The sequence below is a fragment of the Bacillus sp. D386 genome, from assembly GCF_006346415.1.
This window is the reverse complement of record NZ_VEMV01000003.1, coordinates 1-57,671: the sequence shown is the minus strand read 5'-3', so window position 1 is coordinate 57,671 and position 57,671 is coordinate 1. Positions and strand designations below refer to the sequence as shown.

At 38.8% G+C, this 57,671-nt stretch carries 57 protein-coding genes and 1 pseudogene; 18 read left to right on the top strand and 40 right to left on the bottom strand.

Going from position 1 to position 57,671, the window contains the following annotated elements; all coding sequences use genetic code 11:
- Window positions 1–488: 488 nt before the first annotated feature.
- Window positions 489–2,138, top strand: coding sequence for a DUF2339 domain-containing protein (locus FHY45_RS09055; protein WP_139891687.1), 1,650 nt, complete (start codon window positions 489–491; stop codon window positions 2,136–2,138).
- 83 nt (window positions 2,139–2,221) lie between these two features.
- Here FHY45_RS09055 and FHY45_RS09050 read toward each other — a convergent pair whose 3' ends face one another.
- The 4 genes from FHY45_RS09050 to FHY45_RS09035 all read right to left on the bottom strand — a co-directional run bounded on the left by FHY45_RS09050 (window position 2,222) and on the right by FHY45_RS09035 (window position 4,766).
- On the bottom strand, window positions 2,222–2,542 hold the full coding sequence (locus FHY45_RS09050; protein ID WP_066107713.1) for an iron-sulfur cluster biosynthesis family protein: 321 nt from the start codon (window positions 2,540–2,542) through the stop codon (window positions 2,222–2,224).
- Window positions 2,543–2,685: 143 nt separating this feature from the next.
- Window positions 2,686–2,898, bottom strand: coding sequence for a hypothetical protein (locus tag FHY45_RS09045; RefSeq protein WP_066107718.1), 213 nt, complete (start codon window positions 2,896–2,898; stop codon window positions 2,686–2,688).
- Between the two features lie 241 nt (window positions 2,899–3,139).
- Window positions 3,140–3,478, bottom strand: a complete 339-nt coding sequence (locus FHY45_RS09040) for a YolD-like family protein (RefSeq protein WP_066107721.1) — start codon at window positions 3,476–3,478, stop codon at window positions 3,140–3,142.
- A 28-nt stretch (window positions 3,479–3,506) separates the two neighbouring features.
- Entirely contained in the window at window positions 3,507–4,766 is a 1,260-nt protein-coding gene (locus tag FHY45_RS09035) for a Y-family DNA polymerase (protein WP_139891685.1), read from the bottom strand.
- A 724-nt stretch (window positions 4,767–5,490) separates the two neighbouring features.
- On the opposite strand from FHY45_RS09035, the gene FHY45_RS09030 reads away from it, so the two are divergent.
- Window positions 5,491–5,829 (top strand): heme oxygenase, encoded by a 339-nt coding sequence (locus FHY45_RS09030; RefSeq protein ID WP_139891683.1) that lies wholly within the window; start codon window positions 5,491–5,493, stop codon window positions 5,827–5,829.
- 79 nt (window positions 5,830–5,908) lie between these two features.
- On the opposite strand, the gene FHY45_RS09025 is transcribed toward FHY45_RS09030, so the two are convergent.
- The 20 genes from FHY45_RS09025 to FHY45_RS08930 all read right to left on the bottom strand — a co-directional run bounded on the left by FHY45_RS09025 (window position 5,909) and on the right by FHY45_RS08930 (window position 25,760).
- Window positions 5,909–6,754: an aspartate/glutamate racemase family protein gene (locus tag FHY45_RS09025; protein ID WP_139891681.1), complete on the bottom strand. Its 846-nt coding sequence runs from the start codon at window positions 6,752–6,754 to the stop codon at window positions 5,909–5,911.
- Complete coding sequence (locus FHY45_RS09020; protein WP_139891679.1) at window positions 6,751–8,127, bottom strand: FAD-dependent oxidoreductase; 1,377 nt, start codon at window positions 8,125–8,127, stop codon at window positions 6,751–6,753. The genes FHY45_RS09025 and FHY45_RS09020 overlap by 4 nt, the downstream gene beginning before the upstream one ends.
- Window positions 8,128–8,131: 4 nt before the next feature.
- Window positions 8,132–8,575: a GlcG/HbpS family heme-binding protein gene (locus FHY45_RS09015; protein WP_139891677.1), complete on the bottom strand. Its 444-nt coding sequence runs from the start codon at window positions 8,573–8,575 to the stop codon at window positions 8,132–8,134.
- A 20-nt stretch (window positions 8,576–8,595) separates the two neighbouring features.
- Window positions 8,596–9,330 carry an SDR family NAD(P)-dependent oxidoreductase gene (locus FHY45_RS09010; protein WP_139891675.1) on the bottom strand — a complete coding sequence of 245 codons (735 nt, stop codon included), beginning with the start codon at window positions 9,328–9,330 and terminating at the stop codon, window positions 8,596–8,598.
- 15 nt (window positions 9,331–9,345) lie between these two features.
- Complete coding sequence (locus tag FHY45_RS09005; protein ID WP_139891673.1) at window positions 9,346–10,761, bottom strand: FAD-binding protein; 1,416 nt, start codon at window positions 10,759–10,761, stop codon at window positions 9,346–9,348.
- A complete protein-coding gene (locus tag FHY45_RS09000; protein WP_225983586.1) occupies window positions 10,758–11,651 on the bottom strand; it encodes an isocitrate lyase/PEP mutase family protein in 894 nt (297 codons plus the stop codon). Before FHY45_RS09000 ends, FHY45_RS09005 begins: the two co-directional genes overlap by 4 nt.
- 14 nt (window positions 11,652–11,665) lie before the next feature.
- Window positions 11,666–12,451, bottom strand: coding sequence for an FAD synthetase family protein (locus FHY45_RS08995; protein WP_139891671.1), 786 nt, complete (start codon window positions 12,449–12,451; stop codon window positions 11,666–11,668).
- Between the two features lie 24 nt (window positions 12,452–12,475).
- Entirely contained in the window at window positions 12,476–13,426 is a 951-nt protein-coding gene (locus tag FHY45_RS08990) for a VOC family protein (protein WP_139891669.1), read from the bottom strand.
- A 141-nt stretch (window positions 13,427–13,567) separates the two neighbouring features.
- On the bottom strand, window positions 13,568–14,521 hold the full coding sequence (locus FHY45_RS08985; protein WP_139891667.1) for an SMP-30/gluconolactonase/LRE family protein: 954 nt from the start codon (window positions 14,519–14,521) through the stop codon (window positions 13,568–13,570).
- A gap of 316 nt (window positions 14,522–14,837) precedes the next feature.
- Complete coding sequence (gene dmpG / locus FHY45_RS08980) at window positions 14,838–15,839, bottom strand: 4-hydroxy-2-oxovalerate aldolase (protein WP_139891665.1); 1,002 nt, start codon at window positions 15,837–15,839, stop codon at window positions 14,838–14,840.
- Window positions 15,836–16,723, bottom strand: coding sequence for an acetaldehyde dehydrogenase (acetylating) (locus FHY45_RS08975; RefSeq protein WP_139891663.1), 888 nt, complete (start codon window positions 16,721–16,723; stop codon window positions 15,836–15,838). The genes dmpG and FHY45_RS08975 overlap by 4 nt, the downstream gene beginning before the upstream one ends.
- A gap of 9 nt (window positions 16,724–16,732) precedes the next feature.
- Window positions 16,733–17,503: a 2-keto-4-pentenoate hydratase gene (locus FHY45_RS08970; RefSeq protein WP_139891661.1), complete on the bottom strand. Its 771-nt coding sequence runs from the start codon at window positions 17,501–17,503 to the stop codon at window positions 16,733–16,735.
- 14 nt (window positions 17,504–17,517) lie between these two features.
- Window positions 17,518–17,988 carry a flavin reductase family protein gene (locus FHY45_RS08965; protein ID WP_139891659.1) on the bottom strand — a complete coding sequence of 157 codons (471 nt, stop codon included), beginning with the start codon at window positions 17,986–17,988 and terminating at the stop codon, window positions 17,518–17,520.
- Between the two features lie 16 nt (window positions 17,989–18,004).
- Entirely contained in the window at window positions 18,005–18,958 is a 954-nt protein-coding gene (locus FHY45_RS08960) for a VOC family protein (protein ID WP_139891657.1), read from the bottom strand.
- Between the two features lie 23 nt (window positions 18,959–18,981).
- Window positions 18,982–20,190 carry an acyl-CoA dehydrogenase family protein gene (locus tag FHY45_RS08955; protein ID WP_139891655.1) on the bottom strand — a complete coding sequence of 403 codons (1,209 nt, stop codon included), beginning with the start codon at window positions 20,188–20,190 and terminating at the stop codon, window positions 18,982–18,984.
- A gap of 27 nt (window positions 20,191–20,217) precedes the next feature.
- Entirely contained in the window at window positions 20,218–21,075 is an 858-nt protein-coding gene (locus FHY45_RS08950; protein WP_139891653.1) for an alpha/beta fold hydrolase, read from the bottom strand.
- Between the two features lie 22 nt (window positions 21,076–21,097).
- Window positions 21,098–22,600: an FAD-dependent tricarballylate dehydrogenase TcuA gene (gene tcuA, locus FHY45_RS08945; RefSeq protein ID WP_139891650.1), complete on the bottom strand. Its 1,503-nt coding sequence runs from the start codon at window positions 22,598–22,600 to the stop codon at window positions 21,098–21,100.
- 42 nt (window positions 22,601–22,642) lie between these two features.
- A complete protein-coding gene (locus FHY45_RS08940) occupies window positions 22,643–23,497 on the bottom strand; it encodes an alpha/beta fold hydrolase (protein ID WP_139891648.1) in 855 nt (284 codons plus the stop codon).
- A 14-nt stretch (window positions 23,498–23,511) separates the two neighbouring features.
- The gene (locus FHY45_RS08935) at window positions 23,512–24,462 is read right to left on the bottom strand and encodes a VOC family protein (protein ID WP_139891646.1); all 951 of its coding nucleotides are present in this window, start codon (window positions 24,460–24,462) and stop codon (window positions 23,512–23,514) included.
- 98 nt (window positions 24,463–24,560) lie between these two features.
- Window positions 24,561–25,760, bottom strand: coding sequence for an acyl-CoA dehydrogenase family protein (locus tag FHY45_RS08930; RefSeq protein WP_139891644.1), 1,200 nt, complete (start codon window positions 25,758–25,760; stop codon window positions 24,561–24,563).
- 365 nt (window positions 25,761–26,125) lie between these two features.
- On the opposite strand from FHY45_RS08930, the gene FHY45_RS08925 reads away from it, so the two are divergent.
- From FHY45_RS08925 to FHY45_RS08910, 5 genes and pseudogenes are all read left to right on the top strand, one after another.
- Complete coding sequence (locus FHY45_RS08925; RefSeq protein ID WP_139891642.1) at window positions 26,126–27,958, top strand: XylR N-terminal domain-containing protein; 1,833 nt, start codon at window positions 26,126–26,128, stop codon at window positions 27,956–27,958.
- Window positions 27,959–28,284: 326 nt separating this feature from the next.
- The gene (locus FHY45_RS08920; protein WP_139891640.1) at window positions 28,285–29,499 is read left to right on the top strand and encodes an MFS transporter; all 1,215 of its coding nucleotides are present in this window, start codon (window positions 28,285–28,287) and stop codon (window positions 29,497–29,499) included.
- 328 nt (window positions 29,500–29,827) lie between these two features.
- A complete protein-coding gene (locus tag FHY45_RS08915) occupies window positions 29,828–30,790 on the top strand; it encodes a fumarylacetoacetate hydrolase family protein (protein WP_139891638.1) in 963 nt (320 codons plus the stop codon).
- Between the two features lie 50 nt (window positions 30,791–30,840).
- Window positions 30,841–31,128: pseudogene (locus tag FHY45_RS21225) on the top strand (VOC family protein); the annotation flags it as partial.
- The gene (locus tag FHY45_RS08910) at window positions 31,108–31,722 is read left to right on the top strand and encodes a VOC family protein (RefSeq protein ID WP_373925474.1); all 615 of its coding nucleotides are present in this window, start codon (window positions 31,108–31,110) and stop codon (window positions 31,720–31,722) included. The pseudogene FHY45_RS21225 and the gene FHY45_RS08910, both read left to right, overlap by 21 nt.
- Before the next feature lie 180 nt (window positions 31,723–31,902).
- On the opposite strand, the gene FHY45_RS08905 is transcribed toward FHY45_RS08910, so the two are convergent.
- From FHY45_RS08905 to FHY45_RS21130, 7 genes are all read right to left on the bottom strand, one after another.
- Entirely contained in the window at window positions 31,903–32,106 is a 204-nt protein-coding gene (locus FHY45_RS08905) for a transcription initiation factor TFIIIB (RefSeq protein WP_139891634.1), read from the bottom strand.
- A 97-nt stretch (window positions 32,107–32,203) separates the two neighbouring features.
- Window positions 32,204–34,006: a S9 family peptidase gene (locus FHY45_RS08900; RefSeq protein ID WP_139891632.1), complete on the bottom strand. Its 1,803-nt coding sequence runs from the start codon at window positions 34,004–34,006 to the stop codon at window positions 32,204–32,206.
- An 81-nt stretch (window positions 34,007–34,087) separates the two neighbouring features.
- Window positions 34,088–34,501, bottom strand: coding sequence for a VOC family protein (locus FHY45_RS08895; RefSeq protein ID WP_139891630.1), 414 nt, complete (start codon window positions 34,499–34,501; stop codon window positions 34,088–34,090).
- Between the two features lie 28 nt (window positions 34,502–34,529).
- Window positions 34,530–34,652 (bottom strand): GNAT family N-acetyltransferase, encoded by a 123-nt coding sequence (locus tag FHY45_RS20905; RefSeq protein ID WP_257469014.1) that lies wholly within the window; start codon window positions 34,650–34,652, stop codon window positions 34,530–34,532.
- Window positions 34,653–34,694: 42 nt separating this feature from the next.
- Window positions 34,695–35,003: a GNAT family N-acetyltransferase gene (locus tag FHY45_RS08890; RefSeq protein ID WP_225983588.1), complete on the bottom strand. Its 309-nt coding sequence runs from the start codon at window positions 35,001–35,003 to the stop codon at window positions 34,695–34,697.
- A gap of 79 nt (window positions 35,004–35,082) precedes the next feature.
- A complete protein-coding gene (locus FHY45_RS21135; RefSeq protein WP_139891628.1) occupies window positions 35,083–35,277 on the bottom strand; it encodes a hypothetical protein in 195 nt (64 codons plus the stop codon).
- Window positions 35,250–35,393, bottom strand: a complete 144-nt coding sequence (locus tag FHY45_RS21130; protein WP_180349941.1) for a hypothetical protein — start codon at window positions 35,391–35,393, stop codon at window positions 35,250–35,252. The genes FHY45_RS21135 and FHY45_RS21130 overlap by 28 nt, the downstream gene beginning before the upstream one ends.
- Before the next feature lie 174 nt (window positions 35,394–35,567).
- Here FHY45_RS21130 and FHY45_RS20515 point away from each other — a divergent pair, with 174 nt between their 5' ends.
- Window positions 35,568–35,732 carry a hypothetical protein gene (locus tag FHY45_RS20515; RefSeq protein WP_180349940.1) on the top strand — a complete coding sequence of 55 codons (165 nt, stop codon included), beginning with the start codon at window positions 35,568–35,570 and terminating at the stop codon, window positions 35,730–35,732.
- Window positions 35,733–35,813: 81 nt separating this feature from the next.
- Here FHY45_RS20515 and FHY45_RS08880 read toward each other — a convergent pair whose 3' ends face one another.
- Together FHY45_RS08880 and FHY45_RS21125 are read right to left on the bottom strand one after the other, a co-directional pair.
- Window positions 35,814–36,389, bottom strand: coding sequence for a hypothetical protein (locus tag FHY45_RS08880; protein ID WP_139891626.1), 576 nt, complete (start codon window positions 36,387–36,389; stop codon window positions 35,814–35,816).
- 292 nt (window positions 36,390–36,681) lie between these two features.
- Window positions 36,682–36,948, bottom strand: coding sequence for a hypothetical protein (locus FHY45_RS21125; RefSeq protein WP_306821546.1), 267 nt, complete (start codon window positions 36,946–36,948; stop codon window positions 36,682–36,684).
- 601 nt (window positions 36,949–37,549) lie between these two features.
- Between FHY45_RS21125 and FHY45_RS08870 the strand changes: the two genes are divergently transcribed.
- A complete protein-coding gene (locus tag FHY45_RS08870) occupies window positions 37,550–38,080 on the top strand; it encodes a DUF421 domain-containing protein (RefSeq protein ID WP_257469012.1) in 531 nt (176 codons plus the stop codon).
- Window positions 38,043–38,231, top strand: coding sequence for a YetF domain-containing protein (locus tag FHY45_RS21220; RefSeq protein WP_373925473.1), 189 nt, complete (start codon window positions 38,043–38,045; stop codon window positions 38,229–38,231). The genes FHY45_RS08870 and FHY45_RS21220 overlap by 38 nt, the downstream gene beginning before the upstream one ends.
- 182 nt (window positions 38,232–38,413) lie before the next feature.
- Here FHY45_RS21220 and FHY45_RS08865 read toward each other — a convergent pair whose 3' ends face one another.
- On the bottom strand, window positions 38,414–38,614 hold the full coding sequence (locus tag FHY45_RS08865; protein ID WP_066107773.1) for a cold-shock protein: 201 nt from the start codon (window positions 38,612–38,614) through the stop codon (window positions 38,414–38,416).
- A 328-nt stretch (window positions 38,615–38,942) separates the two neighbouring features.
- Here FHY45_RS08865 and FHY45_RS08860 point away from each other — a divergent pair, with 328 nt between their 5' ends.
- Window positions 38,943–39,941 carry an acrylyl-CoA reductase family protein gene (locus FHY45_RS08860; protein WP_139891625.1) on the top strand — a complete coding sequence of 333 codons (999 nt, stop codon included), beginning with the start codon at window positions 38,943–38,945 and terminating at the stop codon, window positions 39,939–39,941.
- Between the two features lie 213 nt (window positions 39,942–40,154).
- A complete protein-coding gene (gene trhO / locus FHY45_RS08855; protein ID WP_066107775.1) occupies window positions 40,155–41,120 on the top strand; it encodes an oxygen-dependent tRNA uridine(34) hydroxylase TrhO in 966 nt (321 codons plus the stop codon).
- A gap of 119 nt (window positions 41,121–41,239) precedes the next feature.
- On the opposite strand, the gene FHY45_RS08850 is transcribed toward trhO, so the two are convergent.
- Entirely contained in the window at window positions 41,240–41,959 is a 720-nt protein-coding gene (locus FHY45_RS08850) for an SGNH/GDSL hydrolase family protein (protein ID WP_066107778.1), read from the bottom strand.
- Window positions 41,960–42,262: 303 nt separating this feature from the next.
- Between FHY45_RS08850 and FHY45_RS08845 the strand changes: the two genes are divergently transcribed.
- Complete coding sequence (locus tag FHY45_RS08845) at window positions 42,263–42,529, top strand: ribosomal maturation YjgA family protein (RefSeq protein WP_306821545.1); 267 nt, start codon at window positions 42,263–42,265, stop codon at window positions 42,527–42,529.
- Window positions 42,530–42,571: 42 nt separating this feature from the next.
- Here FHY45_RS08845 and FHY45_RS08840 read toward each other — a convergent pair whose 3' ends face one another.
- Window positions 42,572–43,189 carry a histidine phosphatase family protein gene (locus tag FHY45_RS08840; protein ID WP_139891624.1) on the bottom strand — a complete coding sequence of 206 codons (618 nt, stop codon included), beginning with the start codon at window positions 43,187–43,189 and terminating at the stop codon, window positions 42,572–42,574.
- Between the two features lie 213 nt (window positions 43,190–43,402).
- Between FHY45_RS08840 and FHY45_RS08835 the strand changes: the two genes are divergently transcribed.
- The 3 genes from FHY45_RS08835 to rarD all read left to right on the top strand — a co-directional run bounded on the left by FHY45_RS08835 (window position 43,403) and on the right by rarD (window position 48,408).
- A complete protein-coding gene (locus FHY45_RS08835) occupies window positions 43,403–44,755 on the top strand; it encodes a 3' terminal RNA ribose 2'-O-methyltransferase Hen1 (protein ID WP_139891623.1) in 1,353 nt (450 codons plus the stop codon).
- Window positions 44,745–47,336 (top strand): polynucleotide kinase-phosphatase, encoded by a 2,592-nt coding sequence (locus FHY45_RS08830; protein WP_139891622.1) that lies wholly within the window; start codon window positions 44,745–44,747, stop codon window positions 47,334–47,336. The genes FHY45_RS08835 and FHY45_RS08830 overlap by 11 nt, the downstream gene beginning before the upstream one ends.
- Before the next feature lie 160 nt (window positions 47,337–47,496).
- The gene (gene rarD / locus FHY45_RS08825) at window positions 47,497–48,408 is read left to right on the top strand and encodes an EamA family transporter RarD (protein ID WP_066107787.1); all 912 of its coding nucleotides are present in this window, start codon (window positions 47,497–47,499) and stop codon (window positions 48,406–48,408) included.
- Between the two features lie 531 nt (window positions 48,409–48,939).
- Here rarD and FHY45_RS08820 read toward each other — a convergent pair.
- The gene (locus tag FHY45_RS08820; protein ID WP_139891621.1) at window positions 48,940–50,580 is read right to left on the bottom strand and encodes a hypothetical protein; all 1,641 of its coding nucleotides are present in this window, start codon (window positions 50,578–50,580) and stop codon (window positions 48,940–48,942) included.
- A 274-nt stretch (window positions 50,581–50,854) separates the two neighbouring features.
- Here FHY45_RS08820 and FHY45_RS08815 point away from each other — a divergent pair, with 274 nt between their 5' ends.
- Window positions 50,855–52,030: an ROK family transcriptional regulator gene (locus tag FHY45_RS08815; RefSeq protein ID WP_139891620.1), complete on the top strand. Its 1,176-nt coding sequence runs from the start codon at window positions 50,855–50,857 to the stop codon at window positions 52,028–52,030.
- 253 nt (window positions 52,031–52,283) lie between these two features.
- Here the strand turns inward: FHY45_RS08815 and FHY45_RS08810 are convergent, their stop codons facing one another.
- Window positions 52,284–52,721, bottom strand: a complete 438-nt coding sequence (locus FHY45_RS08810; protein WP_139891619.1) for a VOC family protein — start codon at window positions 52,719–52,721, stop codon at window positions 52,284–52,286.
- Window positions 52,722–52,834: 113 nt separating this feature from the next.
- Window positions 52,835–53,662, bottom strand: a complete 828-nt coding sequence (gene ypfJ / locus FHY45_RS08805; protein ID WP_139891618.1) for a KPN_02809 family neutral zinc metallopeptidase — start codon at window positions 53,660–53,662, stop codon at window positions 52,835–52,837.
- A gap of 255 nt (window positions 53,663–53,917) precedes the next feature.
- Here ypfJ and FHY45_RS08800 point away from each other — a divergent pair, with 255 nt between their 5' ends.
- Entirely contained in the window at window positions 53,918–54,208 is a 291-nt protein-coding gene (locus FHY45_RS08800; protein ID WP_066107799.1) for a hypothetical protein, read from the top strand.
- A gap of 285 nt (window positions 54,209–54,493) precedes the next feature.
- Here FHY45_RS08800 and FHY45_RS08795 read toward each other — a convergent pair.
- Window positions 54,494–57,671, bottom strand: a 3,178-nt coding sequence (locus FHY45_RS08795) for a Cna B-type domain-containing protein (protein WP_139891617.1), incomplete at its 5' end; no start/stop codon positions are given.

Genomic DNA, 57,671 nt, shown 5'->3' with positions numbered 1-57,671 from the left:
CTGTTTGTTTGATACTTCGTTGATCTTTACCAATCCAATTATAAGCCCAATATAAAAAGGCATTGACCTTCTTGGATCAATGCCTTCGTCAGCTGAAATATTTTGTATAAGCGCTTTGATATTTCTTAAGAAAATAAGTTATAACAATAAAGATAATGCCAATAATTACACCTAAACCAACCGGGACAAAGACTAACATAACAAACCTCCTATAAAATTCCATTTTAAAGATGATTAATACTAACACAATAATCTGAATATTTAAAGTTGTTTTTTCCATACTCTTAGACCTATTTAGTGAAAAAGGGAAAATTTAAATAAACACATTAGGATTCGAAACGTAAATAACATAAAGATTGAATTATTAATACCCACCTCCTTTTAGCATATGTTTACAGAAAAAATACTGGTATAATAAGGGAAACGAGATACTGAAAATTCTGAGTTTAGAGGTGTGTAAATGATTAAACAGAGAAGAGGCGGAATGGTTGGACGATAAAATTTATGATTTATCCAAACGAATAAGATATATGGAAGAAGAGTTAGTGGAGTTAAAAAAAGAGTTAAGAACCATACATAATGAAGTTAATCTTAATGTGGAAAACAAAAGTGAAAAAGTTGAGATAAAAAGAAATATCAAAAAACCTGAAATAAAACCAGAAAAAGAATTAATCAGCTTTGAATCTATGATCTCAACTTGGTTACCTAGAATATTTATATTCGTTTTTATTTTAGGAGTTATTTGGGCTTTTATGGCAGCATCTGAAAACGGATGGATAAATCCCGTGGTTCGTGTAATAGTTGGTTTCTTATTAGCTGGATTCTTATATATCATTGGAGAAAAGCAATATAAAAAGGCAAAGAATACGTTAGGAATAGTATTGTTAGGCGGAAGTATAATTGTTTATCTTATATCTGTCTTCTCCGGTAATGTTTTGTACCACATTATCCCATTCTATGTGACTGTATGTTTATTAGCGCTCGGAATATATATAGGAGTTTATCTATCGAGAAAATACAAATCTCAATCCTTGCTTACCATTATAGGAGTAGGTGCTTATTTTTACCCTTTCCTATTTGCAGGAGACAAAGGGAATGAATATGTATTTTATATATACGAAACTGCTGTATTTATAGGATTAATACTAGAATCTCTTAGAGGGCAATATAAAATCACTTGGAATGTGGCAAACTATGCATTTATGTTCACTGTATTATTTTTTGGATTAGTAGGCAGTGGGGAAATTTCAACCTTAACGTTCCTCACAATCGCTATTCAGCATTTCTTTATCATTTATTTAACATTTAAAACAAACAACATATTTGTTAAAAATATGTATATTCCAGCTATCACGATCGGTTCATTATTCATGCTCTTAATCGGAGTTGATGTGTTTGATCAAACACCAAGCTACCAATACACGTTCTATTCTATAATGGCTATTGTATATTCTTTGCTTAGTTACGTGAAAAATAAAAGTCACACTGAACTAAAAAACATTTTCTTTGTTATTTCGATGTTCTACATATTTATACTGCTAAACGATATAGTGATTGATCCATCATCAAAATTAATCCTCTTTACCATGCAAGCCGTACTAGTTTACTATTTTGCTCAAATAAGGAAGAGTATATTAGGGACAATAGCTAGCATAATACTGCTCTTATCCGTATTGGTACAATTATTCGACAAGCCGGGATACATGCTATCACTAGAAACTGTTGTTGTATGGATGATCATAATCAGCTTCTTCTTTGTTCTCTATATAAAAGAAACAATAACAAAAATCATCGACAGAAATATAATGAAATCTACTTTACCCTATATAATAGAAGTATTACTGATCATATTTATAAGCAAAATGGCATACTATTTCACAGATGATTCTTCTTTAATGATTAAGAATATCGGTTTGTCATTATCTTGGATCATTATCGTTGGAGTAACATACGGGTTATTTAGTTACTTTAAAGAAAAAGTTTGGAAAAACATCGGCTTAATATTCCTGTTTATTACGCTATTAAAAGTTACTTTCTACGACCTATCAGGTATAGATGTAGTTTGGAAAGCAATATTATTCATCATACTTGGCGTAATTGGGCTGCTTATTTCTAAGGTGTTTTATACAAAAAAATGAGTGGGATTTCCCTTTGCTTTCGTTTAAAAAAAGGTTCAGTCAAAATTTCTGACTGAACCTTTTGAATTTTCTCCTTATAGAGCCTATTGAAAGATGACATTCATCATTGGATTTAAATACTGATTAGGGCTTTTCAGCTGATAGCTATTTGTACTGCTGGAATAATCAATAATAAGCTTTTCATCTAAAAAGATTTCATGATATTTATTTAACCATACAGGATAGGCATTGGTTTCCCATTTTACTTCTTGAGAAGTAGTTTCTTTAACAAAATATAAATTGGTTACACCGCTTACTACGCAGCCACAGCCTTCTGTTTCATACTTCAAACAAAATACGCCTTCTTGATCTGTCAGCTTGTCTTTTACCTTTTCTAATGCTGCGTCTGTCCATGTAATTTCCACTGTTGTCCACCATGCTTTCTCTCTATTTATCTCATAGGTTCCCGATTTCACTTAACCCGCAAACCTGTTAATAATTAAATCTGAAATAAAAAAAGCAGCATTCAATGAACACTGCCTCTATGTCTTAAAAATGAACGTTCAGCTTAATGAACTGCTCTCGTATGTTTTTGTATCAAACTTTGTAAAGCCGCCACTGCTTCATCGCCAGTATACGTACCTTTATAACTGAAACCATTCTCTGAGCAATATTTTTGCCCTAATGCTACAGCATCTTCTTTAGTCATTTCTTTTTTTAACTCTCCTATAACTAATCCATAAGGTGCTTGATAAATCGTGCTATATTTTTCTTTTTCCATTTTTCTTTACCCCTTTTGTTTTGATATCCCATGGCAAAGTTATCAGAACTGAAATCGATGTTAAAAATTCATTATCTGTATATTTCTTACTTCTAGGTCTATATACATAGTAAACTTTTTGTGGAATTTTGTCTAATATTTGCGTTTTCATGTCCTCAAAATTGGGTAGTAAAGTTTATTTAGAACAAAAAAGAAGAGCCATAACCAACATATGCATAAGCTTATAGCAAATTGCAGGCCATCAATTTTTCAATTGTACGTCCATAATTTCCTGATAAAATACAAAACAAACATCTCCGTCCTCATCAACGATATGAAGCTTTTGAGCCTGTTCATTGCAATAATGAATATGTCCTTCCACCGTACCGTACCGGCGACTGGCTGTACGGTAATAGCGGATCATCACAGGCTTCCCATATTCCAAAGCCTCCATAATTATCGTATTCATCGCTTCCACTTGCTGTTCATCAAGCTCATTCCTTGTTTCATAGCTGTCCTCATGTGCCCATGCTCTAAGCATTGTTACGTGTTCAGGCAGCATCATTGATGTCCATTTTATTTTTCCGCGATCTCGAATCATTCCCTGCAGCCTCCATTTCACTTGTCTGTTATGCTCTATGTCCTCCAACCAACGTACTTCGATGCTTGGCCGTTCCTGCCTCTGTATACGACACGGCACGTAAAATCGCATTCGATCCAAATTTTTTACGCATTCGATCCATCACAAAGCCAAGTTCGCGTTTGCGCCAGCTATCCTGGTCAAATAGACTGATTTGCATCTCTCGATCGGGGATAACATTCGAAAGTGTAATAGAAATTTTCCTAACTGTTTTGCCTGTATAAAACCGTTCAAACAAGGTTAAACACATTTCATAAATATCCATCGTAATATTGGTCGGCGTTTCTCTTGTCATAGAGCGATGAAATCCGCCTCCAAATTCATCCTGGCTATAATAAATTCCCAAGCTGACGGTTCTGCCCGCCATCCCGCTTGCACGTGTTCTTCTTGCTACTTCCTCACTCATTTCCAGAATAACATGCTTGATTTCCTCAGGCTTTTTATAATCACGCAGTAAAACCTGGCCTTTTCCAAAGCTGATTTGCCCTTCCATAATCGGAGCACCGATATCCGATAAATCAACACCCCAGGCATGGTGATACAATTGATTGCCCATAATGCCAAACTTCTTTTCAAGCGTCGCCAGATCATAACGCGCCAATTGACCGATTGAAAAAATCCCCATTCCATTCAGCTTCTTTTCCATCGGCTTTCCGATTCCCCACATTTCGCTCAAGGGGGATAAGGGCCATAATTTTTCTGGTACATCCTCATAGGTCCATTGGGAGATTCCTTTTTTCTTGGCCTCCAAATCAAGACACAGCTTAGCAAGCAGCATATTCGGACCGATTCCAATCGCGCATGGAAGCTGGAATTCCCGATCAATTTCATCCTGGATTTTTTCAGCAATTTCTACGATATCTCCCCATAGACGAGTGGTCCCATCCACCTTTAAGAAGCTTTCATCCACACTGTACGTATGAATTGCGCTTTTAGGTACATATCGATTGAATAAACGGCTGATTTCAGTAGAGATACGCAAATACGTAGCCATATTAGGATTAACCTTTATAATGCGCGGATCATCCGGAATCTCAAACAATCTCGAGCCTGTCTTAATGCCAAACTCTTTCTTCATTTTGGGAGATGAAGCCAGCACCACACTGCCGCTCCGTTCCGTATCACTCACCACAGCCAAATAACATTCAAGCGGATCCAGTCCCATCATCACCGCTGAACAGCTGGCAAAAAAACTTTTCATATCCACGCACATAACATAATGATGCGGTAAAGTACTGTAATCAATCATGTTAAAACCTTCTTTTAAATAGAATGTATGTTCGTCTTTATTATATTCTTAATGATAAGCGAATATACGTTCGTATTCAATGGAAAATTATTTACAATTTATGTATAAGAGCATGGAAGCGTGCAAATACTTTAAGACAACGGACATAGTTCACCATAAAAATTTACGAAAACGTTTTAAAAACAGTCGCTTCATCTACTATTATTTTCACTTTTCTCCTTTTCAATTCGCTCATAAATAAGTAAATTAGAGCAATTATGTTGAGTTTCGTTCAATTATTACGAAAATCGCTCAATTCCACTCCATTTCCGCTCGATTATATGGAATTCCGCTCAATTAATATCAATTTCCGCTCAATTCCTGCGAAAATCGGCTGGATTACTAGACTAATCTAGCTTATACAGTCATTTAGTCACTCAAATTTTGACTCGTAAGTCTCGAAAACTCTTAATTTAAGATCTTTTTGCAAAAAATAATAGAAAAATTGATTACTAATCTATTTGAAGGGTTATATAGAAGGATGAACGAACTATGTTGGTTATTTCATCATGCAATGCTTTTCAATCATATAGAAAAAATATGATAGAGCCATGATTAGCAAATCCTAAAGCATAATGAATTCAAAATCTTCGAAAAAGATATATAATAGCAGTGTAAGAGTGATTTTCAAAGAAGTAATCTGATATATTTTCCAGAAAAATAAAAATAAAAGGAGAATGATCACATGATTGTTGTTCAAAACAAAATTAAAACCAAACCAGGTTTCGCAGAAAAAATGGCAGGCCGTTTCACTTCCGGTAACGAATTAGATAAATTTAAAGGATTTGTTAAAGTAGAGGTTTTACTTACAGAGGGCCTGACAGAATATGATGAGATGAGCGTCAATATGTACTGGGAGGATGAAGAAAGCTTCCTTGCCTGGAAAAACAGCGACTCCTTCAAAAAAGCGCACAAACGTCCGGAAGGCAAACCGAATGAAGCTAAACAGGACTCTCCTATGTTAGGAAGCCAACAAACTACATTTAGAGTAGCGTCTGTAAAAGAAGCAGCTCCAACAAAATAATGTACGCAAAAGGTCTTTCCAAAAACTTAGGAAAGACCTTTTATGCTATATTCTATCAATATAATCATGCTCAATTGTATTAATTAGCAGCAAACTCACGCACGGATAATCCAAAATCCATTTCCTTGGTTATAGCTTGCAACTGATAATAGTCACGCAGTTTTTCAACAATCTCTTCGGGTGGTTTTGCATGATAATACCCTTTTCGCGTAGTCGTCATACCACTAATTTTCTGCAAATCGACAAGTGATTCACACATTTTAATGGCCGAGCCGAATGAATCGATAATCGGGACATCTTCAATATGATGAATACCGTGGGTTGCTAAAAATATATTCATCGGACCTTCTCCAGGAATAATGACATCTGCCCCTTCGGCAATAGCTGTTTTTGCGGCAGCTTTAAATTTCTCCAAAATCGGCTCAGGATTTTTAAATCCTTCCAAAATATCATAAAATCCAATATCCGCCTGAATAATCGGGCCCAATTTTTGTTCAAGACCATATTGCTTCGCATTAAAACGTAACTGATCTGCCAGTGGAGCTAAAAAATTCACGATGCCTATTCTTGTTCCAAGCATTGAGGCAATATGCATGGATGCCTGGCCGTAGCCAATAACCGGGATGTCCACTAATGAACAAGCCTCAATCAAGCCGACATCCGGTATGGTAGCTATAAAAACAGCATCATACCCTGCCCTTTCAGCAATCAATGTGTTTCGAATAAATTGCTCTTTATGCAGGCTTTGCAGATAGTTGTAGGTAATATAGTGCCCCGGGTATTGAGCAGGATAAGTCTCCTTTGTCATTCCATGTAAGACGACATCAACATCTGGTCGAGCAATTTTGGATACATGCTGTATGACCGCATCACGATATTCAGGTATGTCTTCAATGGAAGTTAAGCTTTGATGCCAAATTTTCATCGCGCTACCTCCTCTTCCTTTATTCGAAGGGCTTGTTCAGCAGCAATACGTCCAAAAATAGCTGCCTTTCCGAGCGAGCTCCCTGTCATATAACCCGCTCCATGGAAGCCACCCACCATTTCTCCGGCTGCATATAATCCTTTAATTGGGTCGCCGAACGGATTTAAAACTTCTGCATCCTCGTTTACACGAACTCCTGCATATGTAGCGAGCATAGCAGTCACTGTTTCCATTGCGTAAAAAGGACCGGTTTGAATCGGGGGTGGCTTACCAAATGTATGGGTCAATGTGTTACGACCGAATGGGTCATCACTGGTAATAAGATGCCTATTATATGAGTCAATCGTTTGGTGAAGAGATTGACTTGGGAGACCTGTTTTTTCGGCCAATTCCTCAAGTGTCTCAGCCTGGATAATTAAGCCTTCATTAAACAATAATTGAAAATCATATAGCGCATCATGTTCGACACCCTGATCCATAACCGTTTGATCCCAAACTTGAAATGTATGTTGATTAGGCTGCTGCAATGCAGCATCACCCAATAATTTGTAGGAAATCGACTCATTAACAAATCGTTTCCCCTGTTCATTCACAATGATGCCGCCTTTATAAAAGGCATGAGCCTGCCGTTTCTTTTGATTAGTAGAACTCGGATGAAAGCCGTATGTTCCTTTTAAGTATGGAAAATCCTCTAACCAGGCACCTACGGAAGCTGCTAATTTAATGCCATCTCCATGGTTCCCTTCTCCACCTAACCTGATTGTGTGTTCAAGCTGTGGTGCAAAGGCTCCTAATAAATCTTCACTTTGTGAGAATCCACCTGCGGTTAAAGCGACCCCTTTAGATGTATAGCATTCCTTTTGCTCGCCATTTTGTTGATAAAGTACACCCACTACTTTTTGTTGCTCAGTTAGCAAACGTACGACAGGACTATTAACATGCAGTGAAACACCATTATTCAAAGCATGGTTTTTCAGTGTTTGAATGGCCTGATCAGGAATGATCGTATGCCCCCGAGGGCTTGAATGGCCACTTACGGCCTGACAATTTTGAAATATTACTCCATGTGAAACTAACCAGTTATAAGTGGAAAGCTGATGTTTCCCATATGCCTGAACCAGATTTTTATCATTTTTAAATTGACCGACAACATACAAATCATTCATCAAACTCTCGGTAGTATCACTTATGCCAAGCTTACTTTGAAGTTCTGTTTCAGCAAACGCCATAAAACAACCGCTAAGCAATGAACTGCCACCGATGTCTGCCTGCTTTTCGAAAATGACAACATTGGCACCTCGCTCTGATGCCTCAACAGCTGCACAAAGACCTGCCATGCCAGCACCAACAATAATCAAATCAAACTGATTCAAAAAGCTACACTTCCTTTACTGCCTCGACTACACTTAATCCTGCCTCACAAAGCTGCATATCATGCGTATAGTGACCGCCGCTGACGCCTATTCCGCCTACACACTCACCATTAACGTGAATTGGATAACCGCCGCCAAAAACGACCAGGCGATTGGTATGTACTAAACCTGTCATTAAAGGTGGATCATCTTTTAAGCGATCATACCACTCATGGGTTGCACGATTGTATGCTGCAGCTGAAAATGCCTTGTTTTGAGAAATCTCCAATGCCAATACAGGTGCTCCATCCATTGCTGAAAATGCTTTTAAATTACCTGCTTTATCAACAATAGAAATCGCAAATTTCATTCCCAGTTCTCTTCCCTTTTCCTCTGCTTTTTCAAGCATAGCTTTGGCTAGTTCCAATGTAATCGTTTGTTGCGTGTAAGCATAAGTAAATTCTTTCATGATCCTATCCCCTTTATTATTTATTTTGCTATACCGACAGGCGTTCCGGCACCAAAAGCCTCAACCGAAGTAGCGGTAATAGCTTTGCTTTTTGGCAGTGCTAAATCAGCTATAACATGAGCAATATCAATCGGCTGCAGCCAGCCTGTTTTATCAATGTTAGTCCCCAATGCATCCGTCATTTGTGAGTCTACCGGACCGGGGCAAACTGCATTAACGCGTATGCCAAAAGGTTTCAATTCTTCTCCCAATGCCTTTGAAAAACCAATAACTGCATGCTTAGAGGAAATATATGCACTGCGATTGGGACCGCCTTTTGTTCCCCAAATGGAAGAAATATTTATAATAATCCCTTCCTGGCGATTTTTCATCGAGTCCACAACCTCACGGCAGAAATAATATGGTCCGTGTACATTAACATCAAACATGTTCATCCATTCTGCGGTTGTCGTTTCTGTAAATGGCTTTAGCAGCATGGCACCTGCATTGTTAATTAATATATCAATCGGTCCCAATTGCTTGTTAACCTCATATACGGCTTTTTTTACTTCCTCTTGATTGGCTACATCACAAGATACAGCTATCGCTTTTACTGAATAGGTTGTACGAATAAAATCAGCAACTTTTTCACACTCTTCCTGATCCAGTGCACAGATGGCGATATCCGCGCCACGAGAAGCCAATAAAGCGACGGTTTCTTTACCAATTCCACGGCTTGCACCTGTGACAAGAGCCACTTTTCCCTTTAATTCCACCCAATCATCTCCTTTTTACCGGGTTGTTTGGAAACTGGAAATATACGAGACCGCATGTTTACCAGCCCGTCGACCAAATACCAGACATCGAAGCACAGATGTACCACCCGGATATTTCCCGTAGTATACGCCTGAAGTTTCACCAACTGCATATAAACCCGGAATAGCAATATCGTCTCCCGTTAACACCCTTCCATCTGTATCAGTAGCTAATCCGCCATTTGTAAACACATTGCAGCAATGAACTGGGTAAGCAATATAGGGGCCTTCGTTGATAGGAATGGACCAATTGGATTTATTTAAAGTCAATCCCTTGGTTGCTAATCCATCTAACCGGTTATAGATAAATTCACCTTCCGGACAAGCGCTATTAAATTCCTCCACCGTTTTTACGAGATTCTCTGAATTCACATTTAGTTTTTCGGCCAATTGTTCAATAGAATCAGCGACAACTGCTGGTATATCTGTCTGAAGTGCTTCTTCATAGTTTGGAATCGAATACATTTTTTGATCTGTAATCATATAGGCAATATGATTTTCACAGGTATAGAAGATTTTACGGGCCACTTCTTCATATTGTTCATCAATGGTGGTTACACCCTCATCCGTAAAACGCTCTCCATTTTGATTTACTAAAATAGCATACGGAAACAACATGACTCCGGCTTCCTCACGTTTACTGCGTGGATCAACCGTTTCAGCGTGGAAGGAATCAAATTGGCCATTCCCCGCTGCCCCAATATTTAAAGCCATTCGAATAGCTTCACCTTTATTAAAGAGCCCTCCTTCTGATACGGGAGGTATTTTATGAGCGTCATGGCCTATATACCGGGCCATCATTTCTTTATTTCCCTGAAATCCACCAGCAGCCAAAACAACAGCATTTGTTTTCAAATGCATACTGCTTCCATCTGCAGAACGTACGAAGATTCCGTTAATAGCTCCTTCATCATTTAGGGACAAATTCCAGGCTGCTGCTTCATAAATAATTTCTACTCCCAAAGCACGGGCACGCTGACTTAGGGTATCGATGATGGCACGTCCACCCCCAACAGGCAGTAAACGCGGACGTGAAGCTGTCAAAAACATGGTTGGCAGAAAATCAAAATCCACCCCTTTTGATTCAACCCAACGCAGTGTCGGTCCTGCTTCGCTTTGTAAGGTCTCTGCATATTCGCGGCCCATCGCTTGATCCGAAAAATTCAACATGTCTTCAACGAAGTTTGGAGCAGGTGTATCAATGTTTTCCATGCGCATATAAGCTGCTGTCCACCGTGTATTCCCGCCTCGTTTTTCAAATGGCGCACGTTCGAGAATAGCAATTGACATATTTTCTCCTGATTCTTTAGCCTTTTCAGCAGCCGCCAAAGCCGTGGCTGTTCCGGCTGCACCACAACCAACAATAATTAAATCGTAATCTACTTCAGTCATCTGGAATCACCACTTTTTAAAGATTCAGAATATTTTACTTCCAATTCATTTATTTCATGTAATTTAAATAACTCCTGTCTTGTTTTCCATGAGCATATATAGTCATGAATATTTTCTTGTGATTGGTCCTGCTGCAACACTCGCAGTGCATCCATTGCCCCTTTAATGGCACCTCGTAACACTGTATTGGCACAAAGCACAATTTTATATCCCATTGCCTGGGCTTCTTCTTTTGAAATAAGAGGTGTTTTACCGCCTTCCACCAAGTTTAATATTAAAGGAATATCCGGCACTAACTTTGGAATGGATGCTATCTGATCGATGGCAGTTGGTGCCTCAACAAATATGGCATGTGCACCAGCTTCCTTATACGCATTCGCTCGGTCAACCGCTTCTTCAATCCCATGGACCGCCAGTGCATCTGTACGCGCGATAATCGCAAAGTCTTCATCGGCCCGAGCATCAAGGGCTGCTTTTATTTTTCCTATCATCTCCTCTTTAGAGATCACTTCTTTTCCATTAAAATGACCACATTTTTTGGGCATCACCTGATCCTCGATCTGAATGGCTGCCGCACCGGCACGCTCCAATATTCTGACCGTTCTTTGCATGTTAATGGCATTGCCAAACCCCGTATCTGCATCCACTACAAGAGGAACAGTTGTTACATCAGCCATCCAGGCAACTACCTGTGCAATTTCTGTTAACGTGGTTAAACCAACATCGGCCCAACCTAGCTGGGCATTTGATATTCCTGCACCTGTCGCATATATAGCTCCAAATCCAGCTTCTTCGACTAATCGGGCAGTCATCGCATCATAAGCACCTGGCAAAATAAATGTTTCAGAACCATTTAATAAATGTTGAAACTGTTTTGTTTTTGATATCATATCAGTTCAATCCCTTAACTAATTACTTGTTCATGCTGGGTTACTCGCTGATGAAAAATGATTGTACAATCTTGATTGGAGAATTCTCGATTAAAAAGTATAGTGTGGCAATCCTGTACATAAATTGTTTGCGAAACCATTCTTCCTTCAAAAATAATGCTTACATAATACAGACCTTTTTCAGGAAGTGTATAATACGGCGCAACGCCTTCTTTAAAGGAGTATTTGACTTGATAAGGCTTGCCCAGTAACTTTGTGACGGTGTCGATCTGACCATTTTGAAGAAGTTCCCGGATGTTGGTTGAACTCACCTTTGAGCCATACATCTCAAACTTTTCAACAACTTCAACACCAATCTTAAACTGACTGTGCGGGGCAATCGTATGAATGGTGCCAGCTCCCCTTTTACCATAGGTGTAATCAAAGCCAGCCACAGCATGTTTCACTTGCATCTTCACTAAATATTCTTGTACAAATGTTTCTGGTGAAAGAGCAGCAAAGTCCTTCGTGAACTCAGTAATATAAAAAATATCTACACCCAACTCTTTTAGCCGCTCTGCCTTTTGTTCCATTGGCATTAAATAATCAACTTCCTGGTTTGAAAACACCGTTTTGGGGTGTGGAAAGAAACTCATTACGGCAAGAGAACAATCTTTCTCATTTGCTATTTCTTTAGCACGCATAATTACTTTTTGATGACCTCTATGAACTCCATCAAAAAATCCTAAAGCCATGACATTCTGCTGACTATTCTCCTGCACTATGGATAGATTTTTCTCGTTGACAATAATCGTTTTCATATTCCTCCCCTGCCTTTTTAGGTATTACCGCGCTTCGATAGTAATATTGTTAAGCTCTTTATCCTGGACGGTATCTCCCCAATATGTGTTACATAATGAGCGTTCTTCCAATGTCCATTCAACCGGCTCCCAGTCTGGTTCAAAAATTAAATAACCGCCGGAAAACAGTTCCACCCGGCAGCCACTGCCCGGGTCCATGACATATAAGTAAATTGCTTGTGATGCACCATGTTTTCCAGGACCGATAAACGTCATTCCGTTTTCTTTTAAAATATCAGCTGCACGTAAAATATCCTGCGAATCATCCAACCAGTATGAAATATGGTGTAGGCGTGCAGGGGTTGGTAACGTGTCTTTCTTTAATAAGGCAACATCATGTACCAATGCGGTAACACTTAACCATCCTGCCAAAATCCCCTCATCCCCACGCATATACTCTCTCATATTGAATCCTAAGACATCGATTAAAAAGTCATAAGATTGATCAGCATCAGTAGATGTGTGTATATTAACATGATCAAAACGACGTGGAGAGATCCCTTTCCTCCATGACTTATAAACTTGATTTTTCAAAACGGAAGCATGCCCATTGAGTGCCTTTGGCTTTTCAACATCATAATACAATTCAAAAGTATGGCCACTTGGCATTTTAAAACGTATGGACTCTCCAATACCTACTGTTGTCCCTTTTGGATATTCTGTTACTTCAACCTCTTGATCTGCCAGCAGCTGTTTAAATCCCTGCAGACATTGAGGTGTTTTTGTACGCCAGCCGATCCGCTTAATGTAACCGCTGTCACCAGCTTCGACACTTAATGTATGATGTTGAAAATCACTGTACGCGCGTAAATAATGGACACCATCTACTTCTTCTGTTTCTTCCAAACCAATGACTTCTTTAAAAAAGAATAATGACTTCTCTAAATCACTTGTCACAAGTGCAACATGCCCAAGCTTTGCAATTTCCGGCTTCATCTTCTCCATGACCTCCTTGCTACAATTCTATTTATCTGAGCCTTCCGCTTACTTCGTTTTAATCTTACAAAACAACAATACGGATAGCTACACAGCATTTTTCTTAAAACTAATTGATTTTCCATAAAAATATACCGAATTTTATCTCTTACTATTTTCATTATTCAGTGCAAATTCATAGTTTGCTACACCGATAGATTCAATCTTCATTTGTAATAAATAACCCGCAAACGGTTCCTGCTTCACTTTTTCTTCAGAAAGTGGTTCATAGGCCGTGGTAACAAATAAGGTATCCATTTTCTCTCCGCCAATCGTACACGAAGATATATGGGATAAGGGAATCACAATTTCCTTAATAACCTGCATCTTCCTCGGATTGATACAAACAATACGAGTCGGCTTTTTTGAAATGGATGCCACAATTCCACCTTTAAAAAGGGAAACCCACAAGTTTCCCTCTCCATCTACTGCCATGCCAGCAGGAAACCCTTCATCCATCTCAAATGTATACACAATTTTTTCAAATTGAATCTGATCGTTTTCCATAAGTTGATATTGGTAAATAGAGTATTTCGACGAATCAATATGATAAAATTTATTTGTTTTCCTGTCCCAATCTAATCCATTAGATAGCGTGATTCCATCCACTTGTACTGAAACATTACCGAACGTATTTATACAATATAATTTTGAATTCGAAAAAGGATATTGCGAAAAGGCAGTATGAGGTGATTCTTTAAAGCTTTTAAAAAAGCCATCCGATGAACCAACCCAAATTTGTCCATCAGGTCCACACTTTCCATCATTCAAATAACACATATTATTCCATGATTCCTGTATAACAAAAGGAGACTTAATTCCCTGTTTAAAGTTTAAATGATATAAACCGTCTTTATATATACCAATAAATCTTCCATCCTTTAATGGAATGATCGCCTTAATCCAGCCTAAAGCATCATATACATTCTCTTGTTCAGTTGCGGGATTATACGTAATAATTCGTTTAGAAGCGATATCCAGCCACATAATTCCATACGCTTCGTGCCAAATGGGGCCTTTACCAAATTTGGCACGATACTGTCCACATTTTTTCATATTTTCATCACCTACGTTTATGGATAGTGTGTCAATTTAATCGAAGTTCTTCTATTCACCATCCCTCATTAAAATTTAACTGCATGAAATCCATTTACTCGGATGTCCGTGCCTTACAGAAGCCATCATCACCATAATCTAAAAACCAGTAAAGTATTTCCCCTACCACCTGAAACCTTATCTGCCAATTAATCTTACAAATGGTAAAATTCTTAGTGGAACTACCATTCATGATTCAAAAAATCGATAGAATTTGAAAAAAGAAGAAAGATCGCTAATTAATCTTCCTTCTTTTCTCTTAGAGATTGCTATAGATCTATTTAGCTAACATTAATTGCTGGGCAACTTCATAAATAAGATCCTCTTGTCCCCCAACCGTTTTGCGTTCACCCAATTCTATTAAAATCTCTCGTTCGTCCACTCCAAATTGTCGGGCAGCTTTTTCTGTATGTAATAAGAAGCTTGAGTAAACTCCCGCATAGCCCATAATAAGGCTGGAACCTGAGATTTCTTGCGGTCTTGGCAGGATGGGCGCAACCATCTTATTGGCAACATCGATTATGTTATATAAATCAACACCCGTTTGAATACCAAGTCTTTGCAAAACAGCTACCAGGACTTCTGTTTGTGTATTGCCGCTGCCCGCCCCAAGTGCACGTAGTGAGCCGTCGATATACGTGGCACCTGCTTCAATCGCGGCTAATGAATTAGCCATAGCCAGAGATAGATTGTTATGTGCATGGAAACCAATTTCAATTCCGACATTTTCTTTCAATGCACGGATCCGCTCTGTCACCTGATGAGGTAACATATTTCCTGCCGAATCGGTCACATATACGATCTCAGCTCCATAGCTCTCAAATAATTGAGCCTGCTTCACGATAACATCTGTCGGTGCCATATGGGCCATCATTAAAAAACCAACCGTTTTCAAACCTAATTCACGGCTCATGGCTATATGTTGCGCTCCAATATCAGCTTCCGTTACATGTGTCGCAATTCTTGCCATTTTAGCACCTGCTTTTACCGCCTCTTTCAGGTCATCTTTAATCCCAATTCCCGGAATGAGTAACACAGCCACTTTTGCATTGGTGCATTCTTCTACCGCAGCTTCTATTAATTTCAGTTCATCAACCGCAGATAGACCATATTGCAGACTTGAACCACCTAGTCCATCTCCATGTGCCACTTCGAAATATTCAATATTCGCTCGCTCCAGACCACTCGCAATATTCCGGACTTGTTGCTCTGTGAAAGCATGTTTCATTGAATGGCTCCCATCACGTAAGGATACGTCTAATACGTGAATATCTCTCATGAAATAGCACCTCCCTGCATCACAATGTTCTTCGCCATTTCATTAGCTACACGGGCAGCCGCAGCTGTCATTATATCCAGATTCCCAGAATAGGAAGGGAAGAAATCTCCTGCACCCTCTACTTCGAGGAATACAGAAACCTTATTCCCTTCAAAAATAGGTTCTCCCCGCAGCCGATAACCAGGTACATATTGTTGAACTTCTTTAATCATTGTTTGAATGGACTGTGTAATTTCCGCTTCCTGTCCTGACGCTTCCACAATGGCATGAACCGTATCGCGCATGATAATCGGCGGTTCTGCTGGATTTAATATAATGATTGCTTTACCTTTCTTAGCTCCTCCGACAACTTCTATTGCTTTAGAGGTTGTCCTTGTAAATTCATCAATATTGGCGCGTGTGCCAGGTCCTGCACTTTTACTTGCGACTGTTGCTATAATTTCTGCATATTCTACAGGAACAATCCGGCCAATTGCATGAACGATTGGTATCGTAGCCTGGCCTCCGCAAGTTACCAAATTGACATTATCCTTATCTAAATGTTCCATTAAATTAACCGGCGGCACCGTGTATGGTCCAATTGCCGCCGGTGTTAAATCAATCATTTTCTTTCCCGCTGATTTAACAGCTTCATAATTTGCCTTGTGAGCATAAGCGCTTGTTGCATCAAAAACGATATCGACCAGTTCCATTTTTTCAGATAAACCCTCAATACCGTTATCAATTGTGACATATCCCCGGTCACGGGCTCGCTTTAAACCTTCCGATTCAGGATCAATCCCGACCATAACTGACATTTCCAAAGCATCGCATCGTTCGATTTTATACATTAAATCTGTCCCGATATTTCCTGAACCAATAATTCCTACTTTCAACTTTTCCATATGCTCACCTCATTCCGTAAAAGATAGTTTCACTTCTCCATAGGAACCAAAATCCACTTCAAAGACATCTCCTGATTCAAATGGTACCGCAGCCGTAATCGCACCGGCTAAAATAAAATGCCCTGCCTTCAAAGTAATATCATAGTCTGCAAGCATATTGGCCAACCAGGCCACCGCTTTGGCCGGATTTCCCATCACTGCACTGCTCATACCTTCATCAAATACTTCACCATTCTTCTTGGCGACAACTCGAATATTAGCTAATTGCTCCAATGAAGGCACAGGGTGTTTTTCCCCCAATACTGCACCGGCAGAGGATCCATTATCTGCAACCGTATCCTGAAATTTAAATTGCCAATTCTTAATACGGCTATCAATGATTTCAATGGCAGGGACAATTGCCTCAGTCGCTGCCAAAACTTGTTCACTGGTCACATCAGGACCTTTTAAATCTTCCTTCAAAACAAAGGCCAGCTCAAATTCAACTTTCGGTTCAATAAATCGAGAAACCGAAAGTGTCTGTCTATTTTCAAATACCATCGTATTTAAAATATGCCCAAAATCAGGAGTATCGACATTAAACATCGTTTGCATAACTTTACTTGTTAAACCAATCTTCATTCCTACCAAATGTGCATCTTTTAACTTCTCATTAATTTGCAAAAGCTGAATACGATAAGCATCGTCAACCGAGAGATCGGTTGACGATGTAAAAGGTTCAATCGGTGTTTTCAAACGTTCAGCTACAAGTAAATCGAAAGCTGCTTTTTGAATATCCAATTTAAATGGCCTCCTTAAACGGTTACAGACTCTAATAACCTGTATTGCCCCGCAAAGAATACAAGGGGATTTTTATCTTCAAGCTGGATTGCCCGGACTTTACCAATAAATAAGGTATGGTCTCCTTCAACATACTCTGAAACAACGTCACAACTAATCTGTGCCAAAACACCGCTTAATACCGGAACATCCGCCAATCGATCAAATGTAATAGCAGCACCGTCTTTCTTCTGTCCAGCAAAAATCATTGAATAGTCTTGTTGATCCTCTGCCAGAATATTGACCGCAAACTGTTTACTTTCACGGATTTTATTTAAACAACGCGCTTTTTCACCGATTGAAATGACAACCAATTTCGGATCGAGTGAGACGGACATAAATGCATTTGCTGTCATACCGTGAGCCTGTCCTTCATGCTCTGTTGTTATGACGGTCACGCCCGTAGCAAACTTACTCATTGCATTTCGAAATAAACGATCATCCATTTGGTTAACCTCCTTTTTATGCTTTAATGGTTGGATTGTTTTCAGTATTGGCGTCCATTTGGTCTCCCCAATAGGTGAAACCAATCTCCATTTCTTCGACTGTCCAACGAATTGGCTCCCAATCCGGTTCAAAAATGAGATAACCATTTGTGAAGATCTCCAGCCTTACCCCACTGCCTGGATCAATGGCATAAATATACATAGCCTGCGAGATTCCGTGCTTCCCTGGTCCTTTGAAGTAAATTCCATTCTCCTTCAAAATATCAGCTGCACGCAATAAATCCTGTGCGTTATCCAACCAATAGGCAATATGGTGAACTTCATGTGTGGATGGTGAATTCGGATCAAAGCTAAATGCAATATCATGGACAAGCGGTGTCACACTTAACCAGGCACCTACATAGGTACCGTCCGGTGCTTCTACATATTCCCGTAAATTGAAACCTAAGTGTTCTTGCATAAAATCGGATAGCTCGTTAGCCGGAAGAGAGCTTAATAGATTAACATGGTCAATCCTTCGGGGTGAAACCCCACGATTCCAAGACTTATGTGTTTGGTTTTTTAATACAGAACGTGTTTCAGGTGAAGCCAAGGTTTTTTCCATATCGAAGTAAATTTCAAATGTATGATTACTAGGGAGTTTAAAGCGAAATGCCTTCCCCTGTCCTTTTTCTGCCCCTTCTTCTACCCATTCGATTGTCATACCACTATTTTGCAACTGCTCCGCAAATAGATCCACATCTTCACGACGTTTTGTACGCCAGGCAATATGATCCAAATGGGATTCTTCTCCTGCACGAATCGTTAATGTATGATGCTCAAAGTCCCCCCAAGCACGCAAATAATGCACACCATCCTGAACATCTGTTTCTTCCAAACCAATAACTTCTTTAAAGAACCATAATGATTTCTCTAAATCTGTACTTACTAATCCAAAATGCCCTAATTTTGAAATTTCCGGTTTACTCATTTTCCCTACCTCCTATTTATCAATCAAGCAAAATACGTATTTGGTTCCAAATCACACATAGTGCGTCCATATGTCTCTAATAAACTCGATGGAGTAATGAAGCCGTGTAAATGCATAGAAATAAAATCACGATAAAAGGTTTGGAATACATTATTATTGTAAGCAAATACAGATCCTGCTCCTGCAAGCATGAGATCAAAAGCTTCTTTGCAGAGCTGGTTGGCATATCCAAACATAGCTTTGATTCGAATACTTTCCTTTTGTGTGAAATCCTGTCCGCGTGTTGAATAATCATCTAAATCATTGATAGCTTGATTAAACAGCATGCGAGCACATTCCAGTTTCATATCAGTCTCAGAAATTTGTAAATGTGTCACGGCAGCCTCGCTCATTTTGGAATAAAAGGTATTTCCAATGCTTGCTTTTGACACACGCTCCTTATGTAGATCAAGTCCACCTTGGGCAATTCCCAGTGCTGGGGCTGCAATAGACAAGGTTAAGGATGGCACAAACGGCGTTCGATATAATGGATTCCCCTGTAATTCTTCAATAATATAGTGACCTTGCTGTGCCAGTCGATCTAATGACACACGATGGTCAGGAATAAAGACATCCTTGACTACTACACTATTACTGCCTGAACCACGTAAACCAACTACATTCCAGTCATCCATTACTTCTACATCTCTCCGTGGGATGACTAAAATCGCCATTTCTACTCCGCCATTCCCATCATCTACCGGTGCCCCAAAGTAGAACCAGTCTGCATATGGAGATCCAGAAACAAATGGCCATTGTGCATCTTTGATAAAATAACCACCATCGACCTTTTCAATATCAATACGAATCGGTTTGAAGTTCCCGGCTAGAACGACATCCTGGTCACGATTCTGTCCAAAAATCTCGTGCAGAGCTTCGCGCCCAAATGCATATGAAATCATGTAATCACGAATATTGCTTAACGATACGAACCAGCCGGCTGACGGATTTCCGCGGCTAATTTCTGTGACTACATCAAAATACGTACGCATATCTGTTTCAAAGCCTCCGAACATTTTTGGTCGAAGGATTTTCAGTAATCCGTTCTCACGTATCGCCTGAATAATCTCGTCTGATATTTTGCTCGTTTGATCAATTTCAAGGGTTGCATCACGTAATTGCTTTTGCAGCGAACGCGCCTTTTCGATTAATACCTCGCTGATTTCTTCTCTTTTTACGATAGTTTCACTCATAAGTTCACCCCCACTTTTTGAATATTCTTAAATTTCAACTTGCGTTTTATCCTTTGTAAAGAAATGTTTGGTTGCGTGTAAAAACTCCTCACGTTGCTCAATCATGGCCCAGTGGCCGCATTTTTTAAATACGCGCAGTTCGGCATTTGGTAAGTGTTCTAAAGCGTAAAGGCTGCTTTGTAAAGGAACAAACCGATCGTAGTAACCATGGATTAATAAAAATTCATTTTTCATTCTCTCAAGTGCCGTTTGTGGAATCAGCATTTCGGTTAAGGATGACTTGGTAAAGTTTTCACGATAAGAACGGAAAATTTCTGGACGCTGGAACATTTCAAAACGTGCTTCGACCACTTGGGTCACGAAATCCTCCATTTTATCTAAATCATAAACGAACCAGCTTAATAGATTGCGTAAGTTCTCTTTACTCGGCTCTAAGTGGAAGTTTGTTAATTTTAGTAATTCAGGTGTCGGCTCCTTTAACAATACACCGGCGCCCATTAATACGATTTTGTTAAACCGCTCCGGAGCCTGCATATTTAAATACATGGATACGACGCCACCGAGTGAATTGCCGACTAAATTCGCTTTTTCAATATTTAAAGCATCCATTAAATCTAAAATTTGTTTGATACGCCATGACATCCACTGTACTCCGTTTTCTGGATATACTTCAGGATGATCCGTTTCTCCAAAGCCAACTAGATCAGGTGCAATGACATGGAAATCTTTCGCATAATCTTCTAAAACAAATTGCCAGTTTGCTTTTGCATTTGCCCCCGGTCCGGAACCATGAATTAATATCACAACTTCTTTATTTTCCGAACCTCCTTCATGAAAATAGGTTTCATAATCTCCGGTTTTCACTTTTCTTTGTAAAATCGTCATAAGAATCCTCCTTTGTTTACAACTACATTTTATTCACAATCGACATCTTATTTTTTCGTTTCGTACTATATAGACTCGCATTCTCCCCAGCAATTTTTCCAAATACAGAACCTGAGGTTAAACCGGCTCCGCCAGGATAATTGTCATAGTATAATCCCCCTACTATTTCACCGGCTGCGTATAAGCCTTCAATAGGCGTGAAATCATTGTGGATCACTTGCGCTCGTTTGTTAATCTTCAAACCGCCGTAAGTAAAGGTAATTCCACACGTAACTTCGTATGCTTCAAACGGCGCTTCATCAATTGGATTCGCCCAATTTGATTTAGGAACAGAAAGGCCTGTTGTTTTTTTCCCATCTAACTGGTTTGGATTAAATGGTATATTCTGATCAATCGAGTCATTATACCTCTCAATCTCTCTCAAAAAACTATCGGCATCAATGCCTTCCATTTTTTCTGCTAATTCTTCGAGTGTATTTGCAGCCACTTTTGAAACATGACGACCATTATATTCTTCACGTAAATAAGGTTTAGCTCTAGCGTCATACACTTGCCATGCATGCTGACCCGGTTGTTTTAAAATTTCACGTCCTACTTTTGCATAAATATAATTGCGAAAATCAGCAGCCTCATCAATAAAACGCTTGCCATCCTTGTTGACCATAATTCCGAATGGAAAGCTCAATTTTTGAAAACCTTCCTTATAATCAGCTAAGTATCGATCACCACTTACGGCATGTGCCGCAGACCAATTGCCGGTTGTTCGTGCACCTAATGACATGGCCATTCGCAGGCCGTCACCAACATTGTATTTACAGCCGCGTGTATGGACAGTATCCCAACCAGCCCCCAAATACTTTGTTCGCATTTCAACATTGGCATGAAAACCGCCGGATGCCAGCACGACTGCTTGACAAGCTATTTTGCGCTCTTTTCCATTCGAACGGACAATCACACCTTCAATCGTCCGATTCTCATGGACAAGCTCGACCGCTGCTGTATTATAATGAATCGTTATGCCTAAACGCTTGGCTTCATTATGCAGAGAATCTACTAAGCCCTTTCCTCCGCCCACAGCTTCAATGACCATGCCGCCCCAAAACACGAATTTCCCATTCATTTTATAAGCTTGGCGCCCATAAATCGGAAGCCATTTCACATGGTGCTCTGTTAGCCATAGTACAGTCTCATAACTCTTCTTTGTCATGATGGAAGCCAAATCGTAATCTGTGCGATAATTGGACATCCGGCACAAGTCATCAAAAAATTTTCCTTCTATATATGTCCCAAACTCCGTTATTTCGAAGTCCTTATCTGTCATTTCTGGCATTAGCGATCGAACCTGTGCTCCATCATTGTAGGCGAAGCGAATCGAACCATGTGTATAAGCCGTGTTTCCCCCTTTTTCTTCTTCTGAAGAAATTTCAAGTACCGTCACATGGGCTCCTTTTTCTGCTGCCGCAATCGCAGCACACAAAGCAGCATTTCCAGCCCCAACCACCACAATGTCTGTTGCTTCGCTCATTTTATTCACTCCTATCCATCTTGTAAGCGCTTAATAAGAGTTTCATAAAATACCTTTAAAGAATTGCTGAATAAGATTGTTGAATTCATTTTTCTTTTCAATTTGTGTCCAGTGCCCACATTTACTAAAAACGTGGAGTTGGGCATCATTTAGATGCTCTAATAAATAATAACTTGACTCAATCGAACATACTTGATCATCACGGCCATGGACCAGTAAGATCTGGTTCTTAATTCTGCGTAATGCCACGGTTGGGACTGGGACAGCAGCCGTTGAAAAAATAGAATTGTTTGAACGGCGAACTTCTTCACGCATTGCATTTTCATATCGGGAATCCGTAAGCCCATCAATGACTGGCTGCATTGCTTCCTTGTCGTAGACAAACCAGCCCATAATTTGTTGAAGTCGTTTTTTTGACGGGTTATCATAAAATGCTTTAGCACGTGCCAGCTCAAAACTTAGTTTAGTATTTGGTGTACCACCCGGCCCCATCAGGACAACTCGGTCAAAACGCTCTGGATACTCCAACAGCAATTCCAGGGCTATAGAACAACCTAATGAGTTTCCAACAACATGTACTTTCTCTAATTCATAATAATCGAGCAGCTCGATTATTTGTTCAATCCAGCAATCCATCCACATCTGCCGATTTTTAAGCGGCTCATCCGGATGATCGCTTTGGGCAAATCCATATAGATCCGGCGCTAAACAATAGAAAGAATCACCGCAATCCTGCAATGCATAACTCCAGTTAGCCAGTGATGTAACTCCTGGTCCTGAGCCGTGTAAAAATAATATGGTTTCCGTATTTCCTTTACCTGCTTCGTTTATCCATGTTGTATAATGACCAGTTTTCAAATGCTTTGATGCAATGGTTACCTCTTTTGTCGTTGTCATTTAACCATGCCTCCCTACGCTTCAATTGTTGGTATAATTAATGGATTTCCCGTAATGCTGTCTCCCCAATACGTATTGCCAAAAGCCCTTTCTTCCGGGCGCCAAACAACTGTTTCCCAGTCAGGTTCAAATATTAAATATCCACCGGTAAATAATTCAACTCTGCATCCACTTCCCGGATCAATAACATATAAATAGATAGCCTGCGAAATGCTATGCTTACCTGGTCCTATGAATTTCAGGTCCTGCTCTTTTAAAATATCAGCAGCACGCATTAAATCCCCTGAACTGTCCAACCAATAGGAGATATGATGGAAACGTGCTGTGGTTTCCAATGATTCATGAGCAACAAGTGCGACATCATGCACCAATGGAGTAACGCTCATCCAACCTGCCAATATTTTTTCATCCTCGGTTTCAATACATTCATTCATACGGAACCCTAATTCTTCAATAAAGAAATCATAAGCTGTATTCCCCGGCGCAGATGTATGAATATTGACATGATCTAAACGCCTTGGTGAAATACCCTTTGCCCATGCTTTATACGTTTGATTCTTGAGCACAGAACGTCGATGTTCTTCTACCTCTGTCTTTACGACATCATAAAACAATTCAATTCTATGCCCGGAAGCTGCCATAAATCGAATCGCTCTGCCAATACCAGGTGTCGTTCCTGCTTGCACATATTCAATCTCATAGCCCTTTTGAACCAGTCTGCTGGCAAACGAATCCACATCTTCTGCACATTTTGTGCGAAAACTGATATGTTTCACCTTGCCCTTTATGCCGGGTGAGATTGCTAATGTATGATGCTGAAAATCTCCCCAGGCTCTGAAATAGTAATGTTCGCCTACTTTTTCAGTCAGCTCTAAACCAATGATGTTTTGAAAAAAATCCACCGATTTTTCAATATCGGAAGATTCAAGAGCAACATAACCTAATTGGGCAATTCGCGGTCCCATAAGTAAGAATCCCCCTCATTTTTTATATTAAAGAACTAAGTACTGGTAAACTATATAAAAAGTTCACTAATAACTGCTTATTTTTCAATAAAATTTACTTAATAACGAACCGCATTAGGTTGTAGACCAACAAGCTGACGCCCATAATTTTCCCTGGTAATAACCGGCGACAATGAACGGTGGGAATGCAATGTAATAAAATCACGAATCAATCGCTGCATTGGGCTCGCATCATATACAAATCCTGATCCACTTGCTGCTAAAATATGTTGTACTGCCTCATTCATTAATTTGTTACTATAGCCGATATCTGCCAGCACTTTTAATCTCTCATCACTTGGCATAATTGTTTTTTTCTCTGCCCATTCATCAATTTTTTTGGCAATATTCATTAAGTAAATTTCGGCTGTTTCGATTTTTAAAGTTGCTTCAGCAATTAATGAATGCGTGCTTGCTGCATCCTTAATCATTTTTACCCCCATATGCTGGGCTGTACGATACGGCAAACTAGCATGAAACTTATCAAGCATCTCTTTTACGACCCCTAATCCCGGCAATCCAAGCGATAAAATTAAACATGGAAACAACGCAGAATGATATAATGGGATATCCCGTAAATGCTCTGATTGAAAGTTTCCATTTAAAATGTCTACAAAGGATGTACAACGATGATCGGGTATAAAAACATTCTTCATATGGACTGCATTACTGCCAGTACCACGAAGCCCCAATGTATTCCAATCATCTTCTATTTCCAAATCACTAAACGGCAGAGTTGCTAGTAACTGCTTTTCAATTTCACCTTGTTCGTTCTTCAAATACATGCCAAAATAACCCCATGTTGCATGTAAAGATCCCGAACAAAACATCCAATGTCCTTCTTCAACGAGGTAACCGCCATCAACCTTTTTCACTTCACAAGAACGTGGTTCATACACTCCGGCAAATAATACATCCTCAGGATCGTTTGCGAAAATCTCCAGATGAGCTTTTTCTGTAAATGATTCAGCCACCATCATTTCTCGTATTGCGCATAAGGAGGCAATCCATCCTGTAGACGCACAGGCTTTTGAAATTTCAACAATAACCTGGCTGTATGTTTGAATACTGACTTCAAGTCCACCATATCGTTTAGGGCGAAGCATTTTGAAAATTTGATTGTCTTTTAATTGTTTAATAGTCGATTCTGGAATTCTACGAATTTCTTCAGTTTCCGTAACACGTTTGCGAATATCATCTGCAACCGCTTTCGTTTTTGTCATAAGATCCAATTCTGTTTCTTTTAAAATTGTATCCATATGTTCAACTCCTTATCTGAATGTATCTTTAATTTATCAAACCTACTTTCATAAAAGTCTGATTAAATCATTTGAATTTTCTACCATATTTCCAATAAAAACTAACGAATACATAAATAAAACACCAAAGATATTACCTGTATCAGTCCCTCTAAGCCTATTGCATTCACCCTACCTACTCTGGCATTCCATCTATCTGTCATATGGAAAAATATCTCCTCAAATTTACAGATTATCTTTTAAGAACTTTGCATTTATAGATTATAGATAAATATTTTCTAAATTTTTATAAAATTAAAAATATATCTGCTAATATATACTGTAAGCGCTTTAATAAGAATTTATTAGTTAGAGGAGGCATTCTTATGACAACAAATTCTACTAATATAGCAGATAAAGAACTTTTTACAACAGCCAATACGATTGGACTATTACGAAAAGAATTAATAGAAACATTAGGTTTGGAGCATGCAAAAATTTTCTTACAGCGTTATGGATGGAATATCGGGGTCGCTCATGCCAAAGAAGTAGAACAGCGTCCATTAAGTTTGCGTGAAAAACTTGATAGCGCATCAGGTTACCATCTCAATTCCGGACAAATTACAGATTTAATCTCCAATCGCATTTTAGAGCTGAATCCCGATGATACGGTTCGTTTTATGCATGCAAAGGGGGTTTGGATCAATTCTTACGAGGTAACTGAACACACCAAATATTTCGGAAAAAGCCAAACCTGTATTTGCCATACATTAGCAGGCTATTCAAGTGGTTACACATCCTACTTAACCAAACGTGAAATCTATATTGTAGAAGTCACATGTAAAGCTAGAGGGGATGATGAATGTGCCTTTGAAATGCGCATGATTGAGAATTGGGATGAAGCAACACAGGCACAATTTAAAAAAATTCACCAATCCCGTATGATTGATGAACTAAACCAGACATATGAACAATTGTATGAAGAGAAAAAACTAACCGAGAAGGTATCTTCATTCCATAACAACTTAACCCTTGGAATCGCCCAAGGTATGCGAATAGAACAAATTTTAGAAACAATCTATGATAATTTAAACGTTCCAGTCATCCTTCAGGATTTAAATTTCAATACACATCACTTAATTGGAATTACTGAAGTAGAATTAAATGAGTTAACATTAGATTTTGCCAGCCAGATGCCCCAAACACGTTCAGGGAAAATTTTAATGCAGCATCTTGAGCCGATGCACTCTATTCAAGTAAACTGTGAAAAACATATTCGCCTGATCAGCCCCATCAATGTCCAAAACCAAATTATTGGATATATTTCGTTTATTTATCGGTCAACTGACCATAACTTCAAAGATGAAATAAATTTTCTACAGCGTGCAGCTAATTCCATATCACTATGTTATCTGAATGAAAAGTCGAGCTTAGAAGCAATCGAGAACATGAAAGGTTATTTTTTCGAGCAACTTTTACAACAGCAATATACTTCCAAAAGCAATATGATTTACCGCAGTTATTTACTCCAGATTGATTTAAATGAAGACTTCTATATTGGAAACTTACGCATTACCAAAAAGGGCATTCCTATTAAAGATTCCATCATGATTAATAAGATAATCCAGTCTTTTACCATTTATTTAGAAATGCATCAAATCCCTATATTTATTACAGAATTTCAGGAAGAAGTGACGTTTTTATTCCCAAAAATTGATGAAACACAAGAAATACTAAGAAATATATTAAAACACCTGCATCGTACATTCAAAAACCATGAATTCCGTATTGGATTAAGCCGGGCTATCCATGATATAGACGATATTCCAGAGGCAAAACGGCAATCCATTACATCACTTAATATCAATAAAGCAAGTAATATCATTTATTTCGAAGATACGAGTGTGATGGGATCAATCATCAACCAATCTAATAGCTCTATCATCATCGAAATTGCGCAACGTGAATTAGAGCCCATCTTGTCATTAAAGCCAAATAAAAAAGAGGAGTTTCTTAAAACTCTTTACGCATTTTTAAATAATTACGGGAATTTGCAACAAACCATGCTGGACTTGAATTTATCCATGAGCGGATTAGTCTATCGAATTCAAAAGCTAGAAGAACTACTACAAAAAGACTTAAGAAATTCCAAGCACTCCTTTGAGTTGATGTTGCTCTTAAACTCTCTAATTATTCTTGGTGAAATTGAAATTGATTAGCTCTCTTTTTTCAATAAATTTTAGTGAAATACGCAGATTTTTATATACTTTCTAAAATAGTCTAATTTACACCTTTATGCTCTTTGCCATATTGATTTTTCGTTATTTAATGGAGTAAAAAACAAATATCTTTTTACAAAATCAATGAATTTTTCCCCTAAAAATCATTGATTTATGCCTCGATTGTCTGTGCTAATATCGAGTGTAATCTAAACGTAAGGAGTTCTGCTCATCTTCATGACGATTATCGCATGAGTTGTTATAACAAGAGGATAGTAGTGAGGCTGCTTGCGTATAGAAATAGTAAAACAGGGGGTTATTAAAAGATGGCGAAGGCAAAGAGTACTGCTTTCTTGAAATTTTTAATTGTTTTAATTGCATTTCAGGACGTTGCTGCCGGGGTTGCAGGATCTATCATGGCCGATTTAATTAAAGCGTTCCCAAACTACAATCCGTCGGTAGTCATGTTAATTGCTACTATCCCAGGATTTTTTCAAATAATACCTTCATTGCTTTATGGGAAACTGGCTAATAAGTACTCAAAACGAGGATTATTATTTACAGGACTAGCCTTCTTCATCATTGGCGGTATCATGCCATTTTTCATTGATAATCTCTTTTTAATTATTGCCTTCCGTGGACTATTGGGACTTGGAGTCGGCATTACATTACCATTATCGGTTGATATTATCACAAGTTTCTTTGATGGTCGTGATCGTGATTTCTTAATTGGTTTGGGAACATCCACAGTTGCATGTATCGGAGCGATTTTCTTCCAGGTAGTCGGAGGTATGCTGGCTGATGCGTACAATTGGCAGTTTGGCTTTTTAGTTTACTTATTCCCGATCTTGATTTTAGCACTCACCTTCTTATATTTGCCTGAGCCTAAAAAACAAGAAGTACACAATGCATCCTTTAAAGAGATCCTGTTCTCTGCACCAAAAACCGTTTATGGTTTTACGATTGGCCAAGTTATCTTCACAGCATTGGTGTTTGGGTATGTAACAAATATTTCTATTATCATCCAAGCGGAAAACCTTGGGAATGCTACGGAGGCCGGTTTTGCCATCTCTTTATTCACCTTTGGTACCTTGGTTGTCGGACTTTTCTTTGGTCCCATGCGCCAACTTTGGCCAAACTTCAATATTCCCTTTGGAATTTTACTAACCGCTGTTGGTATCTTATGGTGTTATTATGCAAACACTTTAATGATGATCAATATGGCTAGTTTTCTTGGAGGAATGGGATTAGGAATTGTGATTCCAGGCGTACTCGCCCGAGTATCTGAATTGTCAAACCTTGCGAAGGGTATTTCCTTTGTAGGATTCGCTGCTGCGGCCCAAGGATTAGGTGGTATTACCAGTTCGTTTATGTACCAGTTTTTACTTAATATAACAGGCCAGGAAAACGGCCGATTCACTCTGCTTCTTGCATCTATTGGCCTATTCCTTTTAGCGATTGCTTGGTCTGCGGTCACGACTCTCATCAAAGAAAAAGACTCACAATCAAACGCAACCTCAAAGACCACACATATTATTTAACGGTAAGTATTTACCTAATTCGAGAATAAAAATGATCTCATAAGGAGAGTCCCTATGAGATCATTTTTATTTTATAGTACTTTATTGCCGAGTGATTCCGTAAATGTGGAATTCCGAGAAAAACGATATTACCAATTCCCTCCAACCTTGGTATTTTGTCCAGTCGCATAATCAGATAACGGTAAGCCAAGTTCTTCCCCCAGTTAGATTGATTCAATGATTTTTACTTAATTTCATTATGTATTTCAATAATTCTTATTCTAGTTAAGTGCCTTTTCTATCATCTACACTTAAACAAACAAATTATTTTCTGGGAGGCTATCAAAATATGGGGACAAAATTACTTCGATTCAAACAATCAGACCGTACATATTGGGGTGTTTTCAGTGAACAAATCCGCATTGTTGAACACGAGGCTGAAACCTTACATGACTTACTATCTAACGGTCGAGAGGCAATTGAGCGGGCAAAACACACCGGAACAATTATTTATACAGATGAAATCACAATCCTATCACCCGTAACAGATGATGCAAATATATTTTGTCAGGGTACAAACTATAGCGTACACCGTGAAGAAGCTGGTTTTACTAAGCAAAAGCCACCATATAACTTATTGTTCACAAAGGCATCCAGTACCTTAACATCTGCCGCTGCTGATATTATTTGCCCAACTCATGTTCAACTATTGGATTATGAAATCGAACTGGGATTAATTATTAAAACTGACATTACTGAGCCCATCCAAATTACAGAAAATAATTTAGTCCATTATATTGCTGGAATAGTGATTGCCAATGATATTTCGGCGCGTGATGTTCAAATTCTGGAACAGCAATGGTTCAAAGGAAAAAGTTATCGTGGTTTTTGTCCGGTGGGACCATATATTTATTTACTCGATGAAGATGAATTTCCTTACTTGAATCAATTGGAATTACATTTACAAATAAATGGTGAAACACGTCAAAGGGTTTTAACTGATCAATTATTATTTAAACCGACGGAAACACTGACTGAGATGTCAGAGATTTTTAATTTAAAAACTGGTGATTTAATTTTAACAGGTACCCCAGGTGGAGTATGTCTTCGTTTAAATTCTGAAATCATCAACCATATTTATGATAATACAATTTCACATCAGGATAAAATTGACCATTTTATTGAAACTCAACAAAACAATGGTTATTTAAAATCTGGAGATATCATGCTTCTCGAAATAAAAAGCACGGATGGTTCCATTGATTTAGGTGTACAAGAAAATAAAATAATACAGGCAGCTGCTGTAAAGTAAAGGGGCGTCCACATGATTCCAGTTTTCCGGTTAGGGTTTGTGACGTTTTTTCGAAAGATGTTGAGGCCATGGTCGATTACTATATCACTGTTCTCGGATGTAAGCTTGTAGAACGCGGAGGAGACGGAGTTGCCTATATCAGTACAGGTGCAGAACATCATAATATTGTCATTCAACCAAGTAACGAAAGTTTCATGGAAGGAATCGGATGGCAAGTAAATCCTGAAGTATCATTAGAATACGTTCAATCCCTTTTAGAAGAAGAAGGAATCGTAAGTGAGCTTGTCCATGATAGACAAGTTGGAATACCTGAACAATTGCAGTTGCATGATCCGGATGGAAACCGCATTTTTTTATATCATAGTATAGACTACAGCGCTCCCGGATACGCAACATCCGGTATTATTCCTACTAAATTGGGCCACTTATCAATCAGCGTAAAAGATGCGAAGAAAACGGTGGACTTCTACCACCATATTTTAGGTTTTTACAAAACCGACCGTATACTTGATTTAGCCAACTTTTTAACATGTAATGAAGATCATCATACGATTAATATCATTCAAGGTAAAAAATCGTACATGCATCATATTGCCTTTCAATTACGCAATCCCGCTCATCAATATGACAGCTCTGATATTTTAATGAAACACAATATACCAACAATTTGGGGACCCAGCCGCCATACAGCTGGTCACAATATCGCGTCTTACCATCTAGATCCCGATAAGCATGTCATTGAGTTATATACGGATATGGATAAATACATTCCTGAATTAAATATTTTGGAGCCACGCCCGTGGCACAAAGAATTACCCTTACGTCCAAAAACATGGCAATCCTTCGAACACTGGGAAACACAATTTGGCGATACATTGCCTACAGTTGAAGATTGGAAACAAGATCGCCCTAAGGCTATCTTCCCTATATAAAAACAAACTTAATTTCTGGTACCTCATGAAATGTCCCTATTTGTTGAAACCAGACAAAAAATGCTTGGATCATATAATACCAAGCATTTTTGATATCAGTAAGTTTATGTTCCCTGGGTTTAAGCGTTGAATAGGGTCAACACTTTATTCAGCTAATTCTTTTCTTTTTAGTCATCTTTCTCAGTAAAGTGTTTCTTTAAATTTCTCCGGCTTTTTTACATAGCCTTCGATGATAAATCCACATTCCGTGCAAATCATGTATTCAATCTCTGAACCTATACTTACTTTATTTTTGGGGTACATGACTCCATATCCAGTATGTTTCCCTATCCCCAGCTCTTTCTCACCACATTGAGGACATTCTTTTATTTTAGAATGTTTCATGTTAGTCCCTCCACTCGAAAATCTCAATTCATTTTCTCCATAAGGAAAACACCACAAACTGCAGTACATTACTTTTCGCCGTTTGAGAAAATCTAGGCTAGGATTTTACTTCCACAAGACGATGCTCTTCAAAAAAAGCTAAAACCCTACGATACACAGCGATTTCATTCTCCTTTTTAGAAAATCCATGTCCTTCATCCTCCATGACCATATAGGAGATATCTCTCCCCTTTTCCTTAAGAGTCTCCACAATTTGGTCTGATTCCGCCTTTACAACTCTTGGATCTTTGGCACCTTGGATAACAAGCATCGGCTTTGTCATCTGCTCAATATAAGTAATAGGTGAGTCTTCTATCAATTTCTCGCGATCTTTTTCGGGGTGACCTACCCAAGCATCCATCATTGGTTTCCAATCTTCCGGCACTGAATTAATAAAGGAAAATAAATTGGATGGACCACAAATATCTACCACTGCCTTAAAGTAATCAGCATGGCGTCCATGTAAAAGCAATGACATGTATCCACCGTAACTGCCTCCAATTAGGAAGATGTCACCTTTCTTCGTATATCCACGGTCAATTAGCCAATCTAGGCCAGCAATAATATCCAATCGGGCTCCTGCACCCCAGGCACGCTCCACCATTTTGGTGAATGTTAATCCATATCCAGTGGAACCACGGAAGTTAGGAGTAAAAACACTGTATCCATTGTCTAAGGCATATTGAAAGAATGGACCAAAACCTTTCCGTACTGCAGACTGTGGTCCCCCATGGACCCATAAAAGAGTCTCTCCGTTATCATTTTCCGGTTTTGCTTTATATAACAACGCTTCAATTGGAAGACCGTCAAAAGATGGATACGTAACAATCTCGGGTTCTACTATTTCCTCCTTCTGGATACCAGCTAGGGTATTGTCAGTAATTGCGACCCATTCATCCTCACCAATCTGTTTAAATATATTCGCAAGTGTGTTTGAACTCTTTCCGAGCAAATAAAGGGAACCAGAATTAGAAACAACCTTTTTCGTTAGGAGGTCACATGGAGGGTTCAATTTTACCCATGCTTGATTCTCAATATGATAGGCGTATAAATAATCCCGCACTCCTTTTTCAGCAGTAATATAGACTATTTTGTTTGTCTGATCGTATGTAAGATTGGTGAAGCTCTCCAGCGGCAATTCTTTAAGCTTAGTAAACTCCCTAGTTTCCAAATTAAAGCTTGCTAAATAAGAAAAATCTGCATCATAATCCGTGATTAAAAAGATCTCCTGATCCGAAACAATCACAGCATCACTTACGGTATGCTCCTTATCAGTTGGCGGAGTCAGCAGGATATGTTCATCCGCTTTTTTCACATAATAAAGAGAATTGGTATTAGAAAATTGTTTGGTATAGAGAATAACGGATTCATCCTCACTCACTTCCGCTAGAATGGTACTGCCTCCGTTCCCATCCAATACTTTCGTCTCTTCACCCGTATTCATTTGTAAGCAATAGCTACTGAGGAAGGACGCATTTTCTTTGGTAGATGTATAGTATAATCGCTCGCCGTCTTTTGATAGGAACGGATGAAAATTACGTGTATTCTCTTGAAAAACTAGCTCCTTCAAGGCACCGCCATATGTCGGCATGGCATAAAATTGAGTATTCTCATCACCGTCATGATCAAAGCCAGCTATAACGAATCTTCCTTTTGGGTCATACAGTAAATACTCAGATGGCTGATCATTGAAGGTCAGCCGATACGGAAAAGCAATAGGCATATTCATCGCCCAAAGATTATATTTTCCACTTATATTGGTACTGATGATAATCTGTTTTTCATCGGGGCTGACAGCAAAATCAATTATAGAAACGGTTCGCAGCAATTGTTCTACATCTGGCTTTGGAAATGTAAACATAGACATACTCCTCATATTCATTTTTTTGTGATACCCAATCAATCTAACCCACATTATGTAAAACATCTGATAGATAACAACTTACAGCAAATAGTTGACCTTAAATCCTGGACTTAATTCACTCCAGACATCAAATACTTGACCATCTAAATCATAAAAAACAAAATTCCGTCCAGGATGCCCTCGATCTTCAATGTTCCCTACCCTTACATTCTTCTCTGTTAATTCCATATGAAGCTCCGTTAACTTTGCCAATCCATCTACTTCAAAGGTAATCGAAAAGCGTTCATTTCCATGCTTATCTATAAAATTAGAACTTTCACCATCTGGTGCATGAACAAGGAAAAAACTTTGATTTGCAAGATTAATAATCGATTTATCCTCATCTTTATAGCTTAATTCTGCTCCAAGCTTATCTACATACCATGCTGAAGACTCTTTAACATCCTTTACAGGAATATAAAATGTACCAACTCTTATTAACTTATTTTTCATGCCATCCTCCCTGTAATCAATCTGGTCATTACCAATCCTTCGCCATAATGATAAATCGATATGATTCTCCTCTTATGTCATTCATGAATTCTCCCACTTGTTGAAATCCTTCTCTTTCATACACTTTAATGGCCCGGTGATTAAAGTCCACTACGGACAACTCTAAATGGTGATAATGAAAAAGGGATCTCCCTTACTCCACAATGGCATGGAAGAAAGCGGGACCATGTCCTTTTCCAGTCAGAGAGGGCTTCATCTGAATTCCAACTGCCAGTATCTCTGCTTCATCCTCATCACTTACATCAAAAAACTCACAGTTACCTACAAGCTCCCCACATTCATTTACTACCGATAATTCTCGTTCTTTCTGAACACTTTGCCTAAAGCCATCTATCTTTTCTTGTTGAATCGAATTATCGTAAAACGAATACATATCATCGTACGTCCACGATAAGAACTCCTCTATATCCTCTTCGGTACGTTTTCTTAATAAATACTCCATCTTTTTTGCCTCTTATCTAATTGTATTTAGGTTGCTACATTCCTTCGTTCATATTTTCAAAGAAGCCTAAACGATTTCCCTATGGATCTGTAAATGTGGCCCATTTAACTGGTACTTCTCCACGGCAGTAGATTTCAAAAAAATCAATATGCAGCTCTTCTATCATTCTTTGTCTTTCTTTTTCTATAGATGTAACCTTAAGCCGAAGCGGATCACTTCCTTCAGCCGGTGCCCCTTTAGCGACTTTCAGCCAACCCCGGGAATTATCTCCCAATCCACAAAATCAGCATGCGGCTCAAGATCTGGTGTCCTGTTCAAAAATACTCCATACCATTTCCTGCCTTGTTCAAAATCAGCCACACGGACCTGATAGGTCATTTCAGCTACCAAGAATATATCACCCCCTTTAAGAGTTCATAATATTACAAAAATTTTATATAAAATTTCAGAGGGCAAAACACACATATAGGTGATAAATGATTTATTTACTCTTAACTTAATAGATTCATGCGAAAGTACCTACATCAAAATGGTATAATATTCTAAAGTGAGGTGGATTTTATATTGAACATCGGTGACATCATTTATCAGTTGTTTTCAATTTTAGTTGTTATCTTTTTTATTGTGATGATTGTATCTTTCTTTCGTTCTTCAAAAAAGCGGAAGGAACAGCTAGATCGAATTGAAAATAAATTAGATAAACTGTCAGGGCAATCAACTAAAAATTAGCTCGGTTTATAAGCCGGGCCTTTTGTTTATCTTTGAGGGATCATTTTATAAAGCTATTGCTAAACACAAGCAAGACAGCTATTAATTCTTTTTACTCAAATCAAAACGAATTATTTCTTCTTTTCCCAAGGATACAATTAAAGTTGCCTCCAGTGCGTTGTCTTTTAAATGTTCTAACTTGTCTACAGAAGGTACTGGAAGAACTTCCTCTGTTTTTTCTTCAACACCTAAATCATAATAGATGGTGAATTCTCCTGTTTCTTTTTCTTCAATAATAGCAGTATAGGAATAGCCGAAGCCCAAGCCTGAACCTTCATAATCTGCCGGTTCAAAAATATTAAAGCCCATCACTTCATTAGAGGCGGTTACTAATTTTTCGTCAGGTTCAATCCTAGCCTCCAAGCCTACTCCTTTACTTATGTCTCCAATCTTTTTATTTCCTACATTTTTAATCACAAATGTGTAATACAGGGCTGTAGGCACGACTTCTTTTCCTGCGTTCTCACCTTCCTGCAGAATAGTGGATCCCGTTTTGTTTTTATCATTCACAATCTCTGCTTCTGCACTGACCAGTTCTAGACGTGTGTTCGTGGAGCAAGCGCTAAAAATGCTGATAAAGACAAATAGGAACGTAAACAACAAACTAAATCGTTTCATGCAACCTCCTTTTTCCTGCCTATATGTTTGATAGGCAGATCTTAGAATTCTTCACACATGGTTAGATGAATAGCGATTGCTGCCAGGAAGCTGCTTGATCTTTTTCCAGGCTTCTACCGCATCTTTGGGCTACTTCCCTAGATTGTCCGGGTCAGCAAAATAATCACGGATGAATTGATTGTATAAAATTGTGGGGGAATTTTTTTCGTATAGGATGGATCTTTTTTCGTTCCTCACACCAGGTAGTCATCGCCTCACGGTAGGTTTTCCCGGCATGATTTTTAAAATATTCCTAGATGTGGGTCGTAAAATGAAAGGTAGGAATGACCGTTTGAAAAAATACTCTTACTTCTTGACTGCAACGGTGATTTTCTTTGATGATTGTATCGAGGCTTAAGATTTTTTCGGGTGTTTGTGGTTTCACATAGGCCCTTACTTTTCTAACCGGCTTTTTTATTTCTCCTGTTTCATGAAAGGCTTCGATTCGATTGGAAATCTCTATCTTTGCTGAAACAGCAAGTCCATTTTCTCTGCAAAATATTTGCAATTCTTCCTTCACCCAATAAAATTCTCTAAAACTTTGGACACTACTACTTCTAGTAAGCTTAGGTCTCAGTATAATCCACCTCCATATATATCCATTTAATTATAGAAAACTAGTACTTATTTAGCAACGTACATGACAAAAATGAATTTACTAAAATTAACAGGAGAAATATATTAGCCACGATTTTAATTATATGCTATAATCTAGTCAACCTTTAAAACTGTTATACTATTTTATGCTTTACTGTTTCAATTGCCTTGCTCTCTTCGCCTTGAGCAGGGCATTTTTATTTCTTCCACTAAACTACCTTATACCAGCACAAAAGAAGTTGATATAATAAGGTTTAAACCACCTTGGATTAATCCTCCGAAATTCATTTCTGAATATCCCAGTACATCTACCCGTTTTAATATGGTTTACATTTCACGCCTGTTACACTAATTCTCTCAGCTGTATAATGTTCTACTTTTATATTATGAATAATGGATAATGCCATAGAACCATCTTGGATTAGCAATTACAGGTAATAGCTAATTGGTATATTCAATGCTTTTTTTAAGCATAATGAGAAGATAAACATTACTGTACTGTGAGAATTTTGGAGGATAGAAACGTGGATTTGATAAGTTTAGGCTTAATAGCAATGAAAGTAATCGTTGGATTTATATCTCTAAACATTATACTCATTTTAACTGGAAGAACCTCCATTTCTCAATTAACACCATTTCATTTTGTTTTTATTCTGTTACTCGATGATTTTTTAGGACGTATCATCTATGAAAATAATGTAAGTATTTTAAAATATCTATATGCAATTGGAATATGGACTTTTTTAATGATTATTTTAGAGTATGCCACGCTTAAGTTTACAAAGATTAGATTTTTCATTCAGAGGAAGCCAGTTCTATTCATTAGAAATGGAATAATTGATTATAAAGCAGCCAAAAAAGCAAGGTTGGATCTAAATCAACTATTAAGCATGTTACGGCAAAAAAGTGTTTTTTCTGTAAGAGAAGTTGAATTTGCAATATTAGAATCTAATAGGCAAATAAGTATCGCTCTGAAATCTAAATATAAAAATCCAACAATCGAGGATTTAAACCTTACTGAAAAACACAAATCGTGCTACCGAAAACCTTATTAGCGATGGGAAAATTATACTTGGTAATTTAGCAGAATGTGGATTTGATGAAAATTGGTTAATTAGTGAGTTGAATAATAAAGGTTATGATTTAAAAAGCATTTTTTATGCTGAGTGGAAAAGTGATGAAGGAATACACATTTCACCTAAATAAAAACACTGTGTATAAACATTTTCTAGTAGAGATAGATAGTTTTCCGTACAATAGTTCTAAATCCTTACGAAATACATACTAATAATACTCATGCAAAATTAAAATGAATCATTCAACAAAGCTTAAACAAAAGAAAAACAGATCCTGTAACCAGGATCTGTTTTATTTATGTGTCGATCAGATTAGTTTTTTTGAACGTTAGTAGCTTGTGGTCCACGTTGACCTTGTTCTACTTCAAAAGTAACTTCTTGACCTTCGTCAAGTGTTTTGAAACCTTCACCTTGGATAGCTGAGAAGTGTACGAATACATCGTCTCCACCTTCGCGCTCGATAAATCCGAAACCTTTTTCTGCGTTAAACCATTTTACTTTACCATGTTCCATTTTTTGTTGCCTCCTAGTGTGCTAACACACAATTGTATTACTATCCTTGCTTTTCGATCGTAAGACGACAATAATTGTTCAACTTTCAACCACATCAAACAAAAATAATTCTACCTAATAATAACAGGTTCTGGACTGAAGTGCAAACGATTACCTCAATTATTTTTAAATTTTTCTTCAAATCATGATTTTTTTGAAACTCTTTTGCAAAATTATACCTATTAAAGCGATGGTAAATAAAACAAATCATCAAAAATCACTTTTACAAAGACGGTTCAACGTTCATTATATAATGGTATATAGTGAAGAAAAGGAGCTGGTAAGAATAATGGATCAAAGCTATAAAGCGTTAATCGTAGATAAACAGGATGAACAAACAGCAATCAAATTTATAGAAAAACCGTTACATACCCCACAAGATGGCGAAGTTCTCATAAAAGTAAAATATTCAGGTGTAAATTATAAGGATTGCCTAGCTACAATTCCGAATGGAAATATTGTGACTTCCTACCCGATGGTACCAGGCATCGACCTAGCAGGTACAATTATTTCATCGACTGACACTCGCTTTAAAGAAGGTGATGAGGTAATTGCCACGAGCTACGAAATCGGTGTATCCCGTGATGGAGGATATGCGGAATATGCTTATATTCCTGCTGATTGGGTTGTCTCACTGCCAAAAGGGCTCACTCTCAAAGAAGCCATGATCATTGGTACAGCTGGATTTACCGCTGCATTATCCGTCCAGCGTTTGGAGGAAAATAAGGTAACTCCTGATCAAGGTCCTGTGATTGTTACTGGAGCTACAGGCGGTGTAGGCAGTTTCGCGGTCTCCTTCTTAGCAAAACTCGGATTTACCGTTGAAGCCAGCACAGGAAAATTAGAGGAAGCTGAGTACTTAAAATCAATCGGTGCTGCGAATGTAATCTCAAGGGATGAAGTATACAACGGTAAGGTTCGCGCCTTAGGAAAACAGCGTTGGTCCGCTGGTATTGACCCTGTTGGCGGGGAACCTTTAGCATCTCTTTTAAGCCAAATTAAATATGGCGGTTCTGTTGCTGCCAGCGGACTGACGGCTGGCACGAAGATTCCCTCCTCCGTATTCCCATTTATATTAAGAGGGATTAATTTATTAGGCATTGATTCTGTACAATGCCCGATGAATACACGCCAACAAATTTGGGAACGTTTAGCTACGGATTTAAAGCTCAATCAGTATGAGAATCATATCCAGCAAGAAGTAAAGCTCGAAGAACTGCCAAATGTATTTCCTGTCCTTCTAAAAGGTGAAGCACGCGGCAGAACAATCGTTGTTTTCCCGGATTAAAGAACTCTATTCAACACCAATTCTTTTCAATAGAAGAATTGGTGTTTTTTTATGCACTAACCACCTATCTCTTTATTTTCCAGAGGAAATAAGTTGTTTAATTAGCACATTTTACTAACAATTGTTATAATGTTTTGATGTGTAAGAAAAGTATCTAAAAATCACCTTTTGAATACGTATCTTGCAAATATTAAAAAATAGGTGGTAAGAACCATGACAGAAAACAAACCATACAGAGTTTTGCTTTATTATTTTTATACTCCAATTGAAGATCCAGCTGCATTCGCGGCAGAACACCTTGCATTTTGTAAGGGGATTGAACTGAAAGGCCGTATACTTGTGGCCAAAGAAGGAATTAATGGTACGGTTTCCGGTACTGTGGAACAAACAAATGCTTATATGGATAAGATGAAGAACGATCCTCAATTCGAAGGGATTGTATTTAAAATAGATGAAGCGGACGGTCATGCGTTTAAAAAAATGCATGTGAGACCACGCCCTGAGCTTGTTCATTTATCTTTAGAAGATGATATTAATCCGAACGAATTAACTGGACAGTATTTGAGCCCAAAAGAATTTTTCGAGGGCTTACAGGATGAAAACACAATTGTTTTAGATGCGCGTAATGACTATGAATATGAACTTGGACATTTCCGCGGCGCCATCAAGCCGGACATTGAAACGTTCCGCGAGCTTCCTCAATGGGTTCGTGATAATAAAGAAATGTTTGAAGGAAAACGCGTCCTAACCTATTGTACAGGCGGAATCCGTTGTGAGAAATTTTCCGGTTGGTTAGTAAGAGAAGGATTTAAAGATGTCGGTCAGCTCCATGGCGGGATTGCCACATATGGGAAAGATCCGGAAGTACAAGGTCAATTATGGGATGGACAAATGTATGTATTCGATGAAAGAATCGCTGTTCCAATTAACCAAGTAGAACATGTGATCGTCGGAAGAGATCACTTCGATGGTGAACCGTGTGAACGCTACGTTAATTGTGCAAACCCTGAATGTAACGATCAAATTCTTTGCAGTGAAGAAAATGAGCATAAATATATGCGCAGCTGCACGGATGAATGTCGTGTACATCCTCGCAATCGTTATGTTGTAGAGCATAACTTAACTGAGGAAGAGGTTGCAGAAAGACTGCGTAAACTAGAATTAATTTCAGCTGAGTAATATAATTAAAGGAGACCTTTCGATTGAGAGGTCTCCTTTTAATTATACGATTATAACTTTTCATCTGCGGCTATTATAATCACCTTATTCCGCTCTCGAATTCTTCATAATAACCAAAATTATTGTTCCTGCAGTACTTTTTGCGGGGCTAGCTTACCTAAGTTATCATAAATCTCAGCCGCCATAACCTTATAGCCTTTTTCGGTCAGATGAATGCCATCTTCACTAATTAAATCCTTTAACTGACCTCTGTTTTTCAGCGCATTCCTTACATCAATCAGGAATACATCCATTTCTTCTGCTATATTTTTTACGGTTCGATTATACTTACTGTGCCAGTAGGCTATTCCCCCCACCTTGCATATCCATTGACTCACTTCTGTACCGAAACGCGTGGAAATTGTCTGATAATAGCGAGCCGGATCCAATGGAGGCAGCGTGGTTAAAACCGGTGTAATTCCATTTGATTTTAATTTGGTAATAAGCTCTTTTAAATTATTGGCATACCGTGATAGAGGCACTTTTGGCTGATGCTCGTCATTCGGTTTAGCCGCTACTTCCTTCCAAACAAAGTCACAATCATTCCCGCCAATCCCAATAATCACGTAGGTCGGTTCTTCTTGAATAACATCCTTTTCAAGTCTGGATAAAAGTAAATCAGAGTTATCATTGAATACTCCCTTATTGATCACTTCTGCCCGGCTAATCTCTGGATTCAATTTATCCTCTGACATAAGCTTTTGTAAATAGGCAGGATAATTATTTCTTAAAATTCTCAAACGACCCTTAACATAGGATACTCCCCTAGTTAAACTATCACCAAAGCATATTAATTTCATAGGCCATCCCTCATATCTCTTAGTAGTTTCTGTGTTGCAAAGCATGATAATCCTTTGTTACTTTAATTATATCAAGAATATTTCAAAAATTACTTGATAGATGTTTATATTCTTATAGATTAAAATTTGCCGTTATAAAAAATAGTAAATGAGTGAATGAATATGAATCCAACCAACCATATAAATAGATTCTTTTATTTAGCAACCATTACTCTATGTATCATTCTCGGATTAGCTTCCCGTATATATAGTTCGATCCTGCATACTTTTGTAGCTCAGCATGCCGGAGATGCTTTATAGGCAATGATGGTCTATTTTGGGTTTCGATTTCTTTTCGTTCAAAAGAAACCATTTACTGCTTTTTGGTTCAGCGTCCTATTCAGCTTCGGGATTGAATTCAGCCAGTTATATCAAGCAGCATGGATCAACCAAATACGAAACACAACCATCGGGGCTTTAATCCTCGGTAAGGGATTTCTGTGGATAGATCTATTGCGGTATACACTGGGTATTATGATGGCAGTAATCATAGATTGGTCGAAAATAAACTCTATTAAAACAAATAAATGATAAATTCAATCAGCCTACCTTTCCTCTTCTGATATAGACATCCTATATAATAATCTGTCTATGTGATAAATCCCCTTCCAGGACGATGTTAAAACCATCTTCCTCTATCTTTACAACAGTAAGACTCGTATCATGGATAAAAGGAGGATCCCATAGGCTCTCAATAGAGGTGTTTTTGAAAATAGAATAGAAGCATTTTATGACAACGGAGTGAGTAACAATCAGGATATTGCCTGATTCATATTCATGCTGAATACGATTCAATATGTTCACCGCCCGTTCTTTAACTTCTACAAATGTTTCCCCTTTTACAGGCTTATATAAATGGGGATTGTTCCAGAAAGCATCAAACTCGTCTGGATAGGCAGCCTCGATGACTCCTTGTGTTTCTCCCTCCCACTCTCCCATGTTAATTTCTTGTAGATTTTCATCAAAGGCTAGCGGAATATCCCGATTACCCATAATATATGCTGCTGTATCTGCCGCTCTGCCACTCGGGCTTGAATAAATAGCAGTTAAATTAATATCCTGCAGTCCTTTGCCCAGTGAGATCGCATTTTGGACACCCTTTCCTGTTAAGGGTGAATCTAATCTTCCTTGCATTCTTTTCTCCGTATTCCAAACTGTTTCTCCATGCCTAGTTATATAGAGTGTAATCAAATTTCCCATCCCCCTAAATTAACGCTACTCTGTATTCTGTATAGAATCTCATTGCTATTCTTGCAGATTTCTTCCTAGCAGTAAGTCCACTTCATTTATTCTATCCTTCATTACCAAACCCCTCTTGGAACCAGAAATAATATGTGACCCTCCATAGTTTAAAATGGTATTATTAGTTTATTATCTTAATATTTTCCATATCGGAGTGATACGATGCAGTTAACTATGAAAGCAACCGGTGATCATGTAAAAGTCTTATCCTACCTGCTTGCTAAAAACCCAGCCTCCTTGTATGAACGGTCCAGTAAAGGACATTTAGTTCGTCTTTTTTATAGTAGATTTGAAGAAAAAGAAGTGGAAGCGACTATATTTGTTACACCTGATCCAATCGAGCTGTTGGATCGCCATTCCAATCAATATGAAATTACACATTATATAAATGATCGAGAATTTGCCGTAAGCAGTATTTTCTGCTCTTTTATACGGAATGCTCTTGGAACTGCCCTGAATGGACAGCCGAAAGAGGAATATAGACAATGGGTCAGCCATGCTTTTCCTTTTCAATTTACCCTTGGACCTGTTTCATCAGAACTAACGGATCAAGAAATAGAACGTTTATTTAGTCCGCTGGGGTTTGAAATCGCCATTACACATGGGAAAAATACGTCCTCCCCAACTAAATCGGCAAGAATGATCACCCTGGATGGGGTAACAACTCTACAAAATGCTTTAAGACAGTTATTTGTCCTCATCCCTGTTCTTGATAACTATAAGCACTATTACATAGACGAAAAGGAAGTTGAAAAGCTTCAACGTTATGGACAAGGATGGCTTGAGAATCATCCAATGAGGTCATTCATTTTACAAAGGGCATTACGATTCAAAGAATTATATGACCCAACAGAAGCACCTAAAAAGCTGGATAAGGAGCAAAAAACTCCATCCAAACCATCTCTGGCTGCCCTTCGCTATGAAAAAATACTGAAAACAGTCAGTGAACTTGATGATAAAGAGACAATTGTAGATATGGGTTCAGGTGAGGGAAAGCTTTCTCTCAAACTAGGATTTCTGGATGGAGTTAAAGAAATCCTGGCAGTCGAGCCATCTGAGCATATGACATTACAGGCAATCAAAAGGTTCGAAAAAGTGGCAGGCAAGGTAGGATTCCTTTCTCCCACACTGATTTGGGGTTCGCTTTTTTATTATGATGAACGTTTAAAGAATAAGGATTGCATGATTTTATGCGAGGTCATTGAGCATATTGATGAGGCACGTTTACCCAAAATCATGAGAATGATCCTGGAGGATTATCGGCCAAAAACTCTTATTATCACAACACCAAATAAAGAGTACAACGCTGTATATGACTTACATGAACACTTCCGCCATTCAGACCATCGCTTTGAATGGTCGAGGCAGCAATTTGAGGACTGGTGCAGGATGAACGTCGCCAATCAGCCATATACTCTTCAGTTTCAAGAAATTGGCGATATTCATGAACTGTATGGCTCACCTACTCAAATGTGCATTTTCAAACGAAAGGAAGGCCAATCAGATGAACATTAACATACCAAGTGCCGGGATTATCCTTTTAGTCGGTCCGTCCAATTCCGGTAAAACCACTCTGTTATCCAAATTAATCAATAATCAAACACTCCTCCCTTCCGAGGTTGTTAGTTCAGATGCTTTCCGAAAAATCGTTGGGGATACCGATTTTATAGATTGGAAGAACCGCTCCAAAACAGAAGCAGATTATCTGGTGGAACACTATCATTCCATCTCAAAAAAAGCATTTGAGGTCATATACTCTGTCATAGAGGCTAGATGTCAGCTAAATAAGCTAACTTTCATTGATGCCACTCATCTTAAGGCCGATGATCGAAAAAAATATATTGATATTGCCAGGAAGCACCACTTGCCTATCATTGCCATCATACTGGATACCGATCAACAAACACTTTTGGAACGGGATGAAAAGCGCGAGCAGCCAAGAGGAAAACGCCGAATTAAACAGCAATTTCAGACCTTCAAAAGCGAAAAACGTTTTATCAAAAAGGAAGGCTTCCGAGCAATTTATGCAATTAAGGATATAGATGAAGTCTATCTTCACAGGATGGAAAATCCGCTATATATGGAGGTCGGCAGCGGCCTTGATCTAATTGGTGATATACATGGCTGCTATGAGGAAATGATTGAATTACTTGAAAAGCTTGGTTATCAAGCTCAGGATAGTGGCTTATACATTCATCCAAATGGCAGAAGATTTGTGTCTGTTGGAGATATTATGAGCCGTGGCCCCTACTCGTTAAAAACGATGCGATTTTTCGAGCGTCATATTGAACATGGTTTAGCGTACATGATTGATAGCAATCACGGATGGAAAATCGCCCGCTGGCTGGATGGGCGAAAAGTTACCCTCAAGCATGGAGATGAGCAGACGGCAGACGAGTTTAAACAATTTGAAGACAGGTACGGCTTTGAAGAAGCAAATATACTTAAAAATAAGATGAAGAAGATGCTGATAGAAGCCCCTTCCCATTATGTGTTTTTACAAAATGACGTACCTGTACTGGTTTGTACTCACGCCGGGATAAAGGATGACTATATCGGCAGACAATCTCAGGAAATCAGTGATTTTTGCCGATATGGAGATACAGACGGCTTTGATGAAGCTGGAAAACCGCGCCGGAAGGATTGGTTTGTTAATCATAACAGCAGTCCCCTCATTATATGGGGACATGATCCGAAACCTCAGCCCCTGCGCATCAATAACACGATAAATATAGATCAGGGTGTTGTTTTTGGCGGCCAGCTCACTGCCTTCCGTTATCCGGAGGAAAAATTCGTCAGCGTAAAAGCCCGGCAGGATTATTCAAACAGCGATGACAACCCCTTGATGGAATGGGAAAGGAATCGATTAAATCCGCCTAATATCGGCAGCTTTATAAATGGGTATTCTGTCCTGACAGAAGAGTTCGGTGAAGTAAAATTGTATAAGGAGCATGTGAAGGCTGCCATTGATACAGTTTCCCATTTCACCATCCCTATAGAAAAATTGCTCTATATTCCGCCAACCATGAGTCCAACTCCAAAGCCCTCTCAGCTGCCGGATTATTTAGAGCATCCGAGGGAAGCGATTGATTATTATCGCAGTCATGGTATTGAAAGAATGATTGCTGAGAAGAAGCATATGGGTAGCCGTGCTATTTTATTACTATTCAAGGATCAGCCCTCCGCTCTTCATTATGTTGGATATGAAACGCTTGGCGTTATTTATACGCGAAGAGGTCGATGCTTCTTTGATTCCATTACTGAGGAGAAGGTAGTTCACGAATTACATTCTGATTTGATCAATCATGGCTATTTCGAGAAATATGATACAGATTTTGTTTTGCTGGATGCGGAAATTATGCCGTGGAACCTGAAAGCGAAGGAGCTTATCCAAAACCAATATGCGCATGTTGCTGAAAATGCCATCATGGATCGCGATTCTCTCAAAAACAAGCTGGAACAGGCCGTATCAGCAAATTCTGAACTGCACGGCTGGCTAAACGAATATACTGAAAAACTGGCAAATGCGCAGAATTTCAAAGAAGTATATGAAACCTATTGCTGGGAAGTCGAGGATATTCACCAGATTCAGATTGCTCCCTTTCATGTGCTGGCCCATAGCAAGGAAACCTTTTTTGACCACCCGCATCTATGGCATATGCACATGAATCATGAATTCGGCGCTCTATCCAAATTCTTTATTGAAACTGAATATAAAGTAATCGATAGCGAGGCGAGCGAGCAAGATGTCATAGAATGGTGGAGGGAAATGACTGAGGAAGGACACGAAGGCATTGTCATCAAGCCTGAAACTTTTATCGCTAAAGAACGAGGCAAGCTGTTGCAGCCCGCTATTAAAGTAAGAGGCAGAAAATATTTATCGATTATTTATGGGATGGATTATTTATCCCCCGCTAATCTAGCACGCTTGAAAAATAGAAACACCTCCAAAAAACAAAAGTTGGCGTTACGTGAATTTGTTCTGGGAGTTGAAGGCATTCGCCGCTTTGTCAACGGAGATTCCCTGCAGCGCATACATGAATGTGTCCTTGGCACACTCTCTCTCGAATCAGACCCGGTCGACCCAAGGCTGTAAGATACAGAACGAAGGAAGATGAACCTGTTGTGATTGCCAGGTTCATCTTCCTTTAGGTAAAACTATAATGATAACTATCACAATTAATATTTTCGTTTCAACTGTTCAGCAGTATAATAGGTTGATATAAATGAATGTTATAGTAGAAAGAAGTGTAAGCATGGAGAATCAAGCAAAAGAGAAAAAGCTCGGCATTTTAGCTGGTGGCGGAGCTTATTTTTTATGGGGATGCCTACCGGTCTATTGGAAATTAGCCGGTGATGTATCTGATTTGGAAATCCTGGCACACCGTATTTTATGGTCCTTTGTGTTTATGGTGCTGCTCGTCTTTTGTTTCGGAAAGTCAAAGGATGTTTTTGGGGAAATCACCACCATCCTTAAACAGCCTAAATTGACGTTAGCAATCACCCTGGCAACCCTATTAATCTCAGCCAACTGGTTTATCTTTATTTTTTCAGTCAATAGCAATAATATCTTATCCGCCAGCATGGGCTATTATATCAATCCAATCGTCAATGTCATACTGGCAACCATCTTCCTAAAGGAAAGGCTGAGCAATGGCGAAAAGATAGCTGTATTATCTGCGGCAATTGGCGTAATCATTCTGACATGGAGCCAGGGCTCAATCCCGTGGCCTGCTATATGCATGGCAATGACCTTCGGATTATATGGACTCATTAAGAAAATGGTTCAAATCAATCCGTGGACAGGCTTAACACTCGAAACGATGATCATTGCACCATTCGCACTCATTTATCTGTTATTCTTTGCTGAGCATTCCTTTTTATCATACAGTACCCAAGTTGATTTAGTTCTTATGGGAGCGGGGATTGTAACCGCAATTCCGTTATTGCTGTTTGCCGAAGGAACGAAACGAATCAGTTATACGATGATTGGATTTTTACAGTATTTAGCTCCAACCCTCATGCTAGTGATGGCTGTCGTGATCTACGATGAAACATTCACCCTGATTCAAGGTATATCATTCCTGTTTATCTGGATTGCCTTAATCATTTATACAGCATCCAATCTGTTCAGATCCGCAAAGAGCAGAAAAGCTGCAGCGAATTAATGTATTTCGTATGGATGGACCGGTGGAGGAAACTAAGATGTTTCCTCCACCGGTTTTTTCGTTTGTAGCGTAAGGCGGCTTAACGTGTGTCTCTGTTGCTGGCTAAATAATGCGCCAGATGCTATTTTTTCATTGAATTCAACGAGGGATGCTAACTAGATTGCCAGTTTCAAGAGGTAATTCTCTCTATTAGGTGATATGGAATCAAAGATTTCAAGCAATCGAGCCGAATTCTATTGTAATGGAGCCGATTACGAGAATAATAGAGCCAAACTCAGTCTTAATCAAGCCGACCTAGACTATAATTGAGCGAAAACAGCCAATAATTGGGCCAACCCTCATTTTCATGAGCGAAAGTATAAGCAATCGAGCGAAAATTTTACCCATTGAGCGTGCATAACAGTGATTGAGCGAATCTATCAAACTATACACTAATTACTCCTGAAAAAGTACCTCTCTCTTACACCACAAAAAAGAGATGTCGATCAGCCCCCGAAAGACTAATCTAAACATCTCTTTTCATGCTGCTACTTAAAAATAAGCAAGTTGATATTGTTCATAATACTGCTCAAGTTCATCCACAGTAGTTTTATAAAGAGGCAACGGGTCGGATTCATCTCCATCAAAAATGAAGTTTAAATCCTGTTCGCTTACTTTTTTGAACATGAAGGACGTATCCTCCACATCTGTATCCACTTTAATATATTCAGAGTCGGAGTCTTCTATGTTCAATTCCAATACAAGCTCTTCCTCTTCATCATACATAACAAGATACCCCATATTACAATCGGCACCCGTAATGATTTCGAAAAAGTATGGACCATATTCCTCTCCATACCCATCCAACTTCTCCTCTTCCGTGCCCTCTACTCCCCAAATACCGTCTATATCTGCGAGAGATAATGTCTTGCTATAGACCAGCTGATTACCGTAATAAATCCTCGTATAGGAATCAGCATGGTCAAATGTGTGTAGTTCATCCGTGTCATGAACACTTACGGATTTTATTTGGCCATCCTCGGTATTGTAAACGACATGGTCCACATATGACACGAAACCGGTGACATCATCCGCTATTTTCTTTCCATCTAGAATTAAAGAATGATTAGCAGATAAATAAATAATTTTATCATCTACAATGGACCAGCAAAGCCGGCTGCTGGAATCCATCATCACATTGGGGGCAATTTCCTCAGGAACACCTGATTGTTTTACTTTATACATCGCCTGTGTCTCATCTAAATAATAGATATCATCATTGAGTATAAAGAAGTCCACAACTCCCTCTGCGAGTAAATCAGATTTCTGATCTTCCATCTGCTTCATAAGCAATTGCTGGTTTCCATTTAAATAAATATAGGAATCTTCCTTCATTTCATAATCGAGAACATCAGAAGCGACTCGAACTGGTTCATTTTCAGCAGATAGGCTGTAAAGCTCCCCTATATCACCCTGATAATCTGCTAAATAGGAATAGTGCCCAGAATCATCAACCTGAAATCCCCCGTAATCATGGCTATCTGCATGAAGATGGACATTCTCAGTCTTTTCTAAATCCCTGATGTATAATTCACCATCATCCGTACTGATGAGTAACCTGGTACCACCCTCTGATTCCTGGAAATTAACCACCTTTGAAGCGATTTTTTCTTCACCGCTATCTTTTGTAAAGATATATAAGTCCATATTTTCATTGATATAGAATAATCGTTTACCGTCTATAGATAATCTGTATTGGACAATATCTGAACGAACTTTCCGAGGTTTACTCTCATCAAAGATCACGTATAACTGATTATTTTCATCAGTCAAATAGGCAAGAGTGCTCTCATCAAAGGAAAGCAGATACGGTATTCTACTGGCAGAAACCTGTTTAGCTATTCTTTTTTTCTCCCCATCTTTATAGCTGTACAAATCATCGTCACCATTTATATACATGAGCCCGCGATGCTCATCCCGATAATGAATCGTATCCTCCCTAACATTTGAATCAACCTTTTCGATATCAGACTCATGTTCTTTCATATACAGGTCCGTACCTTTTAACATAACATACGCATCATCATTCACTTCATGCTCCCGATAAGTGGAAGTACCATTCTTGTCCGAACAACCTGTAAGAACAATCAATAAGCATAGAGAAAGCAACATCGATGGTATCTTAATAGCCAAAGAACTCCCCTCTTCCAAATATATTAATAGATAAAAAAATTATATCATAATAATAATTATTATTTTAATATTATAAATAATTATAATATTACATTCTCGTTAGAATGCAGAGGTTCCTGAATGATTAAGTATCGCGCCTTACCCATACCAGTCTTTATGATTGATCATCTATTTCGTTACATTTAGCTTACATTCCTCTGGCGGATGAACTTGTTTTTTGTTTTGAAAGAGTATGGTATAACTATCAATAGAGATAGAAAGAAGGAGTATAGATATGAAGTGGAATCAGCAAACCATTAAAATCAATAATAAACTAAAAATATTGGAGTCCATTCGAGATAATGCACCTATATCAAGAGCTGATTTAGCGCAAAAACTCGGCCTGACAAAGGGCACGGTCTCCACCCTTGTCAACGAGCTTTTGGAAGCGAATATCTGTTATGAAACGGGGCCAGGGGAATCGAGTGGCGGCAGGCGTCCGGTCATGCTTCTTTTTCAGCATTCGGCTGCTCATGTGATTGGTATTGATATTGGAGTGAATTACATACTTGGCGTTCTTACAGACCTTAATGGCAACATCATTAAAGAACTCAAACAGCCAGCTATGAATCCAAACTATGACGAAGCTGTACAGATTATAAATGAGTTAATTCGTTCTCTCCTCACTTCAGCTCCTGCTAGTACATATGGCGTTGTTGGGATTGGGCTGGCTGTTCCAGGAATGGTAAACATAGACGGAGAACTTCTGCTCGCTCCTAATTTAGATTGGAAACAGAAGCAATTAAAGAACCAAATCCAGGACGAATTTAATCTGCCTGTCATAATCGAAAATGAAGCAAATGCAGGTGCCTTTGCGGAGAAAAAGATAGGTCCCGGACAATCATCAAACAATACGGTTTATATAAGTGCCGGAATTGGAATAGGAGTTGGAATGATTTTAAACGGTGAACTCTACCGTGGATCTAATGGGTTTGCCGGTGAAATGGGCCATATGATCATTCAATATGATGGATTGCCATGTTCATGCGGAAGTAAAGGGTGCTGGGAATTATATGCTTCTGAAAAGGCATTGATTAAAAAGGCTTCCACCCTCCTCCCATCAAATGAAGAATGGACGCTCGAAAAATTAATTGAACAAGCAGAGAACAATAAACAGATACAAGCAATCTTTACAGAAACCGCAAAGTACCTTGGGATCGGCATTGCCAGCATCGCGAACACGTTGAATCCCGAGCAAATCATTATCGGAAACCGCCTTGCTATGGCAAAAGATTTATTAAAGAATGAAGTTGAACATGTTGTAGGAGAATGTGCCCTGGATGCTTCCAAATCCCAGTTGCAGATTCAGTTTTCCAATTTATCCATCTATTCAGCTGCTCTTGGAGTCTCAGCCTTCGCGGTTGAAAATTTTATTCAAATGGTTTGTAAACAATCAAAGGTTAACCTATAAAGGTTGGCCTTTTTTATTGCCTCCCGTAACAAAGTGGATAAGAATGTTTAAGCAGAAGTAAATTCTATGGTCAGACTGGAAGAAAACATTTAGACTAGCAAAATCCAATTCTAAAGGTACCCATACAGTCAAAAGAAAAATCACACAAAAATGAACTGTATGAGCGATTACCGTAACGTAGAGCCAGCAATATCGGTTCCAAGGTAACTAAAGTTTTTTTGTACCTATAAAGGTAGATTAACATCCTCCAATTCTATTCAATAACCAACATGTTGGACTCATCAAATTGCCACATCTCACCATATGCCACTTCCCAATAATATCCGTCCGGATCTGTAAAATAACCTCCATATCCGCCCCAGTCTGTCTTTTCAGGCTGTTTCACAATTTTTGCGCCAGCCTGCTCCGCTTTTTCCATAACACGGTCTACCTCCTCGGCTGATTTCGCATTATAGCCTAGCGTAATTCCTGAAAAAGCAGAAGTTAAATTGGGTGGATTACTCTTATCAAGATCACGCGCTAAATCCTCCAATGGATACAAGGAAATACGGGACCCTTCATTTTTAAAGAAAATCACATGCGGACTAGATTTCGGACCAATCATGGACATGTCAAAGCCCAATTCTTTATAAAACCGATGGGATTCTATAATATTCCTTGTGCCAAGCGTTACTAAGTTTAGACGATTCATTTTTTCTCCTCCTAAATGGTTTACTCTATTAGTTCGATATCGATTATTCTTTTCCTGTTTAAAATAGATAAAAACAAAAAACCTGCTTCGCGAAGCAGGCCTTCTTTTCTTCCTTATGGATTTTTCACATTAAAGGTGTCCCCATCCTCTAAATTCCCGGAATTAAATCCTTTTTTAAACCAGCGCATCCGCTGTTCAGATGAACCATGAGTAAAACTCTCCGGAACCACATACCCTTGAGCCCTTTTTTGGATTGTATCATCGCCAACAGCACTGGCTGCTGTGATAGCCTCCTCAAAATCCCCTTCCTCAAGTAAATCCATACTCTCTGCATGATGAGCCCATACACCGGCTAAATAATCAGCCTGTAATTCAAACCGTACTGAATAGTCATTAGAGCTTGTACGCTGCTGATTTTTGTCGGTTTCCAATAAGGTTTGTACATGGTGGCCGACTTCATGGGCGACAACATAGGCCATCGCAAAATCACCCGGTGCTTGAAACTCCCTTTTCAGCTCATTATAAAAGCTTAAATCTATGTAAAGCTTATGATCTCCTGGGCAATAGAATGGGCCAACAGATGACCCAGCCGTTCCACAGGCTGATTGAACACTGTCATTATAGATAACGAGAGTAGGCTCTTCATATACCAACCCTTCTTCTTTAAAAAGCTTAGTCCAAACCTTCTCAGTATCAGCTAAAACGACTGATACAAATTCAGCGAGTTCCTCTTCTTCCTGCGTTCCAACATACTCAGTATTTGTAGTATTGGTAGATGTTCCTCCTCCCAGCTGATTCAATAGTTCAGCAGGATTTCCACCTAGAAACGTAATCACCAACAATAGTATAATACCGCCAATCCCACCGCCGATGATCCCTTTACTGCTCATCCCTCTGCGGTCTTCCACGTTTGTACTGGCCCTTCTGCCTTTCCATTTCATACAATACCCTCCCAATCCTCTCTAATCCTATCTATTGCTTATACCCATAATTAAATGGAAGTAATTCATCGGATTGGTAGATTAGCTTATTTCATATCTGTAATATAGATGGGGCAAATCTCTCACACTGTTCATGCTTTCTAGTAATATTTTATTATTTTCTTTGAAAATTATTAAATTGAGTACTAATTTACAGCAAAGGGTATATATTTTATATAAAGAAGTATAAAAATCAATGATAAAGGATGTTTAAAGATGAAAACATTCAAGGTTGGTAATCCCGTATTTATTATGGAAAAAGGCGAAAAGGTAGAAGGGGTCATTGCCCAAATTGACAATACCAGGCAAACAGCTACTGTCTATTTCAGAAAACCAGTTTATAACCTAAGGAAAAGAACATTTCGGTACGATTATCTCCACAGCTTAGACGAAACAGCCCTAGAAACGGACGACTACTTAGACCTTATGAACCTGGCCAAGTCTTTGGGCCAAAAAGAACTTTACGAAGATTTTATGACAGACTTAAGAAATCTTAATACACACTAACCCCGGCTTACTAATCTCACATCTTAAGATTTACACCTCTACTAAACAATCTACTATCATAAATAGAAATTATATTACCTTCTAAATTTAATAGAGATATTTTCTACCTAAGCAGGACAAGGATTAGTAAGCTGGAATCATTATTATAAAGTCAATTTTTATATAAAATCGTCTTAGAGTGGATTACCATTAATACAACATTCATAAAATAAGAAAAACCAGCTTGAGGGAATTAATCCACCCAAGCTGGTTTTCTATTAATTAGTATTCGCTTATTCTGAAAGCTTAGTGTTTTCTTTTCCAAACATACAAGCCGCTACCAGCGATAAGGAATACACCTAAAACCAACAGAATATTTAATGTAGATTGGCCAGTTTTAGGATTTTCAATGAAGTTTTGTACTACTTCAATAATAGTTGGTTCTTTAGGATCTGGTGTAACAACTGCAGCATCCTCTTCAGATACTGTAACTGTTACAGAACCTTCCTCAACTATTTCCTTGCCATCGATAACCACTTTTGCTACCGCAACGTTCGTTAATTCTCCTACGTTTTCAGTAGTAGCCACATGTTTGACTGTAAATGTTTTAGTTTTGCCAACTTCAAGTTTCTCGATGACAGTATCAAGACCAACCATTTCGTCGACTACCTTCACATCAGTCAAGGCTTTATTGCCTGTGTTGGTTACATTGATTGTGTAAGTGATCGTTTCCCCAACTTTAACCTCTTCTTTATCAGCGGTTTTATCCACTTCTAAAGCGTAAGTTGGATCGACTATGATCGTAGCTTCATCAGATACCGGATCCATTTCCACACCGTCTACAGTTGCTGTAATCACGTTTGTATATGTTGTATCAGCAAGGTCTGTTTCTGGAATGACATAGGTAGCTGTGAATGTAGCTGTTTTACCAACTGCTAAATCAAAGCCATTTTCGGTATCATAGCCTTCTAATTTCAATTGATCAATATTGTCATCTCCATCTTTACTGAAGACGTCTTTAAGAGTGATACGTTTTAAATCTACATTACCTGTGTTCGTAATAGTGATTGTGTAAGTAACAGTTTCTCCTGGTTTATATTGAGATTTGTCTGCTGTTTTTTCTACATCAAGGGCTGGAGCATCTTGCTCAGATACCTTAACGATTTCAGAACCTTCCTCAACTATTTCCTCACAATTCACAACCACCTTAGCTACCGCAACGTTCGTTAATTCTCCAACGTCCTCCGCCGTAGCCACATGTGTGACTGTAAAGGTTTTAGTTTCGCCTGCTTCCAGTTTCTCAATAACCGTATCGAGACCAACCATTTTGTCCACTACGTTTACATTAGTTAAGGTGTGTTTACCTGTGTTCGTAACCGTAATGGTGTATGTGATAGTTTCTCCGACTTTAACCTCTTCTTTGTCCGCTTCTTTATTCACCTCAAGAGCGTAAGTTGGATCAACGATAACAGTAACTTCATCACTTATCTCCACATCGTCTACAGTTGCAATTATCACATTTGTGTATGTTGTATCCGCAAGGTCTGTTTTCGGAATCACATAGTCAACTTTGTACGTAGCTCTTTCGCCAATCTTAAGATTAATTGGACCTGTATAGCCTTCAAGTTCCAATTGTCCAATATTAGCATCGCCATTTTTACTGAAGATGCCTTTAAGTTCGATTCCTTCCAAATCAATGTCACCTGTATTCTTCACGGTGATTGTATAATGGATGGTTTCACCTTGTTTGTACTCTTGTTTGTCTGTTGTTTTGGACACTTCAAGACTAGGCGTTCCTTTGGTATTTTGGATTGGCATTTCAACTACAGAGTGATCGTCGATTGTAACTGTCCATTTTTGTCCTTCTTTAAAAATATACCCTTTAGGAGCCTTCGTTTCTGCTAATTCATACTCTCCATATGGCAAGTTCTCAAAGAACGCTACCCCTTCTTGATCGGTAGTTAGAGTTTGGACATTTCCATCTTTATCTGTAAGCGTAAATTCTGCGCCTTCCAAGACTTTCTCGTCATCTGCAGAATCGATCTTAACTACTTTCAAGTCACCAACCGGCTCATACTCATTCGTGAAGGTTACTACAGTTCTGTTGTTTTCACTTACCACTATTTGACCTTCAAGTGCTTCTACAGATTCTTCCGCACCGCTGACTTGATAGCTTGTTCCTAGATAGTTATAAGATTCGTTACTGTAAGCTTGATCAGGCTTAACTTCTTTGATGGTATACGTACCAGGTGTCAAGCCAGTAAGGATTTCATTACCTCCAGCTGGTAGGGTGAATTCTTGTTTATAATTATCGCTTGTGATGACGAAAGTGAAATCTGCTTCTGCATCTTCCACATCAGCATCAGACACACCGCTAACATCTTTTATTACTGTCATGCTACCCAGTTTATAGTTGTTAGTAATAATGTAACCTTCTTCAGCACTGCCTGTCACGACATCTTCATATCCCGTTGGTACATTTACTTCCTGAACAGTATAGTTGATAGCTTCGCCATCCTTGTTCACGTCAAGCTTGTTCCAGGTGTATACCCACCCATTTTCCTCGCTTAACACAACCGGCTTGCCTTTCTCTTCTCCATTTGCAAAGAGTTGTATCTCTATGGAAACTGGACGATTTTTGTCTTGGTTATCATTGTCATTCCAAGCCTTTGTCACCTTCATAGAAGTCTGATCAGGTGTATGTGTGTTAATGAGGTCATATCCTTTTACCTCTGTGGTATACCCATCGACCTTCACTTCGCTCACGCTATACTCAATTTCCTGACCATTCTTGTATTTTGGCAGGTTCGTGAAGCTGTAGGACCATTTTCCATCCTCATCGGCCTCCACTTTCGTATTCGCAACTTCCTCGCCATTAGCCAACAGGTTCACGGTTATCTCGGTTGGTCGGATGCCGTCTTGGTTATTTCCGTCATTCCACGTTTTTGTACCCTCGATCTTGATGGTCTCAGGTGTATGCGTGTTAATGAGGTCATATCCTTTTACCTCTGTGGTATACCCATCGACCTTCACTTCGCTTACACTGTATTCGATTTCCTGACCATTCTTGTATTTTGGCAGGTTCGTGAAGCTGTAGGACCATTTTCCATCCTCTCCCGCTTCCACTTTCGTGCTGGCTACTTTCTCGCTTCCAGCCATCAGGTTCACCGTAATCTCTTTTGGTCGGATGCCGTCCTGGTTATTTCCATCATTCCACGTTTTCGTACCCTTGATTTCGATAGTATCAGGAACATGTGTGTTAATGAGGTCATATCCTTTTACCTCTGTGGTATACCCATCGACCTTCACTTCGCTCACGCTATACTCAATTTCCTGACCATTCTTGTATTTTGGCAAGTTCGTGAAGCTGTAGGACCATTTTCCATCCTCTCCCGCTTCCACTTTCGTGCTGGCTACTTTCTCGCTTCCAGCCATCAGGTTCACCGTAATCTCTTTTGGTCGGATGCCGTCCTGGTTATTTCCA

Coding starts and splice junctions, on each gene's coding strand:
- FHY45_RS08925 (WP_139891642.1), top strand. CDS start 26,126: ATGACAACAAATTCTACTAATATAGCAGATAAAGAACTTTTTACAACA.
- FHY45_RS08845 (WP_306821545.1), top strand. CDS start 42,263: ATGATGGTCTATTTTGGGTTTCGATTTCTTTTCGTTCAAAAGAAACCA.
- FHY45_RS08990 (WP_139891669.1), bottom strand. CDS start 13,426: ATGAAGCCGGAAATTGCAAAGCTTGGGCATGTTGCACTTGTGACAAGT.
- FHY45_RS08865 (WP_066107773.1), bottom strand. CDS start 38,614: ATGGAACATGGTAAAGTAAAATGGTTTAACGCAGAAAAAGGTTTCGGA.
- ypfJ (WP_139891618.1), bottom strand. CDS start 53,662: ATGAAATGGAAAGGCAGAAGGGCCAGTACAAACGTGGAAGACCGCAGA.
- FHY45_RS08965 (WP_139891659.1), bottom strand. CDS start 17,988: ATGGATGATCGTTTATTTCGAAATGCAATGAGTAAGTTTGCTACGGGC.
- FHY45_RS08930 (WP_139891644.1), bottom strand. CDS start 25,760: ATGGATACAATTTTAAAAGAAACAGAATTGGATCTTATGACAAAAACG.
- FHY45_RS08905 (WP_139891634.1), bottom strand. CDS start 32,106: ATGAAACATTCTAAAATAAAAGAATGTCCTCAATGTGGTGAGAAAGAG.
- trhO (WP_066107775.1), top strand. CDS start 40,155: ATGACAGAAAACAAACCATACAGAGTTTTGCTTTATTATTTTTATACT.
- FHY45_RS09030 (WP_139891683.1), top strand. CDS start 5,491: ATGATTGTTGTTCAAAACAAAATTAAAACCAAACCAGGTTTCGCAGAA.
- FHY45_RS09035 (WP_139891685.1), bottom strand. CDS start 4,766: ATGATTGATTACAGTACTTTACCGCATCATTATGTTATGTGCGTGGAT.
- FHY45_RS08880 (WP_139891626.1), bottom strand. CDS start 36,389: ATGAAACGATTTAGTTTGTTGTTTACGTTCCTATTTGTCTTTATCAGC.
- FHY45_RS08835 (WP_139891623.1), top strand. CDS start 43,403: ATGCAGTTAACTATGAAAGCAACCGGTGATCATGTAAAAGTCTTATCC.
- FHY45_RS08915 (WP_139891638.1), top strand. CDS start 29,828: ATGGGGACAAAATTACTTCGATTCAAACAATCAGACCGTACATATTGG.
- FHY45_RS08830 (WP_139891622.1), top strand. CDS start 44,745: ATGAACATTAACATACCAAGTGCCGGGATTATCCTTTTAGTCGGTCCG.
- rarD (WP_066107787.1), top strand. CDS start 47,497: ATGGAGAATCAAGCAAAAGAGAAAAAGCTCGGCATTTTAGCTGGTGGC.
- FHY45_RS08815 (WP_139891620.1), top strand. CDS start 50,855: ATGAAGTGGAATCAGCAAACCATTAAAATCAATAATAAACTAAAAATA.
- FHY45_RS08950 (WP_139891653.1), bottom strand. CDS start 21,075: ATGACGATTTTACAAAGAAAAGTGAAAACCGGAGATTATGAAACCTAT.
- FHY45_RS08860 (WP_139891625.1), top strand. CDS start 38,943: ATGGATCAAAGCTATAAAGCGTTAATCGTAGATAAACAGGATGAACAA.
- FHY45_RS09005 (WP_139891673.1), bottom strand. CDS start 10,761: ATGACTGAAGTAGATTACGATTTAATTATTGTTGGTTGTGGTGCAGCC.
- FHY45_RS08995 (WP_139891671.1), bottom strand. CDS start 12,451: ATGAAAACGATTATTGTCAACGAGAAAAATCTATCCATAGTGCAGGAG.
- FHY45_RS08900 (WP_139891632.1), bottom strand. CDS start 34,006: ATGTTTACATTTCCAAAGCCAGATGTAGAACAATTGCTGCGAACCGTT.
- FHY45_RS09045 (WP_066107718.1), bottom strand. CDS start 2,898: ATGGAAAAAGAAAAATATAGCACGATTTATCAAGCACCTTATGGATTA.
- FHY45_RS08955 (WP_139891655.1), bottom strand. CDS start 20,190: ATGAGTGAAACTATCGTAAAAAGAGAAGAAATCAGCGAGGTATTAATC.
- FHY45_RS08975 (WP_139891663.1), bottom strand. CDS start 16,723: ATGGAAAAGTTGAAAGTAGGAATTATTGGTTCAGGAAATATCGGGACA.
- FHY45_RS09040 (WP_066107721.1), bottom strand. CDS start 3,478: ATGATTCGAGATCGCGGAAAAATAAAATGGACATCAATGATGCTGCCT.
- FHY45_RS08800 (WP_066107799.1), top strand. CDS start 53,918: ATGAAAACATTCAAGGTTGGTAATCCCGTATTTATTATGGAAAAAGGC.
- FHY45_RS08810 (WP_139891619.1), bottom strand. CDS start 52,721: ATGAATCGTCTAAACTTAGTAACGCTTGGCACAAGGAATATTATAGAA.
- FHY45_RS09015 (WP_139891677.1), bottom strand. CDS start 8,575: ATGAAAGAATTTACTTATGCTTACACGCAACAAACGATTACATTGGAA.
- tcuA (WP_139891650.1), bottom strand. CDS start 22,600: ATGAGCGAAGCAACAGACATTGTGGTGGTTGGGGCTGGAAATGCTGCT.
- FHY45_RS08850 (WP_066107778.1), bottom strand. CDS start 41,959: ATGAAATTAATATGCTTTGGTGATAGTTTAACTAGGGGAGTATCCTAT.
- FHY45_RS08895 (WP_139891630.1), bottom strand. CDS start 34,501: ATGAAAAATAAGTTAATAAGAGTTGGTACATTTTATATTCCTGTAAAG.
- FHY45_RS08940 (WP_139891648.1), bottom strand. CDS start 23,497: ATGACAACGACAAAAGAGGTAACCATTGCATCAAAGCATTTGAAAACT.
- FHY45_RS08960 (WP_139891657.1), bottom strand. CDS start 18,958: ATGAGTAAACCGGAAATTTCAAAATTAGGGCATTTTGGATTAGTAAGT.
- FHY45_RS08985 (WP_139891667.1), bottom strand. CDS start 14,521: ATGAAAAAATGTGGACAGTATCGTGCCAAATTTGGTAAAGGCCCCATT.
- FHY45_RS08935 (WP_139891646.1), bottom strand. CDS start 24,462: ATGGGACCGCGAATTGCCCAATTAGGTTATGTTGCTCTTGAATCTTCC.
- dmpG (WP_139891665.1), bottom strand. CDS start 15,839: ATGAGAGATATTCACGTATTAGACGTATCCTTACGTGATGGGAGCCAT.
- FHY45_RS08920 (WP_139891640.1), top strand. CDS start 28,285: ATGGCGAAGGCAAAGAGTACTGCTTTCTTGAAATTTTTAATTGTTTTA.
- FHY45_RS09000 (WP_225983586.1), bottom strand. CDS start 11,651: ATGATATCAAAAACAAAACAGTTTCAACATTTATTAAATGGTTCTGAA.
- FHY45_RS09025 (WP_139891681.1), bottom strand. CDS start 6,754: ATGAAAATTTGGCATCAAAGCTTAACTTCCATTGAAGACATACCTGAA.
- FHY45_RS08890 (WP_225983588.1), bottom strand. CDS start 35,003: ATGGAGTATTTATTAAGAAAACGTACCGAAGAGGATATAGAGGAGTTC.